This window comes from Paucibacter aquatile, from assembly GCF_002885975.1.
In the GTDB taxonomy this organism is placed as follows: domain Bacteria; phylum Pseudomonadota; class Gammaproteobacteria; order Burkholderiales; family Burkholderiaceae_C; genus Paucibacter_A; species Paucibacter_A aquatilis.
The window spans coordinates 913,755-971,425 of sequence record NZ_POSP01000003.1 but is presented as its reverse complement, the minus strand read 5'-3'; the positions used below and the strand labels follow the sequence as shown (position 1 = coordinate 971,425).

Below are 57,671 nucleotides of genomic sequence, written 5' to 3'. Positions count from 1 at the left end.
ACCCCATGACCACCTCCGACATCGTCCAGAAACTCTGGAACCTTTGCGACGTCCTTCGCGACGACGGCATCAACTACAGCGACTACGTCACCGAGCTGGTGCTGTTGCTCTTCATCAAGATGGAGTTCGAGAACACCGAGAGCGGCATCCTGCAGGCGCACAAGCTGCCCGACTACGCCCGCTGGCCTGAGTTCACCCGCCGCTCGGGCCTGAACCTGCTGACGCACTACAAAACCAGCCTGCTGCAGCTTTCGCAAAGTCCCGACCCGCTGATCGCCGCCATCTACGCCGACGCGCAGACCAGCCTCAAGGAGCCCCGCCACCTGGAGCAGCTGATCAAGAGCCTGGACAGCATCGACTGGTTCAGCGCCAAGCAGGACGGTCTGGGCGACCTCTACGAAGGCTTGCTGGAGAAAAACGCCAACGAGACCAAGAGCGGTGCCGGCCAGTACTTCACCCCGCGCCCCCTGATCGACAGCATCATCCACCTGATCAAGCCCCAGGCCGGCGAGACCATCCAGGACCCCGCCGCGGGCACTGCGGGCTTCCTCATCGCCGCCGACAGCTACATCCGCAGCCAGACCGACGACCTCTACAACCTGAGCGAAAAGCAGCGCCAGTTCCAGCGCAACAGGGCGTACCTGGGCATGGAACTGGTCTCCAGCACCCGTCGCCTGGCGCTGATGAACTGCCTATTGCACGGCATGGAGGGTGACGACGAAGGCGTGGTCCACATCGGCAACACCCTGGGGTCCTCGGGCAGCAGCTTGCCCAAGAGCGACATCATGCTCAGCAACCCGCCTTTTGGCACCGCCAAGGGCGGCGGAGGCCCCACCCGGGACGACCTCACCTACGCCACCAGCAACAAGCAGCTCGCATTCCTGCAGCACATCGTGCGCCACATGAAGGACGGTGGCCGGGCGGCCGTGGTGCTGCCCGACAACGTGCTCTTCGAGAGCGGCGTGGGCGCCGACATCCGCCGCGACCTGATGAACAAGTGCCGCCTGCACACCATCCTGCGCCTGCCCACCGGCATCTTCTACGCCCAGGGCGTGAAGACCAATGTGCTGTTCTTCCAAAAGGTCAGCCAGGCTGCTACCGGCAGCACGCAGGAGGTCTGGGTCTACGACATGCGCGCCAACGCACCCAAGTTTGGCAAGCGAACGCCACTCACGCGCACCCATTTCGCCGAGTTTGAAGCTACCTTTGGCGAGGATGCGAACGGAAAATCTGAGCGGCATGACCAGGGCGAAGCCGGGCGCTTCCGTCGCTTCAGCCGGGAGTGGATTGCCAAAGAGAAGGGCGACAGCCTGGACATCGCCTGGCTCAAGGATGAGAACGCTGAGGATGCGGCTGACTTGCCGGAGCCCGCAGTGCTAGCGCGGGAAGCGGTTGATGAATTGACTGCTGCCGTTGAGGAGCTGGAGGCGATCTTGGCGGAGTTGGGCGAGGCGGAATCGATATGAGTCACCTTGGACTTCCGGCTGGGTGGGCAGTGAAGAACCTCGGCGACTTGGTAGAGTTTAAGTACGGTAAGGCGCTTCCGGATAAGGTCCGGTCGGGCGCAGGGTTCCCGGTTTTCGGTTCAAACGGTGAGGTTGGTAAGCACGAAGTGCCCTTGACAAACGGGCCGACCATCGTAGTCGGACGCAAAGGAAGCGTAGGCCAAGTCCACTATTGCCCCGGAGCTTGCAGCCCGATCGATACCACCTACTACGTCGACGAAGTCCCGGGTCGTCAGTTCGGATTTTGGCGATACCAACTCCGCTCACTTGGTCTGGAAAGCCTGAATAGGTCTACCGCCATACCTGGATTGAATCGGACCGATGCTTACTCAATCAGAGTAAATCTGCCGCCCCTAGCCGAACAAGTCCGCATCGCCGACAAACTCGACACCGTGCTGGCCCGCGTGGACGCGGTGACCGACCGCCTCGCCCGCGTCGCCCCCTTGCTCAAGCGCTTCCGGCAATCGGTTTTGGCGGCGGCGACGTCGGGGCGGCTGACGGAGGAGTGGCGTGACATTAACAAGCCAACGAAACTGCTGGCTGAGGTTCAACTGGGCACCATCACACAGGAGCGTCTTTGTCGAATGAAGAAGGCGAAGAATGCAGCAGAGCGTACGAGAACCGAGGAGTTCGATGTCCCTCAAAGCTGGCTCTGGACCTCCTTGGATGCGCTGACAGCAAAGATAGTTGATGGAACTCACCACACGCCCACTTACGTTAGTGAGGGCGTTCCATTTGTGTCGGTCAAGGACATCCGCGACGGAGTCATTGATTTTTCAAATACGAAGTTCATCACAGAAGAAGAGCATTGCGAACTGAGCAAACGATGCCCTGTTGAACAAGGCGACTTGCTCATCACGAAGAGCGGGACGATTGGCCGCACTGCGATTGTCAAAACTAACTCCCCGTTTTCGCTATTCGTTAGCGTCGCATTGTTGAAACCAGCATCGCGTGAAGTGAACATGCGGTTCATAGACCTTGCCCTCCAAGACTGGATAGGACGCATTGACGTTTCAAGTCGGATCGTAGGGTCCACGATCAAGAACCTGCACTTGGTTGATATGAAAGTGCTGGGAATTCCGTTCCCTAGCCTCGATGAGCAAGCCGAAATCGTTCGCCGAGTCGAACTCCTCGTCGCCTTCGCCGACCGCCTGGAAGCCCGACTGCAAACCGCCCAGACCGCCGCGCAGCGCCTGACCCCCGCCCTCCTGGCCAAGGCGTTCCGGGGTGAGTTGGTGCCCCAGGACCCCAACGACGAGCCCGCTGCGGAGCTGCTCAAGCGCCTGGCCGCTGCACGCGACTCACAAGCCGCCAAACCTGCGAAGCGAGGGAGGTCTGCTGTAAAGACCTGAGCTTCTTTTTCGCTTCACCGATTTCATCGATCCGTTCGAGACCAACAGCATGTACGAATACAAAGAAGTCCTGGGCACCATCGTGCACTGGAGCGTGGGGGGCCTGCTGGCGTTTGCCGCAGTGATGTTCATCATTCAGTTCTGCTTGCCCGCCTGGCGCGTGAAGAAGGAACTGAACCAGGCCATGAAGCAGCTGGCGGAGCTCAAGGCTGCCGGGCCGGTGCTGGACCTGGACCGTGTGGAGCGCGAGGTCATGCAGGCTCCCGCGCTGCTGCATTGCTGGAGCGAGTTTCGCGACACCTTGCACGCGCAGAAGCAGGCCAACAGCCTGGGCATGTTGGAGGTGGTGCGTTGGCGCCAGACCTCCTTGGCCAACGTCTATTTCACCGAGCAGAGCTTGGTGGATGCGCCGCTTCGAACCGAGTTCTACAAGCACTTGCCCGGCATCTTGACCGGGCTGGGCATCATCGGCACGTTCACGGGCTTGATCCTGGGCTTGAATGGGTTTGAGGTCTCGGACGATGCGGGCCAGGTGCGCGCGGGCTTGAAGAGCTTGCTGGACAGCGTGGGCGGGGCCTTCGTCGTGTCGGGTGCGGCGATTGCGCTGGCCATGCTGGTCACCACCTTCGAGAAGCTGATGATCAACGGCCGCTACACCCAGGTGGAGCAGCTGTGCGGCTTGATCGACAGCCTGTTCGATGCCGGCGCGGGCGAGGAGTATTTGCAGCGCCTGGTGGAGGCCAGCGAGACCTCGGCCACCCAGGCCATGCAGATGAAGGAGTCCCTGGTCACGGATCTGAAGCAGGTGCTGACCGAGATCAGCCAGCAGCAAATCGCCACCATGAACGCCAATAGCTTGCAGCTGGGCTCGGCGATCACCAGCAGCATCAGCGAGGGGCTGAAAGAGCCGCTGGCGCGCATCTCGGACGCAGTGCAGAACGTCAGCGGCAACCAGGGCGAGGCGGTCAACAAGCTGCTGACCGATGTGCTCTCGGGCTTCATGGCGCAGATGGAGGGCATGTTCGGCAGCCAGATGACCAGCGTGAATGAGATGCTGGGCCAGACCGCGGCCACCATCCAGCAGGCGTCGATGCGCTTTGAAGCGCTGGCAAATCAGATCCAGCAGGCCGGCACGGGGGCGGTGGAAGGCATGGCCCAGCGCATGGACGAAGCCCTGCAACAGATGCAGGCGCGGCAATCTGAGGCCAATGAGCATATGCGTGCCTTCATCGATGAGCTGAAGAGCAGTGTGGCCAAGGGGCAGTCGGAGTCCGCCGAGCTGACGCTGGGCATGATGCGGGAGCTGGGCGACAGCACCAATGCTTTGCTCAAGGGCTTGCAGCAGCAAGCGCACAGCGCGCAGACCGAACAGGCCCAGCAGCAGGCTTCGATGGCCAAGCACACAGGAGAGTTGCTGGAAGCCCAGGCCGATGCGGTGGATGATTTGACAGACGCCGTGGAGGCGGCCGCAGGCGCCATGCGCGATGCGATTGCCAGCTTGAAGACCAGCACGCAGCAGAACATCGAGCGCATGGGCACTGGCGCAGAGCGCTTGTTCCAGGCCAGCAACACGCTGGGCGATCGCCTGACGGATATGAGGGTGGCCTCGGGTTCGGTGACCGAGTCGCTGAGTGGCTTGAATGCAGCCAGCAGCACTTTGACTCAGGCCCTGGCCACCACCCAGTCAGTGCTGGGAGATCACAAGGCCGTGCGTGACACGCTGGCCACTATGGTGCGCGACTTGCGCGAGACCATTGAAACCGCCAAGCGTGAGGGGGCGATGACGGCGCAGTTGGTCGGTCAGCTTCAGAAAGCGAGCGAGACCCTGGGCGACGCTGCCATGGAAGCAGATGAATACTTGGGCTCTGTTTCGGAAGTGCTGGGGCAGGCCCATGCGGAGTTTGCCAAGCACATGGAAACCACCTTGCGTGAGGGCAACCGCAGCTTCCATCAGGAGCTGGCGCAAGCCACCGGCTACCTCAAGGACGCCATCCGCGACCTGGGCGATGTGGTGGACAGCATCCCGCAGACCGCTTGAACTGCCGGAGACTGAAACATGTTAGGCATGCAAGCTGTTGCGCGCCGGCGCGCGCGCGACGAGGGTGAGAAGCCGTTCTGGATATCGTTCTCGGATCTGATGTCCGCGCTGATGGTGCTTTTCCTGGTGACCATGAGCGTGGCCCTGCTGGCGGTGACCAAGAAGGTGTCAGATGCCGAGCGGGAAGAGCGTGAGCGCACGGAGGCCATCGAGAAGCTGATGGGTGAGGTGCAAGCAGTGGTGAATCGCAAGGAGTTTGAGGGCGTCCGCATCGTTGGCAACACCATCGACTTCGGGCCACGGGGCAAGTTCGAACGCGAGGGGCAGAACACCCTGTCTCCTCCGCAGCGCGAGGTGATCCGCAACTTCACCCCCACGCTGTTGGCCAAGCTCCGGAGCACGGACGCAGGCCGCCTGTGGTTCAAACGCGCGGTGGTGGAGGGGTATGCCAGCCAGACGGGCTCGTACTTGTTCAATCTCAATTTGAGCCTGGAGCGCAGCCAGCGTGTGCTGTGCGAGTTGCTTCGGGAATCGCCGACGATGACGGATTCGCTTTCGGAGCAGGACCGCAAGCTCATCGCCACCAAGTTCTTCGTCGGTGGCGCTTCTTTCAATTCGCTGCGTGCAGACGACGAAGCGAGCCGGCGTATCGAGTTCAAGCTGGAATTCAAGACCCGGCAAGAGCGCAAGGACGAAGAGAAGAACCCACCGCCCACGGTGGATGACGCTCGATTGACCCGTGCCCTGAGTGTGAACAACCAATGTCAAATTCAAGATCGCTTGGGGCGCTGAAGCGCGCGCTGGGTACGGCGATGGATCCGCGCCTGGTGTTCCACGCGCCGGTGTGGGGCGACCCGCAGGTCATGAGCCGCGCATTGCGAGACATTCGCAAGGACCTGGTGGGGGCGGCCGATGCCAAACCCAGTGCTGACGTCATGCAGGCTGCGCTCGCGCGGTTTTATGAGTCGCAGACTTTGAATAACTTCACCGAACTGAAGTACGTCTGCTACGGCGTGACGGTTCCGATCGGCAAGCATCAGGTGCGCCTGATTGACCGGCGACCCTTGTTCAGTCAGGTCCTGTCGGCGGTTGAAGAGCTTGAGGCGCAGCCCAAGCAGTTCCGGCGCTGCTACCAGGGCTTGCTGAGCGCGTACTTTGGTTTCTCGGACAGCAGCAGCGGTGAGGAAGAGGATGCCGGCCCAGGCAACTGGCGCCGTTTGCGCGGATTCCTGGGTACCAAGTTCGACGGCGTGCGCAAGGGCGCCCGCCAGCGCGGAGAACCGCCCGCGTGGCTGGAGCTGCTGGGGCAGCATCGCAACCTCCTGGGCGAGGACCCCTGCGCCCCGTATGCGGGTGCGCTGGCCAACGGCGACACCAGCGGCCTGCGCGCTGTCTGCGAGGGTTTGGGCATCCCAAGCAGTTCCTGGGTCTGGGACGATGCACTGATGGCTTATGTGCGCCTGGTGTGCTCGGGCTCAGATACGGCTTACAAGCGAGGCTTGCCGGGCGTTCTGGATCTTGTGAACGACCGCATTGAGTTGCGCCTGCCCCAACGTTTGGCGACCCGGGCAACCGCGCTGACGGTGGCCCGCTACTCCAAATGTGAGGACAAGCCCGAGCATGGCGGACTGCGCGATACGGCGCTGGAAAAGGTGGGGAACCCCTGGTTGGCGCGGTCGGCGTGGGATGCCGAAGTACGGGATGAAGCAGCTCGCCATATGGTTGAGGGCTGGCTCAAGCGCCGGCTGATCACTGACTTCTTCGAATTGCTTGCGCAGGACGGTGGCGCCGACCTGCGTCGTTTGAAGTACTGGCTCAAATGGGAGCCCAAGATCACCGACATGTGGTTCATCTTGGGCGCAGATGCCCGACGCAATCCCAGTCCGGAGTTCAAGGCTTTGCGCAGCCGGATGGCTGGGCGCGACCGGGTCTTGACGGACTCCAACGTTTTGAACAACGCGTTCGTGATGTGCATCGGACCGTTGCTGGTGATCGAGTTCGGTGTGACCGGCAACGCCTGCTACGTGTTTGCCACCAATGACTTCAGAACAGACCTGGATCAGCGGCAGTTCAGTTTGAACATGCTGAAACAGCGCGTTGGAGCGACTCGACTGTCACATATTGGTCCCTGGGAATCGAAGTTTGATGCGGAACTTGGCAATATTCTGAAATCCATGCCAGCGTCAAAAAGCCGGCTCTATGTCGGACCAGCCCCGGCAGAGCAAGCGCCTAGCTCGACATGGCCGGCCGCACAGCAACTGCGGTCGTCGAATCAGTCTGTTGCTCAATCAGCGGGGTCAAAAGTCCCCGACCATGAGTTGGTTCCCGATAGCTCGGGCAAGAAGCTCAGCACTTTCGACGCCATGCAGATCACCTCGTACTGCCGAACCGTGGGCATCGCGCACCAGGACTTGCGCGACAAGGGCGGTAGTTTTTGGGTGCTGATGCGAGACCCAAGTTTGTTCAAGAGCTTTGCCGCCAAGCTGGAAGCCCAAGGGTTTCGCTACGCTGAAGGCAAGGGTTACTGGTTGAAAGGCTGAAGCCAAACATGTTCGGGCGAATTTTCGGTCGCGCTCCCGCCGACCCTCAAGACAAAAGAATTCCACCTGCTGTTCAATTTGATGCCATCGGCATTCGCTACCGTTCGCCCGCCGCGACGACCGCGCATTGGTTGGCCATGCCCTACGAGTTCCCGTCGGCTGCTGACCTGGGCGCCCGGCTGCAACAGGTGTTTCTCGAAGGTTTGGGTGAGCGTGCAGAGACTGAATTCGTTCTTCCCTGGGCGGATGTTTATGCGCTGCTGAAGCACCCGGAGCTCGCTGGGTTCAGGGGCGGACTGTCAATCCCGCCGGAATCTCAAGCGCGCCCGAAGCTGACCAGCCGTGGCGCACTCATGGACGCCAACTTTGCTGTGCTGCTGGACGCTTGGGTCGATGCTCAAGGGCGCCCTCTGCAGCCTGCGCCTCGTCTGGAAGGCAAGGTGCTTGTGAGTGGAACCTCTGTTCAGCTGGTGTCTGAGCAGACTGGGCAGTTGCTGGATGAGCTGACCCGATTTCACGCGGTGCCGGAAGCTGACCGCAGTCTGGTGTTCAAGGAGCAAGCTTTCGGCCGCATGCGCAAGCTGGCCAAGGACTTGGGCGCGCCGGTCTCGGATTACGTGGAGCGCACCATCGTCCTGACGCCCGAGCGGCTGCGCTTGGAGATGGAGACCCGAAGTGAGGGCGACGCAGGCGTGGTGGAGGTGGTTCCAAGTTTCGAGACGGCCCCTGCCCAATGGCTGCATCAGTTCGACCGCTTGCCGCTGCAGGACAGCTATGACGTGCCCGACGGCCCGGCGATGGTGCGTGTGATTTTGACGCCCGAGGTCAAGGAGGTGCTTGCTGAAATCAAGCGCATGCCGGGCCGGCGTGTCGCTGGCCCGCGCGCGCAGGCTTTTGTGCGAAACCCGTTTGCAGTGCTGGGCGAGCATGCGGAGCAGGTGATTGATCAGCGGCAGTTCGAGCTGGCGCGTGATGATGCGGGCATTCAGTTCAATCGCTTCACGCCATTCGCGGAGCGAGGAGATCGTGGACAGGTTCTACGTGTTGGGCTGCAGGTCGAAACGTTAGGGGAGTTGGGCATTCCCTCGGAGCCCATTTGGCTCATGACGCCGGACTCACTGGCGGCCTTTATGACGCGTTTGGAGCGCGCGCTGCAAGACGATGCGCCTTGTTTCTCGTTCCAGCGGCATGAATTCGAGGTGCTGGGCGATACGCCCGACCACTTGGTCCAGCTACAGGGCTGGTGGAGGGAGTGGGCCCGGCCCGCCCTTTGGACCGCCGACGAAGTACTGGACCTGAGCAACTACTCAACGCGAATTGAGGACATCGGCGTCGAGAAGCCCTTCGTGACGCCCGTGATCGCTCGTGACGATGGGGGGCAGGGCTGGTTTGACGGCAATGTGGCCGCGGGCGTTCGGATTGACAACGGACCCGACACAGCGCCCACGATCTTGCCCATTCCGTTTGAGGACATTCCGGCGCTGAAGGATGTGGTGAGTGTTGCTGAGGCCAGTGGGCAGGCTCAGGTCCGTCTGCCAGGCTTGCAGGTCCCGGTGTCCACCGTGGATGCCCGCAGGGCGGTAGAGGCACTGGCGAAAGCGGCCCAGGACATTCAGCGCAAGGAGTTCACCCCAGAGCGCGCTGGGCGTGTGGAAACGCCCAAGAAGCGCTTGATCCTGAAGCGAAACCTGGACGAGCTGGATTACGACGAAACGCGCGCTGCGTCCCTGTTCGCCCCAGAAGGGCTTGAGCCTGATTTGCCCAGCGGCTTGCGCCCCGAGTTCCCCTTGAAGCAGCATCAGCGGGCAGGGGTGGCGTGGCTGCAGCACTTGTGGCGTGCGTCTCCCAGCCGTTGCCGCGGGACAGTTCTGGCCGACGATATGGGCCTGGGCAAGACCTTGCAACTGCTGACGTTCCTGGCCTCGTGTTTTGAGGCGGATCCGAACCTGCCTCCCGCCTTGATCGTCGCGCCTGTGGCACTTTTGGACAACTGGCGCAATGAGCTCGATCGCTTCTTCGTGCCGGGCACGATGCCCTTGCTGACCCTGTACGGCGATGTGCTTCGACAGCTGCGGGTGGGCCGGCATGAAGTGGATGCCGAGCTGAAGCAACACGGTGTGACGCGCTTGCTCAAGAAAAACTGGGTGGGCGGTGCGAAGCTGGTGTTGACCACCTACGAAACCATGCGTGACTTGGAGTTCGCGTTGGCGAGCCAACAGTGGTCGGTCATGATTTGCGACGAAGCGCAGAAGATCAAGAACCCTGCGGCCATGGTCACACGCTCAGCCAAGAAGCAGAAGGTGCGGTTTCGCATTGCATGCACCGGCACGCCGGTTGAGAACACCCTGGCGGACTTGTGGTGCTTGTTCGACTTTGTGCAGCCAGGGTTGCTGGGGGCGCTCAACCACTTTTCGAAAAACTATCGTCAGCCGATCGAGGCAAAGACGGAAGAACAGCTGGCCAAGGTGGAGGAGCTGCGTGCCGTGATCCAGCCACAGATCTTGCACCGCAAGAAGACCGACGTGGCGAAGGACTTGCCTGTGCCGGTGGAAGACGTCAGTTGCAAGGAGCTGCCCATGTCGCCCTATCAGTTGGGCCTGTATGGCGCGGCGTTGGCGATCTTGAGGGAGCAGCGAAGCACCAATCCATCGGCGCAGTTACAAGCGCTTCAAGCGATTCGAAAGATCTGCTCCGACCCGCATGGGCACGCAGAACCCGATACCCGCTCGATTCCAGTTGGGCGCCTGGTGAGCGAGTCGCCCAAGATGGGGTGGCTCATCAACCGGCTCAAGCAGCTCGCTGCTGACCCGGCGGGTAACCACAAAGTCATTGTGTTCTGTGAGTTCCGGGAATTGCAGTTGTTGCTGCAGCGGGTCATTGCTGCGTACTTCGGATTCGCACCCAGCATCGTGAACGGAGACACGTCAGCCGATCCGCGGGCGACTGAAAACCGGCAGCAGCTGATCGATTCGTTCCAGAGCAAGCCCGGCTTCAATGTAATCGTGCTTTCGCCACTCGCCGTGGGCTTCGGAGTGAACATCCAGGCTGCGAACCACGTCATCCACTTCACCCGTACTTGGAACCCGGCCAAGGAGGATCAGGCCACGGCGCGCGCTTACCGCATCGGTCAGAAGCGTGTGGTCTCGGTCTGTTACCCGGGCGTTGTTGGGAAGGACTTCCCTAGCTTCGATGTCAGGCTGGACGCATTGTTAGCCAAAAAGCGCGAGCTGGCTTCAGACATGCTGAACGGGTGCGGAGACTTGACCGCGGCGGATTTCGCTGACTTCGGCTGATTTTTCTTTGATGGCTCACCCTGTGAGCTATCTCGCCAGCAACATGGTTGCTAGCTGGCTGAACACAAACAGTTTCCGGCTGACATTCAAACCTAGAAATTTCGACACGCCAAGGGAGAAGCAGTGGCATTGATTGATCGTGGGCTGGTAATCGATACCCCCTACATTGACCGGATTCTTTCAGGCATCAAGACGTGGGAGATGCGCAGTACAGCAACGAAGATTCGCGGCCGCATCGCACTAATCCGCAAGGGTTCCGGAACGGTGATTGGTACGGCGGAGTTGGTGGACTGCCTTGGCCCCTTCACTGATGCACAGATGATGGCGAACCAGGAAAAGCATCGGATTGAGTTGGAACGCATCCGTTCTGGGCAAGTTGCAAAGTGGCGCTATGCATGGGTCGTGAGAGACGCCCACCTCCTTCCTGCGCCAGTGCTGTACGTGCATCGACCGGGCGCAGTGATTTGGGTCACGCTTGATGACAAGGTTCAACAGACACTTGGGGAGAGGTAACCCCCTTGAGATGAAGAATGAAATGGGGCCGAATACGCTCTCCTCCTCCTCCTCCTCCTCCTCCTCTTCCTCTTCCTCTTCCTCTTCCTCTTCCTCTTCCTCTTCCTCTTCCTATCCCAAAGCCGAAATCAGATGAGCGATGACCGAAAGGCGTAAACCTCAAGACGAGCCGCTGCCAGCGTGTAAACGTTCGCTGCCGTTGGCCAGGACTACCAGATCCCCTGCGTGTGCAATGCGGAGGTCGGGCGAAGCGGAAGCCAGGGCTTCTGGTGCGGAGTTCGACGATAGACCGGTAGAGTCGCCGCCCTGGATCAAAGCTGAATGATGGTGCCATGGCTCATGGCCGAAGGGCTGCGCGACGTGGCGCTCATGCATGACCGAGATCCTCGTCACGGTGCGATGAGCTCAGTGGACGCGCATCATCAGCTGATGGCGGACTTGCGCCTGCACTCCACCGTGCCGGAGCATCTGCGCATTTCCTTCGATACCGCCCGCAACCTGTACCTGTATGCCTGGCATGTCTACCGCTTCTATCCAGTAGCCGAAGCGCAAGCACTTGTGACCTTGGAGGCCGGCCTGCGAGAGGTGATGCCTTACCGCTTGCCGCCCGCGTACCAAAGGCCGAAACAGGAGAGGGCGATGCTGTTCGGTTTGGTCAACCACGCCATCGACATCGGCCTGATTCGCAACGAAGGCTTCAGCCGCTGGCATCGCGCGGCAGCCCAGTCCGCCCGGGAGCGAGCTACCTGGGCGCGCTTGGAGGTGATGGAGCGTCTGGGTCTTCAGGAGCTGGAAATCGACCCGCATGAGCCTGTGGACGTTATTCCGGAGGACCAGGGCTGGGACTTGCTTGATGTGCTCAGACGCAGTCTCTCGACCCGCCGAAACGCCCACGCCCATGGAGAAGGGGGCTTGACTCCTTCGGTGTATGGCACGCTTGAGCTCGTCTGCGAGATCTTGAATCAAGTGTTCCCGGTGTCCGATGCAAAGAATGGGCCGCAAAACTCCAGTGGCGAGAGCGAGTCTGGTTGAGCAGGTTCCCGCGATGCGGCCCCGATGCTCGGTCACCGTTGGGGTTGGTGCATTTGCCGTCGCCGGAGTAAAGCAAGCTAAGTCGGTCCAGAGGGTGCTTGCTGGCAGCGAAATGTCGCAGCGCCCCCTGGCCCCAGCCCGATCGACTCAAGCCCAGGATGGGCGAGCCATCAGGATTTTCGGTTCGGATTCAATTGTGTACCGCGATGGCCCTGGCTTTGGTCGTACTGCCGGTTTGTGCCGGGCGAGCCTTTGTTGGGGTTGCTGATGTTGGCTGCATTGTTTTGAGGAGTGATGCCCTTGGCGGCAGGAGCCGGTTTCGGTGCGTTGCTTGTTTTGCTCATGGAGTTTCCCTTTGTGTGTCTTGGTTTAGCTAACGCCAAAATCAGGCGCATATGAAGTGTGCTTAAACCGACAGCTGCAATCTACGGGAACCGAGCATCAAATTTCACGGGTCAGCAGAGCCTGACGGGTCAGCAGAGCCTGATTGGTCTCAGTAAAGTAACAGGGAGAAGAATGAAGTGATTGAATCAGCAATCGAGGCCGCAGCTCGCGCCCAGGTGCTCCGCGCTGCTTTTCACACGGTTGAAGAGCACTCCAGAGGCGCCAAAGCGCTTGCGGCCGCCATGGGCGTGCAGCACAAGACTTTGTTGAACAAGGTCAATCCCAATCAGACTTCGCACCATTTGAGCCTGCAAGAAACGTTGCGGCTCATGCAGGTGACCAAGGACACCCGGGTGATGGACGCCCTGGCTGAAGTGCTGGGCGGTCAGTTCATCTGCTCACCTGATGTCGGGCAGGGCGACCCAAAGCTGATGCAGGATCTTGCCGAAATGACTATGCGGTTCGGCGAATTGATGCGTGAGGTTGCCAACGATATTGCAGACACGGAGATCAGCAATAGCGAATTGGCTCGCATCGAGAAAGAGGCAGACCAACTCAGGTCCGCCCTGCATCGCCTGTTGGTCGACCTGCGGAGCATGAATCTCCGACAGCGTAAATGCGAGGGGCTTGAGGTGCTTTAGTCGCCAGTGGCAGGGGCGGTGGTCGTCGTATGGCACGCCCAGGGAGGAGGTAGAGAGATGGGTGTGGAATGGCGTATAGCCGCGTCCGTCGGTCGGCGCCGCAGCTCACTGACGGTCAGTCTTCAATTGCCCCAAGTCCGCGGTTTTTCCTGCCCAGAGCATCCCTCACCGCCTTCAGTCCCGCTTCACTGTCGAAAGCAGCGATCTGCGGAAGTGGGAAGTCAATGCGAGCAATGGCCGTGATCAGATCGTCGGGCAATTGGTCCTTGAGGTAGTGCTTGCTCAGAACGCTGGTGTCACGAGCATGCCCGCTGATGACTGATATTTCCTGGGGTGTCAGCTTGAGCTTAGTCGCGCAGTGGGTGACCAAAGTGCCCCGGAACGAGTGGAAAACTTTGGTGTTGTCACGCGGAAATCCCAGTCGATTGAGGTAGCTGCTGAACCATTTGGTCGCAGCCTTTCCGTACCCCTTGACGGGGTCGAATCGGAGCTCTGGGAACAGTCTGTCGAACCCGCTACGCATGAGGGCGTCTTTCCATTCCAAGAAGCCCAGTGCGATCAATTTGGGATGAATGGGCACCCGTCGCTTCGAGTTGGCGTTCTTCCGTCGCTTCTTCCCATCGTCATCGTCGAGCACGGCCAGGTCCAAAAACCAGACTCCGCCGGGCGTGCTGCGAACATCGCTTAGGTGCAGTTGGGCCAACTCATTGATCCGTGCGCCTGTGAAGAGGCCCAACAGCGGCAGCCAATAGTAGTGTGGGCAATACTCGCGGTAGGTGCCAGCTTTTGTCAGGACACCTCGCCCAGTTTGGAACCACTCGCCCGCGGAAAAGATGCGTTGCAGATCCTCCGCTGAAAAGTTCTCTCGGGCGTCCTGTGCGCGCTCCTTCATTCGCTGCAGCTTTGACCTGGCTTCACTTTCTCCGACGAGCGTCGCACATGGGTCAATGTCGATCCACTGCTTCAGCTTCAGCCACTCAAACATGCTGGCGATCCAGGTGAGGCGCTTGGTCTGTTCCGCGGGCGAGATGCGGGGCCACTCGGTGTTACGGACAGCCTGGATGGATTCGGTGATCGACGAGCTCTTGAACTGGAGGCGGACTTTGTTTTCGTTTGCAGGCACGCCGGGTAGCTTTTCGTCGCGAAAGCGGTCCACGCGCTCGGGCGTCACCTCGTGCAGCCAAGGGTCTCCTTCCAACTCCACAAAGAGATCCAAAGCGCCCCGGATTCGCCTTGCTTGATCTTCGCTGCACTTTAGTTGCCGCACGCGCATGAAGGCATTCACCGCATCGGATGCTCTGCGCTGGGGCAGGGTGTTTGACTTCTGCGTTGATTCAACCGCGCGCCCAGCTCTTGCGAGTTCAAGTTGCTGGGGGGTCACGGTGGCGGCAAACTTGCCGCGAAGGCGCTCGACTTCCAGGGCAAGGAGTTCGAAGTGCTCTTGTTGTAGGTCTACGGGGGACTCAGGAGCGAAGCACAAAGTTGGATTGCCGGGCACATCGAATAGCACCGAAGGCTCACGTGCACCAGCCATTGCCAGACGGGCGAACGTTGCCGCTCCCCGGACGCTCAGGGGCTCATAGGCGATCTTGTGCGCTGCGCTCGATGGCATCTGGGCTGCGGACGGCACGATGATTTCCGTTTCGCCGGGCCCGCGGAGTTCCTCCAATTCTGCTTTGGGCAGCATGAAGCCCGCGATGCCCTTGGGATGACGATAGAACAGGGCAAGCTGCCCGTCCTCGACGGCGCGGAGGAGTCTGGTGACGTCAATGCCGCTGACGCCTGCAGCGTCAGCCAGGGAGAGGTATCCCGCAGTGGTCAGGGCCGGATGGCCGGCGACCAGTCGTTCGAGTTCCATGGATTGGGTGAGTATTCCGTTCAGATCTGCGATACGTCGTCGCCAGCCAGCAAGTAGGTTGCTAGCGACCAGCTTGGCCATCACTTGCTCGTGGCAGCGCGTACTCGCGACAAATTCTGTTTTGCCCAGCTTCGATCGAAGATCGCGTGGGATGACGAGCCGGGCGTACCAGGTGCCGCCTCGTCGAAACAAACCATCCATGTATCACTCCGCTTTGTAGCAGGGCGACGTATCAGGAGGTTGATTCGGGACAATCCTGTTGCGGATCAATCACTTGTAGAGACGTGGAGCGGGCGAAGGGAATCGAACCCTCGTCTTAAGCTTGGGAAGCTTCAGCTCTGCCATTGAGCTACGCCCGCGGTGCGTATCTGGAAGTGCGGGGGAAGTATAGCGAGACCCTGGCTCGCGCCCTGGGGTCAGTCCTTGCCCTGGCTCTCTGCCGGTGAAGTTGCGGCCAGTGCCTCGGCCAGGCCCTGTGCCTCGGGCCCGAAGGCGTAGGCATCCATGCCCAGGCTGCCGTAGGTCAATGCGCTGTGGATGCGCTGCGGTGCATGCGTGCGCCCGGCGGCGCCGGCGGCGACAAACCAAGGCAGCAGGTGTTCGTCGGAGGGGTGCATGTCCACGGCGTGCGGGGCTTGCTGGCGGTAGTCCAGCAGGGCCGGCCAGTCGCGTGCCAGGCTGCGGGCTTCCCACCACTCTCGGAATGCAGCGGAGGCCGGCAGCTCGGGCGCATCGATAGGCGGCATCTGCCCGCCGGCAAACACCAGACCGAGGTTGTGGGTCAGGCTGCCGCTGCCAATCACCAGCACGCCCTGGGTTTCGCTCAAGGACTGAAGCGCCTCGCCCAATGCAAACTGCTGGCCGGGGCTTTGCGAAGGCACAAAGGCCAGGGGCAGCACGGGGATGTCGGCGCCCGGGTACATCGCGCGCAAGGGGACCCAGATGCCATGGTCGAGGCCACCCTGTGGCAGTGAATGCACGGTGATGCCAGCTTGAGCGGCCAGGGCTTGCACTTCAAGCGCCAGCGCGGGGGCGCCGGGTGCGTCGTAGCGCAGGCTGCGCAGCCGCGGGTCGAAGCCGCCAAAGTCGTAGATGGCCTCATGGCGCGGTCCGGCCAGTAAGACCGGCTGCCGCGCCGCCGTGTGGGCCGAGATGATGAGGATGGCTTTGGGGCGGCCGTGCCGCGCTTCCAGGCTGCGCCCCAGCTGTTGCCAGAAGGGGCCGGTCTCGTGGGCCTCCAGCGCGGTCATGGGTGAGCCATGCGAGAGGAAAAGGCTGGGGAAGCGGCGGATCAGGGCGGCGGTGTTCATGGCTTGATTGGACGCCCGCTCAGGTTTTTCTGGGGCGCATGGGGCTGAACACAGCATTCAGCCGGCTTGCATGTTCGTTCGCCCGGCCGATATGTCCTGACGAACAGCAGCGCTTGCGGGGACTCGCTACAGTCCGAGCCATGAATTCAAGCTCTGCCGTGTCCGCCGTGCCGCCCATGCCCTCGCTCCAGCCCGCCCGCCCTCCCCATGTGCTGCGCATGGCCTGGCGCCAGCTCTGGCGCGATTGGCGGGCCGGCGAGCTCCGTTTGCTGATGCTGGCGGTGGCGTTGGCGGTGGCGGCCTTGTGTGCGGTGAGCTTTCTGTCCGACCGTCTCGAGCAGGGCTTGCGCCGCGATGCCGCGCAGTTGATTGGCGGCGATGCCGTGTTGCTGGCCGACCAGCCGGTGCCGCAGGCCTTGCAAGACTTGGCCCAGGAACTGGGTTTGACCGCCACCCTGAGTGCCAATTTCCCCAGCATGGCGCGCGCCAGCGAGGCCCAGGGCGGGCGCAATCGCCTGGTGGCGGTGAAGTCGGTCGGGGCTGCGTATCCCCTGCGCGGTCAGCTGCTGTTGGCCGATGGCCGGCGGGTGGGGGCGCCCAAGCCTGGTGAGGTCTGGGTGGATGCGGCCGTGCTGGATTCGCTGCAAATCCGCCTCGGTGACAGCCTTTTGCTTGGCGATGCCTCGCTCAAGGTCGGCGGCGTCATCGTCACCGAGCCCGACCGTGGCGCCGGCTTCTTGAATTTTGCGCCTCGCCTGATGCTGGCGGAGGCCGATCTGGCCGCCACTGCCCTGATCCAACCCGGCAGCCGGGTGACCTACCGCCTGGCTGTGGCCGCACTGGCCCGCGGCGAGCAGCCCGCGCCGCGAGCCCAGGCGGTGAACCAGTTCGTGGAGCGGGCCAAGGCTTTGATTGCGTCGTCCGCCTGGCGCGGGGTGCGGCTGGACTCGCTGGACAGCGGCCGACCCGAGATGCGCCAGACCCTGGACCGGGCGACCAAGTTCCTCAAGCTGGTGGCCATGCTCTCGGCCCTGCTGGCCGCGGTGGCGGTGGCACTGGCTGCGCGTGACTTTGCGGGCCGCCATCTGGACGATTGCGCCATGCTGCGGGTGCTGGGCCAGGCCCAGCGCCGCATCGCCTGGGCCTACAGCATTGAGTTCGCCCTGGCGGGCCTGACGGCCAGCCTGATCGGTGTGCTGCTGGGCCTGGGCTTGCATTTCGCCTTCGTGGGCTTGCTCTCGGGCCTGTTCGAAGTCAGCCTGCCGGCGCCGTCCTTCTGGCCCGCGACCTTGGGCCTGGGTCTGGGCCTGAGCCTGTTGATGGGCTTTGGCCTGCCGCCCGTGCTGCAGCTGGCGGCCGTGCCGGCGCTGCGCGTCATCCGGCGCGATCTGGGTGGGCTCAAGGCTGGTTCCACCCTGGTGCTGGTGGCCGGTGTGTTGGGTTTTGCCGGCATCTTGATGGTGCTGGCCGGTGAGCTCAGCCTGGGATTGATTGCGGCCGGTGGCTTTGCGCTGGCGCTGGGTTTGTTCGCCGGCATGGCCTGGTTGGCGGTGCGTGTGCTCAAGCGCTGGGTGCCCTTGAGCGGGCAGGGCGCCGCCAGCGCTGCCGTGCCGCGCTGGTTGCTGTTGGCCACGCGCCAGGTCGCGGCGCGCCCGGGCTTTGCCGTCGTGCAGGTTTCGTCCTTGGCGGTGGGCTTGTTGGCGCTGGCCCTGCTGGTGTTGCTGCGCACGGATTTGATCGACAGCTGGCTCAAGGCGACGCCGGCCAATGCCCCTGACCGCTTTGTGATCAACCTCCAGGGGGATCAGGTGCCGGCCTTCCGCACCCAGATCGAAGGCGCGGGGGTGAAAACCTACGACCTCTTCCCCATGATCCGTGGCCGCCTGCTCAGCATCAACGATCAGACCGTCAAGCCTGCCATGTACAAGGACGAGCGGGCGCAGCGCCTGGTGGAGCGCGAGTTCAACCTCAGCCACAGCGCCGAGCTGATGTCGCACAACAGCGTGGTTCAAGGTCAATGGGTGGTGGACGAGGCCGATGGTCTGAGCGTGGAGCAGGGCCTGGCCGAAACCCTGGGGCTCAAGCTCGGTGATCGCCTGCGTTTTGATGTTGCTGGCCTGCCGGTGGAGGGGCGCATCACCTCCATGCGCAAGGTCGATTGGTCCTCCATGCGGGTGAACTTTTTTGTGCTGTTTCCTCGCAAGACCATGGCCGATCTGCCCGCCAGCTGGGTGTCTGCCTTCCATGCGCCGGCCGAATCGAGCCTGGATCGCGAGCTCAGCCGTGCCATGCCCAATCTGACCGTGGTCGATGTGTCGGCCCAGCTCAAGCAGGTGCAGTCGGTGCTGAACCAAGTGATCCAGGCGGTGCAGCTCTTGTTCGGCTTCACGCTGGCCACCGGCCTGGTCGTGCTGCTGGCCTCGGTGGGCAGCACGCGCGAGGCCCGCACCCGCGAATTCGCCTTGATGCGGGCGCTGGGTGCCAGCTCCCAGTTGCTGGCCCGGGTGCAGCGCGCCGAATTGCTGGGGGTGGGCGCTCTGGCCGGCTTCTTGGCCGGCGCGGTGGCCGTTTTGCTGGGCGCCTTGCTGGCGCGTTTTGTCTTCGGTTTTGCCTGGAGTTTGAACTTCTGGGTGCCGTTGTTCAGCATGCTGGCCGGTGCCGTGCTGGCCCAGTTGGCGGGATGGTGGAGCCTGCGCGGCGTGCTGCGCCGGCCGGTGATGCAGACCTTGCGCGAGGCCGACACACAGTAGCTGCGAACGCAGGGCAGGGCGGGGCAACCGCTTCCAGGGGCTTCCTCGTTTATGCCGGGCCGGAAATGACTGCGGGCCGCTTGATGCGGCCCGCTTTGATGATTCTGATGTTGGTGCTGCCGCTGCGCTGGCTCAGCCAGCGGCAGGCACTCAGAAGGACTGCCAGTCGTCGTCGTTGTCCGCCGGCTTGGCTGCAGGAGCCGGCGCGGGCGTGCTGCTGCTTGCCGAAGGTGTTGGCCGCGCGGCAGGTTTGGCCGCAGGGGCTTTGGCAGCAGCAGGCTTGCTGGTGAAGTGTGCGCTGCCATTGTGGCTGCTGCCGCTGCTGCTGGCGCTACCGGCCGGCTTGCTGGCCGGGCGTGGGGCGCTGGCGGCGCTGCGCGCATGGCCCTCATCGCTGCCCAGACGGAACACCGAAACCACCTCGGTCAGGCGATGGGCTTGATCCTTCAGGCTTTCCGCGGCGGCTGCGGATTCTTCCACCAGGGCTGCGTTCTGCTGCGTCATCTGATCGAGCTGCACCACGGCGCCATTGACCTGGCCGATGCCATCGCTTTGCTCGCTCGCGGCCGCGGTGATCTCGCCGATGATGTCTGTCACGCGTTGCACGCTGGAGACGATGTCGTTCATCGAGGCGCCGGCCGCTTCCACCAGCTTGGAGCCCACTTCGACTCGGTCGACGCTGGCGCCGATCAGGCCCTTGATTTCCTTGGCGGCTTCGGCCGAGCGCTGAGCCAGGCTGCGCACTTCGCTGGCCACCACGGCGAAGCCGCGGCCTTGTTCGCCGGCTCGCGCTGCTTCCACGGCCGCGTTCAAGGCCAGGATATTGGTCTGGAAGGCGATGCCATCGATCACGCCGATGATGTCGCTGATCTTCTTGGAGCTGTTGTTGATCTCGTCCATGGTGGTGACCACCTGGCTGACGACCTCACCGCCCTTGGCCGCGGCCGAGGAGGCCGAGGAGGCCAGCTGATTGGCGGTCTGCGCGGCATCGGCCGTCTGGCGCACGGTGCCGGTCAGTTGCTCCATCGACGAGGCCGCCTGTTGCAGATTGGAGGCGGTTTGCTCGGTGCGCTGCGACAGGTCTTGGGCGCCCAGGGCGATCTCGCTGGAGGCCGTGGAGATGGAATTGCTGGCGGAGCGCACATCGAGCAGGATGCGCTGAATCTTCTCGGCAAACATATTGAAGGAGCCGGCAATGCGCGAGATCTCGTCGCGGCCGGCCTCGGGCAGGCGCTGCGTCAGATCGCCGCCACCGGCACTGATTTCGTCGAGCGCGGCGCGCACACGGTCCAGGCCACTGAGCATGGTGGAGATCACCGTGGTCATCAGCGCGCCTGCCAGCACCATCACCACGACCAACACGATGGCCGCGGTGCGCAGCAGCGAGCTCAGCGAGGCCAGCGCTTCGCTGCGATCGGCTGCCACCACCAGCACCCAGTCGGTGTTGGGAATGGCCACGCCGCGCAGCAGGAAGTCCTGGTTGCCGATGGTGGCATCGACCCAGGGTGCTCCAGCTTCCTGCACCTGTTTCAGGGCCTTGGCGTCCAACTGCGGGGAGAGCTCGCTGACCGGCTTCAGGGCCAGTTCGGCATTCGGGTGGGCGACCAAGGTTCCCTTGCTGGACATCAGAAACGCAAAACCATTCGGCGTCGGCTTGATGGCCTTGACCGTGGCCGAGACCTCGTTCAGGAACACATCGGTGGCCGCCACAGCCTTGGTGCTGCCGCCTTCTTTGACGGCCACGGCGAAGGTCACCACCAGCAGCTTGCGCGCGGCGTCCATATAGGGCTCGGTGATCACCGGCCCGCTGGCGTTGGAGGCCAGGGTGTACCAGGGTCGGCCGGTTGGGTCATAGCCGGGCGGCAGTTCCTGGGGGGTGTTGAACAGCATGCGCTTGTCGGCATGGCCGATATAGCTTGCCTCCAAGCGGCCTGACTTGGCCGCCTGCACCAAATAGGGCTTGGGGTCGGCCTCGGCCGCGGCCGGCACCATGGAGGTGACGATGTCGCGCTGCATGGTCACCCATTGGTTGATGGCCGCCGCGCGGCCCGCCGCCAAGGCATCCAGGCTGGCCAGCTCGGTGGTGTAGGTGTGACCGCGGACGATCACATAGTTGGCGATCGTGGCCAGGCTCAGGGTGAGCACCACCACCACAATGCTCAGCGCGGTCAAGCGTGTCTTGATGGAATCAAACATGAAGAAGAGTCCTTGCTGGAGATGCGGGGGAACGACGAAACGGATGCAGGCTCAGAAGCTTTCCCAGTCTCCTTCTTGAGCGGCTGGGGTCGAAGCACGTGGAGCGGGCGCGGGTGCCGAGCGGGCTGAGGGCGCAGGGGCCGGGGCAGGGGGGCTGGTGCTCTCGCCGCCGGTCGGCTTGCTTCTCGCTTTTGCCGTGGTGCTCGTCTTGTTCGCAGCACGATGCGAAGTTGAGGCTGCCGGTTTCGCCTTGGTAGTGCCCGTGGCATTGGCTGTGGAGCTTTGCGGTGCAGGTCGACGGCTCGGCGCTGTGCTCGCTACATGGTGGCCTTGTGCCAGGCGGAACACCGACACGGCTTCGATCAGGCGCTGGGCCTGATCGCGCAGGCTTTCGGCCGCGGCGGCGGACTCCTCCACCAGGGCGGCGTTCTGCTGTGTCATCTGGTCCAGTTGCACCACCGATTGGTTGACCTGGCCGATGCCCTCGCTTTGCTCGCTGGCGGCCGCGGTGATCTCACCAATGATGTCCTGCACGCGCTGCACGCTGGAGACGATGTCGGTCATCGAGCTGCCGGCCTCGTTGACCAGGCGAGATCCCACTTCAACCCGCTCGACGCTGGCGCCAATCAGGGTCTTGATCTCCTTGGCTGCTTCGGCGCTGCGCTGGGCCAAGCTGCGCACCTCGCTGGCCACCACAGCGAAGCCGCGACCTTGTTCGCCCGCGCGCGCCGCTTCCACGGCCGCGTTCAAGGCCAGGATATTGGTCTGGAAGGCAATGCCATCGATGACGCCGATGATGTCGTTGATCTTGCGCGAGCTGGTGTTGATCTCGTCCATGGTGGCCACCACCTGGCCCACCACCTGACCACCCTTGGCTGCGGCGCTGGCGGCCGAGGATACGAGCTGGTTGGCCGTCATGGCGGAGTCGGCGGTCTGCTTGACTGTGCCAGTCAGCTCGGCCATGGAGGAGGCGGCCAGTTGCAGGTTCGACGCCGTTTGTTCGGTGCGTTGGCTCAAATCCTGGTTGCCCGAGGCAATCTCGGCGCTGGCCGTGCCAATCGAGTCGGAGGACTGGCGCACGGTACCGATGGTCTCTGCCAAGCGCCCGCGCATGGCTTCGGTCTGCTGGATCAGCAGGCCGATTTCGTCATGGCGCTGGCTGCTCACCGAGGCCGACAAGTCTCCCTGGGCGATGGAGCTGATCGCCTCGGTCAAATCGCTCAGCGGCTTGCTGACCCAATTGCGCATCATCCAGAACAGGCCGAAGCCGAGGCCGGCCGTGGTCAGGGTCAGCATGATCCAGAAAGGCACCATGGTGGCCCAGTGCGAGGCCATGGACTCGCTCGGCGATACCTGGGCAATGATCCAGAAGCCGCCCTGCGGGTTGCGGCGCCCGACGGCGAAATAGCTTCCGCCCTTGCCATTGAGCACGTCAGGTGCGTCCTCAACGACGCCGTCCTTGGAGGCGATCAGGGCCGCCATGAACTTGTCGAACTCGGGGCTCACCTCGCTGGCCAGCTTGTTCTTGGCCGTGGGGTGGGAGACCAGGCGGGCATTCTTGCCGTCGGCATCGGCGGCCACGGCATAGGTACCCCCCGATTCGAAGAACTTGGCATCAGCCGCCATCTTGTCCATGGCCTTCTGGAAGCCCTCCATATCGAGGGCAATGGCCAGCAGACCGATGATCTTGCCTGCCTCGCTCTTGATCGGGTCGTAGTAGGCCATGTAAACCTTGCCCTCCAGCACCACCCGGCCGGCGAAGGGCTTACCCTGCATCAGCGTGGCATAGCCGGGGTGGCTTTTGCCCAGCGGCGCCGTGTTGCGCTCGCCGGCTGCGTTCTTCAACGAAGAGGTGATGCGGATGAAGTCATCACCCTTGAGGGCGAAGATCGACGCCGCACCGCCTGTGGTGCCGGCGAATTTGTCGACCTGGGTGGTGTTGCCGTTGAGCTTGGGGCCCCAGTCGCGCAGGTCGCCGGTGCTTTCGTCGAGCTGGAAGACCGGACCGAACTCCTGGCGGAAGGTGCCATAGCTTTGCTGCACCATGGTCTTGGCCACATCGTCCATGGCCGTCATCGAATCGACCAGGGATTGGGTCTTGTCGCCGACCCAGCTGGTCACCCGGTCATGGGCAACCTGGGTGAGGAGGATGCTGACAGCGCCGCTGACCGTCAGAAGTGATGCGGCCAGGGCGATCACGCCCACCAGAGAGACGCGCCGTGCGATCGAGGTCACACCTGATGCCATTTTGCTGCTCCAACGAAGTCTTCGAAGAGTGGTGCGCCGCTGCGTGATCCGGCAGCGGGTCATGGCATCCCGCTACCTGGGCCGGCGCGGGATAGGCTTACATGGCCAGGGAGTCCATCAAGCCCATGTCGGCGCTGCTCATCAGGCCTTCGATGTCCATCAAGATCAACATGCGCTCGCTGACGGTGCCGATGCCGGTGATGAAGCTGGTGTCGACCGAGGCCGAGCTCATTTCTGGCGCCGGGCGGATCGCATCTCGATTCAGTTCGAGCACATCGCTGACCGAGTCGACCACCGCGCCGACCACGCGGTTGCGCACATTGAGCACGATCACCACGGTGAAGCTGTTGTACTCGGCGCTGGGACAGCCCAGCTTCAAGCGCAGATCAACGATGGGCACGATGACGCCGCGCAGATTGACCACGCCCTTGATGAAGTCCGGCGCATTGGCAATGCGGGTGGGCGGTTCATAGGAGCGGATTTCCTGAACCTTCAGGATGTCGATGCCGTATTCCTCGGCACCCAAACGGAAGGTCAGGTATTCGCCACTGGCCGGGCCGTGCGCTTTCAGGGCCAGGTTGCCAGTGTCCTGGCGCAAGGCCGGCACGTTGTCTCGGGTGGTTTCCATGGCTTACCTCGTGTGGTGTGCGGGTTTGACAAATTGCTCGTGAATCGAGGAGGCGGTGATCAGAAAGATTCCCAATCGCCTTCGGCCTGTGCCGGCTGCGGGGCTGGTGCGCGGGCCGGGGCCGGCGCACGAACCGAGGCTGGAGCCGTGCTCGTGGCCGATGTTGCTGGGCGCGGGCTGGCTGCGGTCTTGCTCGATGCATGCGCTCCATGGTGGCTGGAGCTTGCCCCGCTCCTGGCCCCCAGGCTGCCGCCCGAACTGCTCGCAGCAGGTTTGTTTCCGGAAGATTTCACGCTGCCCAGCGATTTGCCGGCGCCGAAGCCGGTCGCCGAGCCGGGTTTGGCATCGGCATTGACCTTGAAGCGATCGACTGCTTCGGCCAGGCGTTCGGCCTGGTCCTTGAGGCTTTCCGCCGCCGCCGCCGACTCTTCGACCAGGGCCGCGTTCTGCTGGGTCATCTGGTCCAGCTGTACCACCGACTGATTGACTTGACCGATGCCGTCGCTCTGCTCGCTGGCCGCGGCCGAGATCTCGCCAATGATGTCGCTGACGCGCTGCACGCTGGTGACGATGTCGGTCATGGAACTGCCGGCTTCCTGCACCAGACGCGAGCCGGTTTCCACTCGCTCGACGCTGGCCCCGATCAGGGTCTTGATCTCGCGTGCAGCCTCGGCGCTGCGTTGTGCCAGGCTGCGCACTTCGCTGGCCACCACGGCAAAGCCGCGGCCCTGCTCACCGGCACGCGCTGCTTCCACGGCGGCGTTCAGGGCCAGGATGTTGGTCTGGAAGGCGATGCCATCGATCACGCCGATGATGTCGCTGATCTTCTTGGAGCTGGCGTTGATCTCGTCCATGGTGGCCACGACCTGGCCCACCACCTCGCCGCCCTTGGCCGCGGCGCCCGAGGCCGAGTTGGCCAACTGGTTGGCGGTGCGTGCTGAGTCGGCCGTCTGTTTGACCGTGCCGGTCAGCTGAACCATCGAAGACGCGGCCTGCTGCAGGTTGGAGGCGGTCTGCTCGGTGCGGCCGGACAGGTCCTGGTTGCCGGTGGCAATCTCGACCGAAGCGGTGCGAATGCTGTCCGCCGAGATGCGCAGATGGCCGACCAGGCTTTGCAGGGCCTGCTGCATGTTCTGCAGCGAGTTCATCAGGTGCGAGGCCTCATCCTGGCCCACGACCTCTTGCGCGCTCATGGTCAGGTCACCCTTGGCAATCGCATCGGCCAGTGCACCGGCTTCGGCCAGGGGCGTACAGATGCTCTGCATATTCAGCAGGGTCAGCGGTACCACGATCACCGAGCTGAGAATCAGCACGGCAATGAACACGGTGAACACCGTGCTCTGGGTGGACTCGCTGGCCTGCAGCGATTTCGCCGTGTCCTGCTCAAGAGACTGGCGCAGCTCGTTCAGCAGCTTCTCTGCTTCTTGGGCATGGTCCTTGGCTGCTTTCAGTGCGTTGTTCGCTTCAGCCGCGCTGGAGACGCTGCCGGTTTCAAGCTGGGCCAGAACCGGTTGAGCCTTGGCAACATAGTCCGTCATCAGAGGCATGATCTGACCCATGACGCGGTTGTTGGCGTCATCGTGGCCGACCATCAAGGCCTTGGTGTTTTCTTCCAGGGCCTTGCGAGCCTCGACCCACTTCTGGTGATAGCTTTTGACCTCATCGGGTTGGGCATGGGTGATGACCATGTCCTTCTCAAAGCGCCGCAGATTGCCCATGGCCTGGACCATCAGGGTCATGTGCTTGGCATCCACCACGGACTTGTCGGCCAGCTGCTTGCTTTGACCGCGCAACGAGTTCATACCGTACAGACCGACGCCGCCGACGATCACCAGCAGTGTCAAAACCATGGCGATGGCTCCGATCATGCGGGTGCGGATGCTGAACATGCGGAGCATGGCGCTCAGGTTCATCGATTACCTCTATCGTTCATTTCGAAAAAGCGCTCAGGCCCGGGCATTCAGTGCCGCGAGCGGCGTACCAGGCTGCCAACGTCCAGAATCAGCGCCACCCGTCCATCGCCCATGATGGTGGCGCCAGAGACGTCATTGACCTTGCGGTAATTGGCTTCCAGGTTCTTGACCACCACCTGCTGCTGGCCGAGCAACTCGTCCACCAGCAGGGCCACACGTCCGCCTTCAGCCTCAACCACCACCATGATGGAAGAGACATGTTCGAAGTCGAAGCGGGGCACGTTGAAGATGGTCTCCAGGCCGATCACCGGCATGTACTCGTCGCGCACTTCAACCACGCGGCCGGAGCCGGCCACCGTCTTGATGGTGTCGGCTTGCACCTGGAAGGACTCGACCACCGAGGACAGCGGCAGGATGTAGACCTCTTCGCCCACGCCCACGCTCATGCCGTCCATGATGGCCAGGGTCAGCGGCAGACGCACCGAGACCTTCATGCCGTAGCCTTCGGCGGAGTCGATCTCGACCGTGCCGCCCAGCGAGGTGATGTTCTTCTTCACCACGTCCATGCCCACACCGCGGCCGGAAACATCGGTGACCTGGTCGGCGGTGGAGAAGCCGGGTGCGAAGATCAGGCCCCAGACCTCGGCATCGGTCATGGTGTCAGGCGCGTCGATGCCTTTTTCGCGGGCCTTCTTGATCAGCTTCTCGCGGTTCAGGCCACGGCCGTCGTCGCGCACTTCGATGACGATGGAGCCGCCCTGATGCGAAGCGACCAGGGTGATGGTGCCTTGCTCGGGCTTGCCTTTGGCGATCCGGTCGGCCGGCTGTTCGATGCCGTGGTCGCAGCTGTTGCGCACCAGGTGGGTCAGCGGGTCGGTGATCTTTTCGACCAGGCTCTTGTCCAGCTCGGTGGCTTCACCCTGGGTGACCAGCTCGACCTTCTTGCCCAGCTTGGCGGCCAGATCGCGCAGCATGCGCGGGAAGCGGTTGAACACGACCGACATGGGAATCATGCGGATCGACATCACCGACTCTTGCAAGTCGCGGGTGTTGCGCTCCAGATCGGCCAGGCCCGAGGCCAGCTGCTGGTACAGGCCCGGCGCCAGGTCGCGGCTGTTCTGCGCCAGCATGGCTTGCGTGATCACCAGCTCGCCGACCAGGTTGATCAGCTGATCCACCTTTTCGATGGACACACGCAGGGTGGATTGCTCCATGCCTGCGGCAGCCGGGCGTGCCTCGGCCTTGACGGCAGGGGCCGCGGCCACCACCGGCTTGGCGACTTCGGCCTGCACTTTGAGTTCGGTGCTGGCTTCCGGTGCATCGGGCACGCCAGGGGCGTTGTCGAAGAAGCCGTAGCCGGGGTCGTTGTCCTTTTCCTCGGCCGCCGGAGCGCCAGGCGCGTCGGCGTGGAAGCCGAAGCCGGGGCCGAAGGGCGTCAGCTTGACCTGTTCACGGGCGACGTGGAAGGTGAAGAGATCCAGCAGGTCGTTGTCCGAGCTGCCGGTCAGGATCTTGAAGCGGCGGATGCCGTCCGCGGCCACCCCACCGTCCAGCGGCTCGATGGTGCCGAGGTCGGTGATTTCCTTGAACAGCTCGACCAGGTTGTCGGCCAGGCTCAAGTCGCTGAGCGGGCCGACTTGCAGCTCGAGCTCGCGCGCGGTCGGTTTGGCCGGCGCGGCGGCCTTGGGCGCGGGCGCTGGTGCGGCTTTGGGTGCTGGAGCGGGAGTGGCGGCCGGGGCGGGTGCGACCTGCTCACCTTCAACAAAGCTGCGGATGCTGGCCAGCAAATCGCTGGTGTCCACCGCGTCCGCGCCGGAGCCCTGGTGGCGACCGAGCTGAGCGCGCAAAGCGTCGCCCGACTGCAGCAGCACATCGACCATGGGCGAGGTGGCTTGCAGTTCGTGGCGACGCAGCTTGTCCAGCAGCGTTTCCATCTGGTGGGTCAGCTCCGCGACATCGCTGAAGCCGAAGGTGGCGGCGCCGCCCTTGATCGAGTGGGCGCAGCGGAAGATGGCGTTGAGCTCTTCGTCGTCGGCGGTTTCGACATTCAGGTTCAGCAGCAGCTGTTCCATGGTGTCGAGGTTCTCGGCCGCTTCCTCGAAGAAGACTTGATAAAACTGGCTCAGGTCAATGCCGGCGCTCAGGCTGGCGCCCTCGGAGGTCATATCTCCCATGCTTTACTCCAGTGTGGTGAGCGCATCAACGAATGACTTTGCCGATGACTTCGATCAGCTTGGCCGGATCAAAGGGCTTCACCAACCAGCCCGTGGCACCGGCGGCGCGGCCGGCTTGCTTCATCTGATCGCTGGACTCGGTGGTCAGGATCAGGATCGGCGTGGTCTTGAACTTCGGGTTGTCACGCAGCTTCTTGGTCAGGCTGATGCCATCCATGCGCGGCATGTTCTGGTCGGTCAGCACCAGGTCGAAGTCGCGCGTGCCGGACTTTTCCAGGGCGTCTTGTCCGTCCACAGCTTCCACCACATTGAAGCCTGCGTTCTTCAACGTGAAAGAGACCATCTGGCGCATCGAGGCCGAATCGTCCACAGCAAGAATTGAGTGCATTGTTGTTTCTCCGGGTATCAAGCTGGTTTCGGAAAATTTGTGAGCTTCTTTAGAACAATTCGATAGAACCGGCGTCCATCTCATCCTGTGTGACCGGATTCGGTCGCAGAGGTGCGATTTCGACCACCGTGGCCCCGTCTTCGTCATCGCCAAAGGTGTCGCGTGCCAGTTGGTCGGCGCAGTTGCGCAGACGTTGGCTGGTGTGGGCGATCAATTGGGTGGCCATGTCCTGGAACTGCAGGGCGGTGATGGCCCCGGCGATGTCCAGCATGACTTTCTGCAACACCGGTGCGTGGGCGTCGCCGCCCTCGCTGGCGCCGTTCAACAAACCATGCACATGGCTGGAGGCGCTGTAGAAGTGGGTGGACAAGGCCTCTCCGGCGTCGTCCAGCAGGCGTTGCAAACGCTCCAGGTCATTGGTGACCGTCATCAGGTGATCCTGGAGCTCGGCCGCAGCCAGCAGCGGCGTCATTCCCAGCTCGGGTGGGTCAGGCGTTTCATTCATCAGCATCTTTGCTCCACGCTTATGGACCTGTCGGAGCGCAAGACCTGACCCTGTGCGGGGATCAAGTCCGGGCTCGTCAGGGTGACCGGTTCTTGCAGGCATCTTCGGCATTTCCTGCGGAACTGTCGACAGGACAATGGACGCATAAGCGGCCTATTTGTGTGATTCGACCAGGTCTGGATGGGAAATATAAGGGTAAACCCTTGAGTGACGTGGCTTCTCTGCAGATTCGTTCGCATCACACAGGCCACACGGGCCGGGACGGTCATGCAATCCCGGCATACTCGCCCCCCATGACGATCTCTACCGCTGATCGCCGGCTGCGCGTGCTGCACATCGAGGACTCCGAGCTTGATCATCAATTGATCATGGCCCAGCTGCGCCGTGCCGGTCTGGATTTGGAATTGCACCGGGTGGACACCCTGGCCGAGGTGAGCCGCGCGCTCGAGGGCAACTGGGATGCCGTGATCTCCGACTACAACCTGCCGGGCTTTTCGGGCCTGCTGGTGCTGGACATGCTCAAGGAGAGCAAGCGCCTCCTGCCTTTCATCCTGGTCTCCGGCGAGATCGGTGAGGACACGGCCGTGGCGGCTATGCGCACGGGTGCTTCGGACTATCTGCTGAAGAAAGACCTGGCTCGCCTGGCGCCGGCGCTGCTCCACGCCATCGAGGCCTGCGAGTCCGAGCGCGCGCGCATCGAGGCCGATCGCGAGCTGCTCAAGTCCAAGCAGCGCCTGCACGAGTTGGCCGGCCATCTGCAAACCAGTGTGGAGATGGAGCGCGCGGCGATCGCGCGCGAGATCCATGATGATGTGGGCGGCTCGCTCACCGCCTTGAAGTTCGATCTGGCCTGGATCAACCGCCATGCGCAAGACCCGGCCGTGCAGCAGCGCGTGCAGTCGGCGCTGGAAACGGTGACCTCGGCCATCGAGGCCAGCCAGCGCATCATGCACAACCTGAGGCCGGCCATCCTGGAGCAGGGTCTGGTGGCCGCGGTGCAGTGGATGGCGGCGCGCTTCGAGCGCCGCACCGGCATCATCACGACCATGCGCACCAGCCATGAGCAGATGCAGCTGCCGGCGGGCGTGCCCCTGGTGGCCTATCGCACGGCACAGGAGGCGCTGACCAATGTCTCCAAGCATGCGCAGGCGACGCGGGTGCATATCGAGCTGAGCGTGGACTCGGGCGTGCTAACGCTGGAGCTCAGCGACAATGGCGTGGGCATTGCAGCCGGCGCCTTGGCCAAGGCGCGCAGCTTTGGAATTCGCGGCCTGCATGAGCGGGCTGCCACGGTAGGAGGATGGGTGGACTTGAGCAGCAACAGCAAGGGCACGAGCCTGATTCTTTCGGTGCCTCTGGAGGCCGACAGCCTGGACCGTTTCGGCGGTGAAGACCATCCCGCCGTCACCCACGACCCTTCGGCCTGGGGTGGCGCATGATCAAGGTCATTCTTTGTGACGACCACGCGCTGATCCGCCGCGGTATCCGCGACACCTTGTCCGATGTGCCCGACATCGAGGTCATCGGCGAGGCCGGCGACTACGGCGAGCTGCGCAGCCTGCTGCGCGATCTCGGCCCCAGCGCGGCGGTCGATGTGCTGGTGCTGGACATCAATATGCCGGGCCGCAGCGGCCTCGATGTGCTGCATGTGATGAAGGACGAGGGCACCTCGATCCGCACCTTGATCGTCTCCATGTACCCCGAGGACCAGTACGCCATCCGCGCCTTGCGCGCTGGGGCCTACGGCTACGTCAACAAGGGCGGTGACCCGCAGGTGCTGGTGCAGGCGGTGCGCACCGTGGCGCAGGGCCGCAAGTACGTGACGCCCGAGATCGCGCAAATGCTGGTCGAGAGCCTGACCGCGCCGGTCAATGAACAGGCGCACCAGAAGCTCTCCGACCGCGAGCTGCAAACCCTGGTGATGATCGCCTCCGGCAAGCGCCTCTCGGACATCGCCGAGGAGCTGATGCTCAGCCCCAAGACCGTCAGCGTCTACCGCGCCCGTGTGCTGGAGAAGCTGGGCCTGGCTAACAACTCCGAGCTGACGGTCTACGCCATCCGCAACGGCCTGGTCGCCAGCTGAAGAGGGCTCCGGCCGCTGCAGCAGCGGCCCAGGCCGTGGACGGCTCATTAACGACGCTCTCGCGCCCTTGTTTTTGCGATAGACCGGCTGCGGTCGATGGTAAAAAATGCCTTTGCGCTGGCTGCGCTGTGCGGCCGGCTGAGCATGGGCAGATCGATGAGCGTAGCGGCCAGTAGCAGCAGCGACCAGCAGAGCGCCACCGCCAAAGCGGTGGAGGCCGAGGCCCCGACCGGCAGCAGCAAGCCAGCGCCTGCCAGCCCCACCGAAGTGCGTTCTGGGGAGCTCCAGCATTCGCTGGTTCGCCGCCTGACCCGGCTGAATCTTCAGGTGCTGTCCAGCGCCATGGTGCTCAGTTTCGGGCTGATCGCCGCCATCCTCTGGTTGGGCGCGCGCGAGCGCCAGGCCCAGGCCGCTGAGCTCAGCGCGCAACTCTTGGCCAACAGTCTTGCGCCCATGCTGGTGTTCGAGGATCAGGCCGCAGCCAGTGCCGAACTGGCCGCCTTCGTGCGGCGGGGCGAGGTGCTGGAAGTGCGCGCCTTCAATGCCGCGCTCAAGGTGTTTGTGCAGTGGCAGGCGGCTTCTTCGGCGCCGCCGGTGCCTGGAGCCTCGATGGCGGCAGCGGCGGCGGCCTTGCCGGCGGGCATGGATCATGGCCAGGGCCTGCGTTTCATGCGCGCGGCCGAGGTGGAGGTCTGGGTGCCGATTCGGCTCAAGGGTGAGCTGGTGGGCAGCCTGGTGCTGCGTGAGAGTTTGCAGAATCTGCAGATGTTGCTGCTCAAGCTGATCAGTGCGGCGGCGCTCTTGATCGCCGTGGCCATCGCCATCGCCTGGCGTGTCCTGCGTCGGGTGCAGCAGCGCGCCCTGGCCCCCATTGTGGAGCTGTCGCGGCTGGCCGAGCAGGTCTCGGTGGATCAGGATTTCACACGCCGGGCCACCGTGCATTGGCCCGATGAAGTGGGGCGTTTGAGCGAGCGCTTCAACCAGATGCTGCAGCGTGTGGAGACCACGCAGGCCGAGCTCAATCTGCGCTTGCGCCAAGAGCAGGAAGCCGGGCAGCAGTTCGAGCAACTGGCTCATCGCGACGCCCTAACCCAGCTGCCCAACCGCTTGTATTTCCAGTCGGCGCTGGAGCGCCACATGGCCGCCAGCTGCCAGAACGTCGAGCTGATGGCCTTGATGTTCATTGATCTCGACAACTTCAAGTCCGTCAATGACAAGCATGGCCATGAGGCCGGTGACGAAGTGCTTCGCGAAGTGGCGCGGCGCATGAGTCGGGTCTTGCGCGGCAACGATGTGCTGTGCCGTTTGGGCGGCGATGAGTTCGGTCTGATCCTGCCGACCTTGCCCAATGACACAGCCGCCGAGCAACTCGCCGTGCGCCTGATTGCGGCGGTTCGTGAGCCCTTGTATGTGGGTGAGCACCTGATGCCGATTGGCGCCACGGTCGGCCTGGCTTTTTGTCCGACCGACGAAGTCGATGCAGCCCATCTGTTGGTGGCCGCCGATGTGGCCATGTATGCCGCCAAGCGTGCCGGCAAGAACACGTTCAGGCGGGCAAGTCATGCGGGCAGCTGAGGTACATGTTCGGCCGCGCCGTGCCAGGCCTCTAGTCTGGGGTTGGGGTTTGCTGATCGCGGCATTGTGTTCAGGCGGGGCGATGCCGCCTGCATGGGCCGGCGAACCTGGCCTGGCCGTGGCCGAAGCCAATGCCGGCCTGGATCTGGGTTTGGAGGACTTGCTGCGCCAGGGCCTCAAGGCCGTGCCGCAAGCGGTGCAGGTGTCCACGGCCTCGCGTTTCGCGCAAAGCGCCGAGCAGGCCCCGGCGCAGACCTATGTGCTCACCGACGCCGAGATCCGCGCCTATGGCCTGCGCAGCATGGCCGACATCCTCAACTGCCTGCCGGGCCTGTTCACCACCAGCAATGGCAATTTCGTTTACGTGGCTGCGCGCGGCCTGGGCCGGCCCGGTGATTTCAACGCCCGTCTGCTCTTGATGATCGACGGCGTGCGCGTCAACGAGAACATCTTCGACGCCGCCCTGATCGGGCCTGAGTTTTACGTCGATGTGGATTTGATCGACCGGGTTGAGTTCACGCCCGGGCCGGGCTCGGCCTTGTATGGCAATAACGCATTTTTTGGTGTGATCCAGGTGCAGACCAAGCGGGCCGACAAGCTTGCCGGCCTGCGCGCCCGCCTGGCGCTCGATTCACAGCGTGGTAGCAGCTGGCAGGCCAGTGCCGGTCAGCGCCTGGACAGTGGCGCCGAGGGCTGGATCTCGATCTCGGGCTTTCAGCAGGACCGCATTCCTTTGAACAGCCCGGCGCCTGCCGAAAGGGTCGATCGTCTGCGTGATCACAACTGGGACCATGGCACCCGCCTGCTTGCCCGCGCCAGCATGGCGGGCTGGAGCTTTCGTGCCGGCCACAGCGAGCGCGTGCGCGGCAATGCTTCGCCGCTGGACCCGACGCGGCCCGGCTCGGGCATCGGTCAAGGCCGCTCGATCTACTTCAACCAGTTCGCGGCTCTGGGTTACGAGGGCGCGTTGGGGGCCAATTGGGATTTGACGGTCGAGGCCTCCAGCAAGGTCTTGCAATCGCGTCGCCGTGACCCGCTGGAGCAGCCGGGGCGGCCGCCTCTGGAGCTGGAGACCTTGTCCGAGGGGCAGTGGGATGAATTTGCCCTGCGCCTGGGCAGCTCTGCCTGGCGCGGGCACTATGTTCTGGGCGGCTTGGAGTGGCAGCGTGACCGGTTGCAGCGCATCGCTCTGGGTGCGAGAGGCCTGCCGCCGGATCTGGATTTCACCTCCGCGTCCGAGCGCCTGGGCGTGTTTGTGCAAGACGAGTGGCAGCTCCACGCCCAGCACCGTCTGGTGCTGGGCCTGCGTTGGGACCATGACCGCCGCGCCGATGGCAGCCGCCTCAACCCCCGCCTGGCCTGGGTGTGGCAGCTGAGCCCGGAGGCCAATCTCAAGCTCATGCAGGGCAGTGCCTACCGGGCGCCGAACTTCTACGAGTTCCGCAGCAACCAGGCGCCGGGCTTGCCAGTGCTGGAGGCCGAGCGCACGCGCAGCCTGGAGCTGGCGCTGGAGCATCGCCTGACCCCACAGCTGCAGTACCGAGCCTCGCTCTACCGTGCACGCATGAGCGGCTTGATCAGCCAGGTGCTCAAGCCGGATACGGGGCTGAGTTTTGTCAACAGCGATGTCGTGCGCAGCCGCGGCCTGGAGCTGGGCCTGGAAAAGCGCTGGGACGGAGGCGCGCGCCTGCAGCTGGGCTTGTCGCTGCAGCGCAGCCGCGAGCTGGGCAGTGGCGCCGAGCTCGACAATTCGCCGCGCCGCCTGTTCAAGCTGGCTTACAGCCAGCCGCTCTGGCGTGATGACTTGCAACTGGGCTGGCAGACCCAGGCCATGAGCCGCCGCCAGGTTCCTGCCGGCAGCTTGCCCGGCCAGGCCTTGCATCACCTGCACCTGCTGTGGCGCCAGAGCGCGGACAGCGAATGGTCGTTGGGCCTGCGCAACCTCATGGGTGTGAGTTATGCCGACCAGCCCGATGTGGGCTTGCCGCCGCTGCGCCAGGAAGGGCGTGTGCTTCGCCTGCAGTTCAAGCACCGGGTGGGCTCATGAAGCGCGCGCGGAGTTCTTGGCTGGCTTGGCTTCGGCTCTTGCCTTTGCTCTGGGCTGCGGGTGCGGCCTGTGCGCATCCGGGCCAGGAGGAGGCGCAGCTCAAGGCCGCCTTCATCTACCGCTTTGCCCAGTTCACGCAGTGGCCGCCACCGCCGCCGGGTCGCGAGTTCAACTACTGCGTGGCGGGCGACCGCGAGCTGCAAGACGCCTTGCGTGTGGTGGCGCAAAAGCCCATGGGTCAGGCTGCCGGGCGGGTCCTGGTGCTGGGTTCACCGGCCGAGGCCGGGCCCTGCCATGTGCTGGTGCTGGGCTTTTCTGGACGCCAAGAACTGCAGCTCTGGCTGGACGCCCTGGCCGACAGCCCCTTGCTGGTGGTCGGCGCCAGCGCCGAGGCCTTCCGGGCCGGAGCCATCATCGCCCTGGTGCTGGAGCCCAATGGCATGGCCTTTCGCATCAACCACAGCGAGGCCAAACGGCGCGGCCTGATGCTCAGCTCGCAGATGCTGAAGCTGGCGCGCGAGGTGAAGTAGGCGCCCTGGCCCGGGTCCGCCCTGGCGTGCTGCAAGAGGCCCTCAGGCCTGCACGCGGGCGGCCTGAGCGTCCGGCCAGGCCAGGACCTGGCGCACAAAATCCTGCAGCCGGGCGGCCTCGCCGGTCGTTTCCAGCCGCAGGGCGGGGCGGGCTTCCGATTCCTCGTCCTGCCTGCCCCACAAGGCTGCCGCGCGCTGGGCCACGGCGGTTTCGATATTGAGCAGCTGTACCTGAGGGCCCAGGGCGCGCTGCAGGGCCGGCTGCACCAGCGGGTAGTGGGTGCAGCCCATCAGCACCGTGTCCACGCCGGCCTCGCGCAGTGGTTGGCAGAGCCGGTCCAGCAGGGCGTGAAGCTCGGGCGTGTCCAGCTGTCCCCGCTCGATCAGGTCGACCAGGCCGGGGCAGGGCTGGCTGAAGACATCAATGCCCTCGGCATGCCGGCTGATCAGATCCTGGTACCGCGCGCTGGCGATGGTGGCCACGGTGGCCAGCACGCCGATGCGTGAGCCTCGCTGGCCCTTGGTGCGCGCCAGGCTGGCCGCGACCGCCGGTTTGATGCCCGGCTCGGTGCCGACGATGGGCAGCGCGGGCCAGCGTTGGCGTAGTGTGGCGATGGCGTGGGCCGTGGCGGTGTTGCAGGCAACGACCAGCATGCCCGCGCCCTGGCTCACCAGGTAGTCGGCCAGGCGCAGGCTGCGTTCGCGGATGAAGTCGGGGCTGCGCGGGCCGTAGGGCGCGTGGGCGGCGTCGGCCACGTAGTGAAGGGCCGCCTGGGGCAGCGCTTGCTGCAGGGCGCGCAGCACGGTCAGGCCGCCGACGCCGGAATCGAAGACGCCGATGGTGGCCGCGTGCGAACGCGCCGCGGCGAGGGGAGGGCTGCTGCTCATGCTCATTGGGGGCTGCAGTCTAGCGGCAGCCTGACGCGACTCTGGCTTCATGCTTAGAATAGAACGATCGTGCTTTTTTGGCTGCATCCCCGATGTTGGCAAAGATGCCTCAACCGCCTTCGGGTGGCCCCTTAGAATCTGATTAACGTTAACGTCAATTAGCCTTGGAGTAATCGATGAAGGTCTTGGTCCCAGTCAAACGCGTGGTCGACTACAACGTTAAGGTGCGCGTCAAGAGCGACGGCAGCGGTGTCGACACCGCCAACGTCAAGATGTCGATGAACCCCTTCGACGAGATCGCCATCGAAGAAGCCGTGCGCCTGAAGGAAAAAGGTGTGGTCACCGAGGTGATCGCAGTGTCCTGCGGTGTCACCCAGTGCCAGGAAACCCTGCGCACCGCCATGGCCATCGGCGCCGACCGCGCCATCCTGGTCGAGACCGATGCCGAACTGCAGCCCCTGGCCGTGGCCAAGATCCTCAAGGCCCTGGTCGACAAGGAACAACCCCAGCTGGTCATCCTGGGCAAGCAGGCCATTGACGACGATTGCAACCAGACCGGCCAGATGCTGGCGGCCCTGACCGGCCTGCCGCAAGGCACCTTCGCCAGCAAGGTGGAAGTGGCCGATGGCGCCGTGTCCGTCACCCGGGAAGTCGATGGTGGCCTGGAAACCGTGAAGCTGAGCCTGCCGGCCGTCATCACCACCGACCTGCGCCTGAACGAGCCGCGCTACGTCACCCTGCCCAACATCATGAAGGCCAAGAAGAAGCAGCTGGACACCGTCAAGCCGGCCGATCTGGGTGTGGACGTGAGCCCGCGCATCAAGACCCTCAAGGTCGAAGAGCCGCCCAAGCGCAGCGCCGGCATCAAGGTGGCCGATGTGGCCGCCCTGGTCGACAAGCTGAAGAACGAAGCCAAGGTCATTGGCTGAACCCAGATCAGAAGAATTCGGAGAAAACACAATGACTGCTCTCGTGATTGCTGAACACGACAACGCCTCCATCAAGGGCGCGACGCTGAACACCGTGACCGCTGCGGCGGCCGTGGGCGGCGATGTCCATGTGCTGGTGGCTGGTTTCAACGCCGGCGCCGCGGCCGCTGCTGCGGCCCAGATCGCTGGTGTGAGCAAGGTGCTGCATGCCGATTCCGCCGCGCTGGAAAACGGCCTGGCCGAAAACCTGGCCGCCCAGGTGCTGGCGATTGCCGGCGGCTACAGCCACATCCTGTTCCCGGCCACTGCCTCGGGCAAGAACGTCGCGCCGCGCGTGGCCGCCTTGCTGGACGTGGCCCAGCTGAGCGACGTCACCAAGGTCATCAGCGCCGACACCTTCGAGCGCCCCATCTACGCCGGCAACGCGATTGCCACCGTGCAAAGCAGCGATGCCACCAAGGTGCTGACCGTGCGCACCACCGGTTTTGACGCCGCCGCCGCCCAAGGTGGCAACGCCACCGTGGTCACCGTGGCTGCCGCCGCCGACAGCGGCAAGAGCAGCTTCGCCGGCCGTGAAGTGACCAAGAGCGACCGCCCCGAGCTGACCGCCGCCAAGATCATCGTTTCCGGTGGCCGTGCCCTGGGTTCCAACGACAAGTTCATGGAAGTGCTGACGCCTCTGGCCGATAAGCTGGGCGCTGCGCTGGGCGCCTCGCGTGCCGCAGTGGATGCCGGTTATGCCCCGAACGACTGGCAGGTCGGCCAGACCGGCAAGATCGTCGCGCCCCAGCTCTACATCGCCTGCGGTATCAGCGGCGCGATCCAGCATCTGGCTGGCATGAAGGATTCCAAGGTGATCGTCGCGATCAACAAGGACGCCGAAGCGCCGATCTTCTCGGTGGCCGACTACGGCCTGGAAGCCGATCTGTTCACCGCCGTGCCGGAGCTGGTGGGCAGCCTCTGAGCCCGCGCGCAGCCCCCACTATCGAGTGAGCCCCAGGGCGCCCGACTCACGGTCGCGGCGCCCTTGTTGTATCTGAATCTGAGATCGCTGGAGACAAAGCCATGACTTACCGCGCCCCCGTCAAGGACATGCTGTTCAATATGCAGGAGCTCGCCGGCCTGCAAGCCCTGACCGAGCAAATCCCTGCATTCGCCGATTTCGGCATTGACACCGCCCAGGCCGTGCTGGAAGAGTGCGCCAAGTTCAACGAGGACGTGGTCGCACCGCTGAACTGGGAGGGCGACAAAGCCCCGTCCTACTGGAAGGACGGCGAAGTCTTCACCACCACCGGCTTCAAGCAGGCCTTCAAGCAGTTTGCCGAAGGCGGCTGGCAGGGCCTGCAACACCCCGCTGACTTCGGCGGCCAGGGCCTGCCCAAGACCATCGGCGCCGCCTGCGGCGAGATGATCAACAGCGCCAATCTGAGCTTTGCGCTCTGCCCGCTGCTGACCGATGGCGCCATCGAAGCCCTGCTGACGGCCGGCTCCGACGCACAAAAGAACACCTTCATCCCCAAGCTGATCGACGGCAGCTGGACCGGCACCATGAACCTGACCGAGCCGCAAGCCGGTTCGGACCTGGCCCAGGTGCGCACCCGCGCCGAGCCTCAAGGCGACGGTACCTACAAGATCTTCGGCACCAAGATTTTCATCACCTACGGTGAGCACGACATGGCCGAGAACATCGTCCATCTGGTGCTGGCCCGTGTGGTCGGTGCGCCGGAAGGCGTGAAGGGCATCAGCCTCTTCATCGTGCCCAAGTTCCTGGTCAATGCCGATGGCTCCCTGGGCGCGCGCAACGACGCCCACTGCGTGTCCATCGAGCACAAGATGGGCATCAAGGCCAGTCCGACCTGCGTGCTGCAGTTCGGCGACCACGGCGGCGCCATCGGCACCCTGGTCGGCGAAGAGAACCGCGGCCTCGAGTACATGTTCATCATGATGAACGCCGCCCGCTTCGGCGTCGGCGTGCAGGGCATCGCCGTGGCCGAGCGCGCCTACCAAAAAGCCGCCAGCTTCGCCCGCGAGCGCATCCAGTCGCGCCCGGTGGACGGCTCGCTGCCCAGCGCCGGCCCCATCCTGCACCACCCCGATGTGCGCCGCATGCTGATGACCATGCGCGCCCTGACCGAGGGTTGCCGCGCCATGTCCAGCGTGGCCGCCGCGGCCTACGATGCGGCCCACCACCATGCCGATGCCGAGATTTGCAAGCAGAGCCAGGCCTTCTACGAGTTCCTCGTGCCCCTGGTCAAGGGCTACAGCACCGAGATGAGCCTGGAGGTCACCGACCTGGGCGTGCAGGTGCACGGCGGCATGGGCTTCATCGAGGAAACCGGCGCTGCCCAGCATTACCGCGATGCCAAGATCCTGACCATTTACGAAGGCACGACCGCCATCCAGGCCAATGACCTGGTCGGCCGCAAGACCGCACGCGACGGCGGCGCCTTTGCCCGCTCCATCGCGGCCATGGTCGAGGCCACCGAAGCGCAGCTGCTGACACGCGACAGCGCCGCCGCCCGCGCGGTGCAAAAGCGCCTGACCGCGGCCCGTCTGGCTTTTGTCGATGTGGTGAACTTCATCGCCGCCAACGCCCGCAGCAACCCCAACGCGACCTACGCCGGCTCCGTGCCCTACCTGATGCTGGCTGGCAATCTGGTCGCCGGCTGGCAGCTGGCGCGCTCGCTGCTGGTGGCCGAGGACAAGCTGGCCGCCGGTGAAGACGCGGCCTTCATGTCGGCCAAGATCGCCACCGCTCGCTTCTACGCCGAGCACATCCTGAGCCGTGCCGGTGGCACGCGCGATGCCATTGTCGAGGGCGCCGACAGCGTCACCGCCCTGGCCCTGGATGCCTTCTGATCGGGCGCGGCACGATGGCACTCCCTGAGATCCTGAAGCAGCTGCCGCTGCCCATCATCGGCTCGCCCCTGTTCATCATCAGCAACCCCAAGCTGGTGATCGCGCAGTGCAAGGCCGGCATCGTCGGCTCCATGCCGGCGCTCAATGCCCGGCCGGCCGAGCTGCTCGATGAATGGCTGAACGAAATCACCACCGAACTGGCGGCTTACAACCGCGCCAACCCGGACAAGCCGGCGGCGCCTTTCGCCATCAACCAGATCGTGCACAAGAGCAATGAACGGCTCGAGCACGATATGGCGGTGTGCGCCAAGTACAAGGTGCCCATCATCATCACTTCGCTGGGCGCGCGTGAGGACGTCAACCAGGCCGTGCACTCCTGGGGCGGCATCGTGCTGCACGACGTCATCAACAACAAGTTCGCCAAGAAGGCGATCGAGAAGGGCGCCGACGGCCTGATCGCCGTCGCGGCCGGTGCCGGCGGCCATGCGGGGGTCAAGAGCCCCTTCGCGCTGATCCAGGAAATCCGGGAGTGGTTCCAGGGTCCGGTGGCGCTGTCCGGGTCTATCGCCAGCGGCGACGCGGTGCTGGCGGCCCAGGCGATGGGTGCGGATCTGGCCTATATCGGCTCGGCCTTCATCGCCACCGAGGAGGCCCGCGCCGCCGAGGATTACAAGCAGATGATTGTCGACAGCAACAGCGACGACATCGTCTACAGCAACCTCTTCACCGGCGTACACGGCAACTACCTGCGTGGCTCCATCGTCAAAGCCGGCATGGACCCGGATCACCTGCCCGAGAGCGACCCGAGTGCGATGAACTTCGGCGGCAGCTCCAGCAAGGCCTGGAAAGACATCTGGGGCTGCGGCCAAGGCATCGGCGCTATTCGCGCCGTGGTGCCGGCGGCCGAGCTGGTGGCGCGCCTGGGCCGTGAGTACCAGGCTGCGCGCGAGCGCTTGCGCCTGGGCTGAGGCTCCCACGCTCGGGCGGTGCAGGCCGCCCGAGCCGCTGGGTTTCCACACAAGAAAAAGCCCGCTGAGCAGTGCGCTCAGCGGGCTTTTTGGTGTTCGGGTTGACGAGCCCTGCCTCGGCACTGGTCACAACGGCTAGGGCTGCTTGGTTCCCCACCTGACCCGGTTGGCCGCGCTTCCATGCGAGGAGGCCCGTCAGCGTGCATTGTAAACGATGCGCGGCACGCTCTCCTTCAAGCCTTCGCCGGGTCAATCCTTGAAACCGGGCTCGATTCCCTTGGCGCTCAATGGTCGGCCGCATGCAAAACGCCGTGGTTCAGCGCATCCAGCACCCAGCTGTCGCCGACCTCGTTGTTGCCCTCGGTGTTGCTCAGACCGAAGCAGGCTCGCTTGCCGTCGAGCTGGAGAAGCACCATGCTCATGAAGCCGGCATAGGCGCCGGTGTGAACCAGGCTTCGCTTGCCTTTGATTTCCATGGCCACCCAGCCCAGGCTGTACTCGCCTGCGGGCAGCTGGCGCAGGGCTTGAATGTAGTCGGGTGCCAGCCCATGGCTATGACCCTGAAAGGCACGCTGATGCTCGGCCAGCCAACGGCCGTAGCCCGCCGCGCTCAGCCAGACATTGCCCGAGGGTTGCAGCGCTCCGTCGACCCAGACCGACCATTCCGGCGCCAGCGCCTGGTAGGGCTTCAGTGCCTGCGGCTTCGGGCCGACATGGCCTTGCGGGGCATGGGTGGGCGGGCTCAGCGCGAAGTCCAGACCCAGGCCACGGGCCCAGTGGAGCAGCAGGGTGTTGAAATCCTGGCCGCTCGCCGCCTCCAGCATGGCCCCAGCCAGGGTGTAGCCGGCGTTGGAGTACAGCAACTCGCCTCCCGGCGCAGTCGCGGGAGGGCGTGCCAGCACCCAGCGGGCCAACAGCCGCCGCCGCTCACGGTCAGTCTGGGGCAGGGGCTCCGTCTGAATGGCCAGGTAGTCTGCCAGCTCGGCAAGCTCGCTCGGCTCCTGAAATGTCGGCATGCCGCTGCGGTGGTCCAGCATCTGGCGCAGGGTGATGTTGGCATAGCCCGGGTGCAGGATGGGCGTGAGATCGGGGAGCAGCTCGGCGGGCCGGCTGTCCCAGCGCAGCTTGCCCTGGCGCACCAGCTCGGCCGCCAATGTTGCTGTCATTGATTTGCCGAGAGAGCCCAGCTGCATGGCATGGTGGCGGGACAGGGCTGTGTTTTGGCCTTGCTGGCTCAGACCGGCGCAGCCGAGGTAGAGCTTGTGCGCGCCTTCAAATTGACTGGCGAACATCGCACCCACCAGGCCAGTCGCGACTGCGGCCTGCGCCAGCTCGCTCAGACGGGCTTCCTCTTGCAACAGTTCGGGGCGCAGCAGCTCCTCGCGTTCGGCGCTGCCGCCACAGGCACTCAGAACGGCGGCGGGCAAGAGGCAGGCGGGCAGGAGCGGCAGGAAGGCGCGGCGGCGCAGATGGGGGGTAGACATGGCGAACGAGGACTCCAGAACTTGAAGTCGGCGATTCTTGGCAGCCCACGCTAAAGAACTGCTAAAGCTCTTGGGCCTTCCTCAGGCGCTCTCGGCAGGGGCCTGAGCCGCGCTGCTTGCGGGTGCATCAGGCAGTACCAGCTCGAAGCCGATGCCCCGCCCATGCAGGCCCGGGCCGACGCGCAGCTCCGCCTCCAGCTGAAATGCCGCCTGTGCGGCGATGGACAGGCCGAGGCCGCTGCCCGGCTCCTGCATGTGCTCCTGCGCTTGATCGCCGCGCCAGAAGCGCTCGAACATGCGCGCCTGCGCTTCGGGTGCGATGCCAGGGCCGTCATCACGCACGGCCAGCAGCAAGCGGCCTGCCGCCCGGGCCTGCAGCTCAAGTCGCAGCTCCCGTGCGCCGTAGCGCAGGCCGTTGTCCACCAGGTTTTGCAGCAGGGATTGCAGGGCATGACGAGAGCCTTGCCAGGGCCAGTGTTCCGGGGCTTCCAAGGCCAGGCTGACGGCGCGCTGCCGGGCGGCCGGATGGGCCTGCTGCAGCACCCAGGCGCAGAGCTCGACCAGGTCGAAGCGCTCGTGCGCTGCTGCGGAAGCTGCAGGGTCCAGCCGCGCCAGATCGAGCAACTGCTGGGACAGGTGCGCCGTGCGCTCCACGCCTTGCTGCAGGGCCTGGGCGGCGCGCTGACGGCCGGCTTCGTCGAGGCTGTGTAGCAGCACATGCGTCTGGGCGCCCAGAGCGGCCAAGGGGGTGCGCAGCTCGTGGGCGGCATCGTGAACAAAAGCGCGCTCCTGGGCGCGTTGCGCGCTCAGCTGGCTCAGCAAGCGGTCGAATGCCTGGGCCAGGGGTTGCAGCTCGGCATAGCGCAGGTCCAGCTGCAGCGGGGCCAGGTCTTGCCTCAGATCCAGGCCTGCGATGCGGGCGGTGAACTCGCGCAGCGGGCGCAGACCGGTGCGCACGGCCAACCACAGCGTCAGCAGCAGCACCGGCAAGGCCAGGGCCAGGGAGGGCCCCAGCTCACCCAGCAGCCAGCCGAGCAGGATCCGATCGCCGGGCAGGGGGTCGGCGATGCGCAGTTGCCAGCGGGCATCCTGGGCGCCAAAGGTGGACTGCATGCGGCCATTCCAGGGCCGCAGGGCAGGGCCCGAAGGCCATGCTTCCGCTTGCAGCCAGGCGTCGAGTGGCGGGCCGCTGCGGTAGACCAGCCGCCCTTCGGCCGTCCGCAACTCCACGCTCATGGCGCCGTTTTCCCAGGCCATCTCCTGGCGCAGCTGGTTGTACTCGGCAACAAAACCCTGCAGCACGGCCCGGGCGCTGTCCTCTTGCTCAAGTGATTCGATGCTGCGGGCCAGCAGGCGGCCCAATTGGTGGGCCTGCGATTGCTGCGCGAGGCTGTGCTTCACGCTCCAGTAGTTGAGCGCCAGCAGGGCCAGGGTGATGACGACAAAGGCCAGCAGCAGGGCGCCCACCGTGCGCCGCCCCAGGCTGCGGCTTCGCAGCTGCACCCACCGGGCCGGGGGCCTCACGACAGTGACTCCAGCCAGTAGCCGACGCCCCGCAAGGTGCCGATGCGCTGCGCGCCGATCTTGCGGCGCAGATTGCTCAGATGCACCTGCAGGGCCGTCATGTCCAGGGCCTCGCCCAGCGGTTCCATGGCCTGAGCCAGCTTGTGCTTGTTCACCACCTGACCGCCGGCTTCGGCCAGGGCCAGCAGCAGCTGGAATTCGCGCGGTGTCAAGTCCAGAGGGGCGCCGTTCAGACGAGCCATGGCCTGGCGTGGCAGCACGCTCAGTACGCCAAACGCCCACTCCTCGCCGCTGCTTTGCGCGGCCTGGCGCCGCCGCACCGAGCGCAGGCGGGCCAGCAATTCAGGAATGGCAAAGGGCTTGACCAGATAATCGTCGGCGCCGGCGTCCAGGCCGGCCAGACGCTGATCGAGCTCGCCCTGGGCGGTGATCAGCAAAATGGCGGTGGCGTCGTTTTGGCCGCGCCAGCGCTTGAGCAGTTCAAGCCCGCTGCCGTCGGGCAGGCCCAGATCCAGCAGCACCGCGGCGCAGCCAGCATCGTCGAGCCGATGCGGTGCATCGCCGGCGCGGCGCAGCCATTGCACGCTGAAGCCCTCCAGCTTCAAGGCCTCCAGCAGCGCCGAGCCCAGGGAGAGATCGTCTTCGATCAGCAGGATGTGCATGGCCGGAAGAACCTCAAGTAAGCCAAAAGCAAAGGCGGCCAGGGCCGCCTTGTGTCGATGGCCTCTGCGCTGCGATCAGCGCAGTTGCAGGTCGTCGTCGCTGAAGCGGATATTCAGAGGCTCGATCAGCAGCTGCTTCTCGCCCGCTTCCAGGCTGCCGGCGACCCAGGCCTCGATGCCGCAGGCCTTGGCCACTTCCACCGTGCGGGCGGCATCGGCCGCGGGCACGAAGATGGCGAAGCCAGCGCCCATATTCAGCGTGGAGTAGGCCTCGCGGTCGTCTTGCTTGGCATGCTGTTGCATGAACTTCAGCACCGGCGTGACCGGCGGCACGGTGTGGATGCGGTAGGTGAACTGGCCTGGGTGACGTAGCAGCTTGCGCCAGCCATGACCGGTGATGTTGGCGCAGTAGTGCGGCTGGATGCCGGCCTTGTAGAGCGCCTCGGTCACCGGCGAATACAGCACGGTGGGGGCGAGCAGGGCCTCGCCATAGCTCAGGCCCGGTGCGATTTCGGTCAGATAGCCTTGCGGCAGGCGCTCGACCAGCTTGCGAGCCAGGCTCAGGCCGTTGGCATGGATGCCGCTGGAGGCCAGCAGCACGATGGCGTCGCCAGCGCCCAGCTTGTCACCCACCGAGAGGCGTTCCTTGGGGTTGATCAGGCCGGTGCAGGAGGCGGCCAGGTCGATGCGGCCGCTCTCGACGATGCCGGCCAGGGCCGGCGTCTCGCCGCCGCCCCAGGCGACCTGGCAGGTGTCGCAGGCGCGTTTCCAGCCTTCGACCAGGCTTTGCGCCCGGCCCTTGTCGCCGAACCAGTCCGAGCCACCCGCGGCCCAGTAGGCCTGCACCACCAGGGGCGTGGCGCCGACGGTGATCAGGTCGTTCACCGCCATGGCGATGGTGTCCTGGGCGATGCCGTCGTAGTAGTTCTTGCCGGTCAGCTGGCGCATCTCGTCGGCCACCAGGGTCTTGGTGCCCAGGCATTCGACGATGGAGGCGATGTAGAAGGGGCCCACATCCACGACATAGGCCGACTCGCCGCGCGAGGCCAGCACCTCGGTGAAACCATGGGCGGCCAGGTGGGCGCCGGTGGCGGCCGCGGCACGCTGTGCGCTGATCTTCAGCGGGTCGATCAGGTCGTAATTGACACCGGCTTGTTCGTAGCTGAGGGTGTCGGGCGAGGAAGAGGTGTGGGATGCGGGCGTGCTCATGGGCCGGGATTATCGCCTGTCTGCGCGCTGGCCGGCCCTGGCATCCAGTGGGGCGGCTGGTGGCCCGTAGAATGCCGCGCATGAGCTACCAGGTCCTCGCGCGCAAGTACCGCCCCCACAGTTTTGAAGAGCTGGTGGGCCAAGAGCATGTGGTGCAGGCCTTGGCCAATGCACTGACCCAGCAACGCCTGCATCACGCCTACCTCTTCACCGGCACCCGCGGCGTGGGCAAGACCACGGTCTCGCGCATCCTGGCCAAGAGCCTCAACTGCACCGGGCCCGACGGCACGGGCACCATCACCGCCACGCCTTGTGGCGTCTGCGAGGCCTGCCAGGCCATCGATGCCGGTCGTTTTGTCGACTACATCGAGCTCGATGCCGCCTCCAACCGCGGCGTCGAGGAAATCAGTCAGCTGCTGGATCAATCGGTCTACAAGCCAGTCATGGGCCGCTTCAAGGTCTACATGATCGACGAAGTCCACATGCTCTCGAACACCGCCTTCAACGCCATGTTGAAGACGCTGGAGGAGCCGCCGGATTACCTGAAATTCGTGCTCGCCACCACCGACCCGCAGAAGGTGCCGGTCACCGTGCTCTCGCGCTGCCTGCAGTTCAATCTGCGGCCCATGGCGCCGCAGACGGTGCTCAGCCATCTGACGCAGGTGTTGAAGCAGGAAAGCGTGCCGGCCGATGCGGGTGCGCTGCGCCTGCTCTCGCGCGCGGCGCGTGGGTCCATGCGTGATGCGCTTTCGCTGACCGATCAGGCCATCGCCTTTGGCGCCGGTTCGCTGGTGGAAGAAGGCGTGCGCCAGATGCTGGGTACGGTCGATCGTGGCCATGTGGTGGCCATCATCGACGCCTTGGCCGCCGCCGACGGTGCGGCCGTGGTGGCCCAGGCCGATGGCCTGCGCGCCCTCGGCCTGTCGGCTGCAGGCACCCTGGAAGATCTGGCCGGCCTGTTGCAGCAGATGGCCGTGGCCCAAGCGGCCCCCGGTGCTCTGGACGAGACCGACCCGGACACGGCCGAGGCCGAGCGCCTGGCGGCCCTGCTGCCGGCCGATGAGATTCAGCTGATGTACAGCATGGCCTTGCACGGCCGCGCCGAGCTGGCCCTGGCGCCCGATGAATACGCCGGCCTGCTGATGGTGCTGCTGCGCATGCTCAGCTTTCGTCCCGCCGGTGCGGCCGGCCAGACGCTGAACAAGCCCGCTGCGGCTGTGGCAAGGCCGGCACGACCGGCGCCGACGGTGGCTGCGCCCAGAGTCGCCTCAAATGCGACGCCTGTGGTTGCATCTGTTGCTGTGCCTGTCGCTGTGCCTGTTGCTGCGCCGGCTCACACGCCAACAGCGCCGGATCCGCTGCCTGTCGAGCCCGCGTCGCCTGTGGTTGCGCAAGCAGCGCTAGCGACCGAGGCGCAACCCGACGCTGAGCCCGAACCTGAGCCTGCAGTCGAATCCGAGCCTGCACCTGTTGCCGCGGCGGCAGCGCCGGTTCGTTCTGTGGCCGAGCCCAGTGCGCAAACGCAGGCTGAGCCCGAGATCGAAGGCCAGATGGAGCCCGAGGCTCTCGCCCTGCAGGCGTCCGAGCCTGAGGTCGGCTACGACGCTGAAGTGGCGACAGCTCCGCCTCCTGCACCTGTGGCTGCACATTTGGCTGCAGCTGTACCCGCGCCCGTGCCCGCACCGACCGTGCAGCCCCGCGCCCCCAGCCCCGCCGCTGGCGATTACAGCGCCCGCCTGCGCCCCCGCCCTGTGGTTCATGCCGAGCCCGAGCCCGAGGATGAGGTCGTCGGTGATGGCCGGCCCACGGACGATGGCGAACCGCCGCCGTGGCTGGATGCGCCCATGTCGGACGATGACGGTGGCGGCGCATCCGCCTCACACGGCGCCGATGGCGACGATTTTGGAGCCAGCGCCGCCCCGCGCGCCGGCCGCCCGGCACCGAATCGCCAGGGCTATGCCTCGACCGCCGGCGAGGATGTGCCGCTGCAGCCCACCGAGCTGGGCGCGCAATGGGCCGAGCTGGTGGCGCCGCTGGGCTTGCTGGCGCTGACGCGTGAGCTGGCCGTGCGATCGGAATGCGTGGGTCTGGAGAACGGCCCGGCCGGCTTGATGGTGCGTCTGCGTGTGGAGCGCGAATCGCTGCGCCAACCGGCGCTGCGCGACAAGCTGCAAGTGGCGCTCGAAGCTGGCTTGCAGATGCCGGTGCAGATCGAGCTGGAGGCCGGCGTGCCCCAGGACTCGCCGGCACTGCGCGATCTGGCCCGCATCCAGGCGCGCCAGCGTGAGGTGGAGCAGATCGTGATCAACGATCCTTTTGCGCAAACCTTGATGGCCCAGTTCAAGACGGCACGCATCGTGCCCGGTTCGATCCGCTCGCATTGAGCGTTTGGACCGCAGCCGGGCGATGACGCACCCAAGGCAAGACAACTTTCCAACGAACACCCCTGACACTGAGGAGTATTGAAAATGATGAAGGGTCAACTCGCGGGCTTGATGAAGCAAGCCCAGGCCATGCAGGACAACCTGAAGAAGGCTCAGGACGAGCTGGCCAATGTCGAGGTGGAGGGCCAGTCCGGCGCCGGCCTGGTCAAGGTCGTCATGACCTGCAAGAACGCGGTCAAGCGCGTCACCATCGACCCCAGTCTGCTGGCGGACGACAAGGACATGCTGGAAGACCTGGTGGCCGCGGCTTTCAATGACGCGGTGCGCCGCGCCGAAGAAGTCAGCGCCCAGAAGATGAGCAAGCTGACCGCCGGCATGCCCCTGCCGCCGGGCATGAAGTTCCCGTTCTGAGCTCGACGCTTTGACAGCGTCCTCTCCCGAAGCGGGCGCTCTGGAGGCGCTGATCGAGGCGCTCAAGCGCCTGCCCGGCGTGGGCCAGAAATCGGCCCAGCGCATGGCCTACCACCTGCTGCAGCACGACCGCGATGGCGCGCGCCTGATGGCCGAGGCCTTGCGGGCCGCGGCCGAAGGCATCGGCCATTGCGAGCGCTGCCACACCTTCAGCGAGTCCGCGCTCTGCCCGGTTTGCGCCGACCCCGAGCGTGATGCGCGCCAGCTCTGCGTGGTGGAAACACCGGCCGACCAGGCGGCGCTGGAGCGCACCAACTCCTACCGCGGTTACTACTTCGTGCTGCTCGGCCGGGTCAGTCCGCTGGACGGCGTGGGCGTGCAGCAGATCGGCGCGGCCGAGTTGCTGGCGCGTGCGAGCGAGGGTGGGGTGGAAGAGGTGATTCTGGCCAGCAGCTTCACTGCCGAGGGAGAGGCCACGGCCCATGTGCTGGCCGAGGCGCTGCGCTCGCGTGGCATCCGTGCCACCCGTTTGGCGCGCGGCGTGCCCGTGGGCAGCGAGCTGGAGTATGTCGATCTCGGCACCATCGCCCACGCCTTGGTGGACCGTCGCTGACGGCCTTCATCTCCTTCGCCCCAGTTCTCCCCCGTTCCGTTTCCCCTCGACAAGGTCGCCCCTCATGACACTCGCCAACACCTGCATCATCGTCGCCAGCCTGCTGCCCATCGTCTGCGCCGGCATCGCCAAGTCGCGCGGCTTCGGCAAGCGGCGCCGGGATGGCGGCTACGACAACCACCAGCCACGCGCCTGGCTGTCGGGTCTGAGCGGCTGGCAGGCGCGCGCCAATGCGGCCCAGGCCAACAGCTTCGAGGCCTTGCCGCTGTTCATCGCCGGCGTGCTGGCCGCCCAGCAGATGCAGGCCCCGCAGGCCACGGTGGATGCCCTGGCGCTGGGCTTCATCGGCGCCCGCATCGCCTACATCGCCGCTTATCTGGCGGACCAGGCCACGCTGCGCTCGTTGATCTGGTTTGCGGGCCTGGCTTGCAGCATTGCGCTATTTTTCGTGGGCGGCCCATGAGTCGGCGCAGCAGGTGCAGCGAGCCCTGCAACTTGAAATGAAAACGGGGCCTGCGAGGCCCCGTTCTTTTTGTGCGCTGCTGTCAGCGCTTGATCGAAGCTCGCACCGCCGTCTCCGGCGCTGCGGCCACCGTCACACCGCGCGATTTGCTTTGGGACCTGGCAGCGCTGCCATTGCTCTTGCCGCTGGATTTGGCCGATGCCACGCGCGTGCCGCCCTTGCTGCTGACACCGGCCTTGCCCGATTTGGCCGCCAGCTGCGTGCCGCTGCGCGCGGCCGGCTTGTTGGGCACGTAAACGGCCAGGGCCTGGCCAGGCTTGAACTTGGCGCCGCTGGCCACCTTGTTCCACTGCGCCACCTGGGCGGGGCTGACGCCATAACGCGCCGCCACCGTGGTGACGCTGTCGTTGCGGCCAGCCTTGATCTTGAGTTTGCGCAGCGGGGGCACATCGGGCGCCAGGCTGATCGAGGCGTTGTCGGCCAGATGGCTGGAGACGTCTTCGCTGCGCTTGGCGCTGCGTGGCACCAGCAGGGTCGAGCCCTGCTTGACCAGCATGCGCGGTGGGATCTTGTTGACCTCGCGCAGCTGGTTTTCGTCCATGCCCACCTGCTTGGCTGCCACCGAGGGGTGCATGGTCTTGGGCACCACCCAGGCGGTCCAGCTGGCCAGCGGGCCGCGGTGGGCGCTGAGGTTCAGGGCAAAGGCCTTGGCGTTGTCGTAGGGCAGCAGCAGCTGGTTGCTGCCGGCGGCCAGCATCACCGGCTTGTTCATCTGAGGATTGAACTGCTTGAACTTTTCCAGCGTGATGCCGGCCAGACGGGCGGCGGTTTCCAGATCGATGTCGCGGTCGATGCGCACGGTCAGGAAGTAGGGGTGGTTCTCCACCGGCGGCAGGGACAGGCCGTACTTCTCCGGGTTCTGCACGATGTTCTTCACCGCCTGCAGCTTGGGGATGTAGTAGCGCGTCTCCTCCGGCATGCGCAGGCTCTCGTAGTCGGTCGGCAGGCCGGCCTTTTGGTTGCGCGCGATGGCTTTCTGCACATTGCCCTGGCCCCAGTTGTAGGCCGCCAAGGCCAGGCGCCAGTCTCCGAACATCTTGTGCAGGCGGCCCAGGTAGTCGAGTGCAGCGCGGGTGGAGGCCAGCACATCGCGGCGGTCGTCGCGGAAGATGTTCTGCTTGAGCGAGAAGTCACGGCCGGTGGCCGGCACGAACTGCCACATGCCCGAGGCCTTGGCGGTGGACATGGCCTGCGGGTTGAAGGCGCTTTCCGTGAAGGGCAGCAGGGCCAGCTCGGCCGGCATGCCGCGCTTTTCGACCTCTTCGATGATGTGGAAGAGGTAGCGGCTGCCACGCTCCGTCATGCGCTGCACATAGTCGGGGCGGGCGCTGTACCAGGCCTCGGCGCGGCGCACACCCTCGTTCTCCAGGTCTTCTAGTTGGAAGCCGGCGCGCAGGCGATCCCACAGGTCGTTGCGCGCGGTCGGGGCGTCCAGATCGATCTTCATGCCCGGGCGCAGGCTGTCTTCCAGCTCGGGGGCACCCAGGGCTTCGTCCTGGCTGGTGGCCGGGCTTGGCGCGGCTGTGGCCTCGGGGGTGTTCGACAGGGCCAGGCTGCCGAAGCTGCGCGGCAGGGCATTGCGTTCGCTGGGGGCTGCGGTTTCGGCCACGGGGGTCGGGCCGCTGGCGCAGGCGGCCAGCAGGGCGGCCAGAGCCAGGGTGGACAGGGCTTGCAGGCCGCGGCGCGGGGTAGGGCTTGGGGTCATCGGTAGTCGTTCTTCCATTGCCGCAGGGCGGCGAAGACAGCGAGGGATTCGGGGGGCAGGTCTTGCGGCGCCTCACCCGGCCGGGGGCGCTGGGTGGGCGAGAAGCTGGTGTGGCGGCGCGCTGCAGCCTGAACGCTGGGTTCGGTGCAGCGTAGAAAGGGGTTGATCTGCAGCTCCAGTCCAACGCGGGAGGGCAGGGTCGGTTGACCTTGGGCACGCTGCGCCTCGCACCAGGTCTGGTACTCGGCCAGGGCGCGGTTGTCGGGTTCGATCTCGCGGGCGAAGCGCAGATTGGACAGGGTGTACTCGTGCGTGCAGCAGACGCGCGTCTCGGCGGGTAGGGCGGCGAAACGCGCCAGCGAGGCTTGCATTTGCGCCGGCGTGCCTTCGAACAGGCGGCCGCAGCCTCCCGAGAACAAGGTGTCGCCGCAGAACAGCATGGGCGCCTGGCCGCCGCCCGGTTGGCGCAGCACAAAGGCAATGTGGCCGGCCGTGTGGCCGGGCACCTCCAGCACCTCGAAGTCCAGGCCGAGCAGGGATACGTGCTGGCCCTCGCTCAGCGGCGTGAAGGGCGCGGGAATGCGCTCGCTTGCCGGGCCCCAGACCTGACCCTGGCCGTCCTTCAGCCAGGGGCGCAGGGCGTCGATGCCGCCAACATGGTCGCCATGGTGGTGCGTCACTAGAATGCCCCGCAGGTGCAGGTCGCGCTCGCGCAAGGCGGCGATCACCGGCTCGGCCTCGCCGGGGTCGACGACGAGGGCGTCGCGCCCGACGCTGAGCATCCAGATGTAGTTGTCCGTGAAAGCGGGAAGGGCTGTCAGTTCCATGCGCAGGTTTTCATTCGGCCGTGCTTCATTCCGCCGTAATTCATTCCGGAACCACCCTTCCATGACGGCCGGCCCCTCGGGCCGGGTGAGGCGCGTGGGGACTCAAGACCTGACCCCCTGCGGCCTGCTGCAAGCCCGTGGCCGTGACAGCCTTGGCCTTCAGGAATCGACAGCCGCATGACGCGCGAAGCTTCGATTATAGAGTTGGCCACCTGGCTGCAGACGCCGCCGGGCCAGTACCTGCTGCGCTGGGAACAGCAGCAGCTCGATGCCGCCGTGGTCGATATTTTTGGCTTCCATGCCCTGCAGCTGGGCCTGTCCGAGCTGCCGACCTTGCGTGCCAACCGCATGCCGCACCGCTGGCTGGCGCTGGACGCCGCTGCCCGCTCCGGGCCGCAGGGTCTGCCCCTGCTGCTGACCGAGTTCGATGCCCTGCCTTTCGAGAGCAACAGCCTGGACCTGGTGGTACTGCCGCACAGCCTGGAGCTGGCACCCGACCCGCACCAGACCTTGCGCGAGGTCGAGCGGGTGCTGCGGCCGGAGGGGCGGCTGATCATCCTGGGCCTGAATCCGGCCAGCCTCTGGGGCCTGAGGCAGAATCTCGGCCGCTTGCTGCCCGGCGAGCAAAAGCTCTACCTGCCTTTGGCGGGCGAGTTTCTGGGCTACTGGCGCTTGCGCGACTGGCTGCGCTTGCTGACGTTTGAGGTCGAGGCGGCGCGCTTCGGTTGCTACAGCCCGCCGCTGCGCAGCGAGGTCTGGCTGGAGCGCTGGCGCCGCATCGAGCCCATCGGCGGGCGCTGGTGGCCGGTGCTCGGCGCGGTGTATTTCATCCAGGCGGTCAAGCGGGTGCATGGCATGCGCTTGATTGGTTTGCAGCGCTCGCGCAAGTTCGGCCGTGCTGCGGCTCCGGCTGTGGTGACGCAAAGCGGCAATGCCCGGCCCTGGCAGGGCGAAGGGCGGCCGCCCGAGCGCTGAGTGCCGGCGCGCCAAGCCGCCCGTTCCGTCCGTTTGTTTCTTTTTCCATCTCTCACCAGCGATCCGCACCCCTCCATGAATGCAGCAGTTCCCCCGTCCACCCCCGAAGCCAAGCCGCCGGTCCATATCGCCAAGCCGGTGGTGGTCATCTACACCGACGGGGCTTGCAAGGGCAACCCGGGCACAGGCGGCTGGGGTGCCTGGCTGAGTGCCGGCGGGCATGAGAAAGAGCTGTTCGGCGGCGAGCGCAACACCACCAACAACCGCATGGAGCTGACGGCCGTGATCGAGGCCCTGGCCTCGCTCAAGCGCAGCTGCCAGATCACCATCTACACCGACAGCGAGTACGTGCGCAAAGGCATGACCGAGTGGATCAGCGGCTGGCAGCGCCGCGGCTGGAAGACGGCCGACAACAAGCCGGTCAAGAACGCCGAGCTCTGGCAGCGCCTGGATGCGCTGCGCAAGCTGCACCAGGTGGAGTGGCGCTGGGTCAAGGGCCATTCTGGCGACCCGGGCAATGAGCGCGCCGACGCCCTGGCCAACCGCGGCGTGGCCTCGGTCGGCCGCTGAATCGACCGGCTGATCCCAAGCCTGGAGGCGCGCGCCGTGCGATTGGCGCCCGCCGACCGTCACTGACACCCCTCAGTCCGTGCTTCATGCCCTGAGGCCTGCACGGGACCGGAGCCGCCGCTAGAGTGCAGGCTCGGAGAACCCATGAGCTCGAAAAAACTGCACCGTTTTGTGGCCATTGCGGCCTTGTTGGGATTGAGTGGCGCCGCCTGGTGGTGGCAGCACCGCGTGCCGGTGGGCGAGGCCATGGCCGCGCAAACTGAGGGCAAGGGTGCCGCCGCCAAACCCGGTGACAAGAAAGACGCCAAGGATGGCAAGCCGGCCGGCCCCATCCCCGTGGAAGCCGGTCGCGTGCAGCGTGCCGATCTGGCGGACGAAGCCCAGGCCGTGGGCAGCTTGCGTGCGGCCCAGGCCGTGATGCTCAAGCCCGAGGTCAGCGGCCGCATCGTCAAGCTGGGCTTCGGCGACGGCCAGATGGTGCGCCAGGGCCAGCTGCTGGTGCAGCTGGATGATGCCCTGCAAGTCGCGCAGCTGCAGCAGGCCGAGGCGCAAGCCGGCATCGCCCGCACCCAGTTGCAGCGCAACCGCGAGCTGCTGGCGCAGAACTTCGTCAGTGCCAATGCCGTGGATCAGGCCCAGGCCGCCCTGCAGGTGGCCGAGGCGCAGGTGGCGCTGAACAAGGCGCAGCTGGCGCGCATGCAGGTGCGCGCGCCCTTCAGCGGCCGCGCCGGCATCCGTGCCGTCAACCTGGGCGATTACATCAAGGACGGCAGCGATCTGGTCAGCCTCGAGGACGCCTCCTCGATGTGGGTCGATTTCCGCCTGCCGGAGCGCTATGTGCCGCGCCTCAAGGCCGGCCAGCAGGTCGAGGTCTCGCTGGACGCCTGGCCGGGCCGCAATTTCAATGCCCGCATCGAGGCCCTGGACACGGCGCTGGATGCCGCCGGCCGCTCGCTGCTGGTGCGTGCGCGCATCCAGGGTACGGCGCCGGAGCTCAAGTCCGGCCTGTTCGCCCGTGTGCGCGTGGTGCTGGCCACCCATGCTGGCGCTCTGCTCGTGCCCGAAGAAGCCTTGGTGCCGCTCGCCGGCAAGCAGTTCGTGATCAAGCTGGTCGAAGAAGAGGGCCAGCTCAAGGCCCGCCGCATCGAGGCCAAGCTGAGCCTGCGCCTGAACGGCCAGGTCGAGCTGCTGGAAGGGCTGAAGGAGGGCGAGCGCGTCGTCACCGCCGGCCAGGCCAAGCTGCTGCGCGGCGATGGCCAGGCGGTCAAGGTGGTGGATGTGGACAGCAAGAAGGCGGGCAAGCCTGCGGGCGCGGCCTCGGCGCCGGCCGCGTCATCGCCGGCATCGTCGGCCGCCAGCCGCTGAAAGCCCACCGGCCATGAAGATTTCTGAAACCTCCATCCGTCGCCCGGTTTTTGCGACGGTGATGTCCTTGCTGCTCTTGCTGGTGGGTCTGGTGTCCTTCGGCAAGCTCTCGTTGCGCGAGTACCCGCGCATCGACGAGCCGGTGGTCACCGTCAGCACCCGCCTGGTGGGCGCCTCCTCCGAGGTGATCGAAAGCCAGGTCACCAAGCCGCTGGAAGACTCCATCTCCGGCATCGAGGGCGTGGACATCGTCACCTCGATCTCGCGTTCGGAATCGAGCCAGATCACGGTGCGCTTCAAGCTCGAGAAGAACCCCGACAACGCTGCCGCCGATGTGCGCGACCGCGTCGCCCGCGTGCGCGGCCGCTTGCCCACGGCCGTGGACGAGCCGGTGGTGGCCAAGGTTGAGGCCGATGCCCAGCCCACGCTGCGCATTGCCTTCACCAGCGAGACCCTGGACCCGCTGCAGGTCACCGATGTGGTCAATCGCATCGTCAAGCCGCGCCTGCAAACCATCCCCGGCGTGGCCGATGTGGAAATCGGCGGCGACCGCCGCTACGCCGTGCGCGTCTGGCTGGATGCCGCGCGCCTGGCGGCCTACAAGCTGACCGTGCAGGATGTGGAAGACGCGCTGCGCCGCCAGAACCTGGAGGTGCCGGCCGGCCGCATCGAGAGCCAGCAGCGCGAGTTCAACGTCACCGCCCGCACCGACCTCAACACCGTGGCCCAGTTTGCCGAGGTCACGCTGCGCCAGGTGGCGGGCTACACGGTCAAGCTGCGCGATGTCGCCCGCATCGAAGAGGCCGCCGCCAGCGAGCGTTCGCGCGTGCGCCTGAATGGGCTGCCTTCGGTGTCCCTGGGCGTGATCAAGCAGGCCACGGCCAACCCGTTGGACGTGTCGGCCGCCGTCACGGCCATGATGCCGCGCCTGCAGCAGGATTTGCCCGCCGGCATCACCGTGCGCCCGGCCAGCGACAACGCGCTGTTCATCGAGCGCTCGATCGAATCGGTCTATCACACCATCGCCGAGGCGGTGGTGCTGGTGGCCCTGGTGGTGTTCGTGTTCCTGCGCACCCTGCGTGCGTCCATCATTCCGCTGGTGACGATCCCGGTCAGCCTGATTGGCGCCTTTGCCATCATGGCCGCCGCTGGCTTCACCGTGAACACCTTGACCCTGCTGGCCCTGGTGCTGGCCATCGGCCTGGTGGTGGACGATGCCATCGTCGTGCTGGAGAACATCTTCCGCCACATCGAAGAAGGGCTGGAGCCCTTCCAGGCCGCGCTCAAAGGCGCCAAGGAAATTGGCTTCGCCGTGGTGGCCATGACGCTGACCCTGGTGGCGGTGTTCGCGCCGCTGGCCTTCACGCCGGGCCGCACCGGTCGCATCTTTGTCGAGTTCGCGCTGACCTTGGCCGGCGCGGTGCTGGTTTCGGGCTTTGTGGCGCTGACGCTGACGCCCATGATGTGCTCCAAGCTGCTGCGCCATAACGACAAGCCCACACGTTTCGATGCCGGCATGGAGCGGGTGCTGGTCTGGATCAGCGAGCGCTATGCCGCCGCACTGCGCATGGCGCTGCGCCAGCGTTGGGTGGTGGTGCTCGTGATGCTGGCCTCGGCCGGCGGCACGGGCTGGCTGTACCTCAATGCCAAGTCCGAGTTGGCGCCGCAGGAAGACCGCGGCGTGATCGTGCTGCCCATCAGTGCGCCCGACGGGTCCACCATGGCCTTCACCTCGCGCTACCTCGATGCCATCGAGGACATCGCCGCCACTTACCCCGAGTTCGATCGCCGTTTCGTGTTCTCCGGCGGCGGCAATGTGGCCGGCGGCCTGGCGATTTTCCGCACCGTGGATTGGGACCAGCGCAGCCGCTCCACGGCCGAACTGGCGCGTGCCATGGTGCCGCAGATGAATCTGTTGCCCGGCGTCAGCGCCTTCCCCATCACCCCGCCGAGTCTGGGCCAGGGCTTCACCTCGCGGCCGATCAACTTCGTCATCGTCACCGGCGACAGCTATACCAATCTGGCCAAGGTCACCGCTGATTTCAGCGCCGCCCTGGCCAAGAATCCGGGCTTGGTGCAGATCGACAACGACCTGCGCCTGAACAAGCCCGAGCTCTTCCTGGAGGTGGACCGCGAGCGTGCCGCCGACCTGGGCGTGCCGGTGGACCAGATCGCCCGCACGGTCGAGACCATGCTGGGAAGCCGTGCGGTGACGCGCTACAAGCGCGACGCCGAGCAGTACGATGTGCTGGTGCAGACCGAAAGCCAGAACC

General features: G+C 64.9%; 44 protein-coding genes, 1 tRNA gene and 1 other RNA gene (1 of these 46 only partly in view). 27 read left to right on the top strand and 19 right to left on the bottom strand.

Going from position 1 to position 57,671, the window contains the following annotated elements; translation table 11 throughout:
• Window positions 1-5: 5 nt before the first annotated feature.
• The 8 genes from C1O66_RS07450 (at window position 6) to C1O66_RS24315 (ending at window position 12,273) form a co-directional block, all read left to right on the top strand.
• Complete coding sequence (locus tag C1O66_RS07450) at window positions 6-1,466, top strand: class I SAM-dependent DNA methyltransferase (protein WP_102767298.1); 1,461 nt, start codon at window positions 6-8, stop codon at window positions 1,464-1,466.
• Window positions 1,463-2,857: a restriction endonuclease subunit S gene (locus C1O66_RS07445; RefSeq protein ID WP_102767297.1), complete on the top strand. Its 1,395-nt coding sequence runs from the start codon at window positions 1,463-1,465 to the stop codon at window positions 2,855-2,857. Before C1O66_RS07450 ends, C1O66_RS07445 begins: the two co-directional genes overlap by 4 nt.
• A gap of 49 nt (window positions 2,858-2,906) precedes the next feature.
• Complete coding sequence (gene zorA / locus C1O66_RS07440; RefSeq protein ID WP_102767296.1) at window positions 2,907-4,895, top strand: anti-phage ZorAB system protein ZorA; 1,989 nt, start codon at window positions 2,907-2,909, stop codon at window positions 4,893-4,895.
• A gap of 18 nt (window positions 4,896-4,913) precedes the next feature.
• Window positions 4,914-5,687: an OmpA family protein gene (locus C1O66_RS07435; protein WP_102767295.1), complete on the top strand. Its 774-nt coding sequence runs from the start codon at window positions 4,914-4,916 to the stop codon at window positions 5,685-5,687.
• Between the two features lie 20 nt (window positions 5,688-5,707).
• A complete protein-coding gene (locus C1O66_RS07430) occupies window positions 5,708-7,435 on the top strand; it encodes an EH signature domain-containing protein (protein WP_165794518.1) in 1,728 nt (575 codons plus the stop codon).
• An 8-nt stretch (window positions 7,436-7,443) separates the two neighbouring features.
• Window positions 7,444-10,728 carry a DEAD/DEAH box helicase gene (locus tag C1O66_RS07425; protein ID WP_102767293.1) on the top strand — a complete coding sequence of 1,095 codons (3,285 nt, stop codon included), beginning with the start codon at window positions 7,444-7,446 and terminating at the stop codon, window positions 10,726-10,728.
• 123 nt (window positions 10,729-10,851) lie between these two features.
• Window positions 10,852-11,241, top strand: coding sequence for an ASCH domain-containing protein (locus C1O66_RS07420; RefSeq protein ID WP_207795916.1), 390 nt, complete (start codon window positions 10,852-10,854; stop codon window positions 11,239-11,241).
• Between the two features lie 321 nt (window positions 11,242-11,562).
• Window positions 11,563-12,273 (top strand): hypothetical protein, encoded by a 711-nt coding sequence (locus C1O66_RS24315; RefSeq protein ID WP_243392734.1) that lies wholly within the window; start codon window positions 11,563-11,565, stop codon window positions 12,271-12,273.
• Window positions 12,274-12,443: 170 nt separating this feature from the next.
• Here C1O66_RS24315 and C1O66_RS23865 read toward each other — a convergent pair whose 3' ends face one another.
• Complete coding sequence (locus tag C1O66_RS23865; RefSeq protein ID WP_165794517.1) at window positions 12,444-12,617, bottom strand: hypothetical protein; 174 nt, start codon at window positions 12,615-12,617, stop codon at window positions 12,444-12,446.
• 177 nt (window positions 12,618-12,794) lie between these two features.
• On the opposite strand from C1O66_RS23865, the gene C1O66_RS07410 reads away from it, so the two are divergent.
• Complete coding sequence (locus C1O66_RS07410) at window positions 12,795-13,298, top strand: phage regulatory CII family protein (protein WP_133155127.1); 504 nt, start codon at window positions 12,795-12,797, stop codon at window positions 13,296-13,298.
• A gap of 115 nt (window positions 13,299-13,413) precedes the next feature.
• Here the strand turns inward: C1O66_RS07410 and C1O66_RS07405 are convergent, their stop codons facing one another.
• The 3 genes from C1O66_RS07405 to C1O66_RS07395 all read right to left on the bottom strand — a co-directional run bounded on the left by C1O66_RS07405 (window position 13,414) and on the right by C1O66_RS07395 (window position 16,466).
• Window positions 13,414-15,357: a site-specific integrase gene (locus C1O66_RS07405; protein ID WP_133155126.1), complete on the bottom strand. Its 1,944-nt coding sequence runs from the start codon at window positions 15,355-15,357 to the stop codon at window positions 13,414-13,416.
• An 84-nt stretch (window positions 15,358-15,441) separates the two neighbouring features.
• A tRNA-Gly gene (locus C1O66_RS07400) sits at window positions 15,442-15,515 on the bottom strand.
• Between the two features lie 57 nt (window positions 15,516-15,572).
• Window positions 15,573-16,466: a dioxygenase family protein gene (locus C1O66_RS07395; RefSeq protein WP_207795915.1), complete on the bottom strand. Its 894-nt coding sequence runs from the start codon at window positions 16,464-16,466 to the stop codon at window positions 15,573-15,575.
• 176 nt (window positions 16,467-16,642) lie between these two features.
• Here C1O66_RS07395 and C1O66_RS07390 point away from each other — a divergent pair, with 176 nt between their 5' ends.
• Window positions 16,643-19,216 carry an ABC transporter permease gene (locus tag C1O66_RS07390; RefSeq protein WP_165794696.1) on the top strand — a complete coding sequence of 858 codons (2,574 nt, stop codon included), beginning with the start codon at window positions 16,643-16,645 and terminating at the stop codon, window positions 19,214-19,216.
• A 150-nt stretch (window positions 19,217-19,366) separates the two neighbouring features.
• Here C1O66_RS07390 and C1O66_RS24590 read toward each other — a convergent pair whose 3' ends face one another.
• The 7 genes from C1O66_RS24590 to C1O66_RS07355 all read right to left on the bottom strand — a co-directional run bounded on the left by C1O66_RS24590 (window position 19,367) and on the right by C1O66_RS07355 (window position 29,267).
• Window positions 19,367-21,412, bottom strand: a complete 2,046-nt coding sequence (locus C1O66_RS24590; RefSeq protein WP_102767289.1) for a methyl-accepting chemotaxis protein — start codon at window positions 21,410-21,412, stop codon at window positions 19,367-19,369.
• A gap of 51 nt (window positions 21,413-21,463) precedes the next feature.
• Window positions 21,464-23,659, bottom strand: coding sequence for a methyl-accepting chemotaxis protein (locus C1O66_RS07380; RefSeq protein ID WP_102767288.1), 2,196 nt, complete (start codon window positions 23,657-23,659; stop codon window positions 21,464-21,466).
• A gap of 97 nt (window positions 23,660-23,756) precedes the next feature.
• On the bottom strand, window positions 23,757-24,287 hold the full coding sequence (locus C1O66_RS07375) for a chemotaxis protein CheW (RefSeq protein ID WP_102767287.1): 531 nt from the start codon (window positions 24,285-24,287) through the stop codon (window positions 23,757-23,759).
• A 59-nt stretch (window positions 24,288-24,346) separates the two neighbouring features.
• Window positions 24,347-26,200, bottom strand: coding sequence for a methyl-accepting chemotaxis protein (locus tag C1O66_RS24585; protein WP_102767286.1), 1,854 nt, complete (start codon window positions 26,198-26,200; stop codon window positions 24,347-24,349).
• Window positions 26,201-26,247: 47 nt separating this feature from the next.
• Complete coding sequence (locus tag C1O66_RS07365; RefSeq protein WP_102767285.1) at window positions 26,248-28,374, bottom strand: chemotaxis protein CheA; 2,127 nt, start codon at window positions 28,372-28,374, stop codon at window positions 26,248-26,250.
• 25 nt (window positions 28,375-28,399) lie between these two features.
• Window positions 28,400-28,762, bottom strand: coding sequence for a response regulator (locus C1O66_RS07360; RefSeq protein WP_102767284.1), 363 nt, complete (start codon window positions 28,760-28,762; stop codon window positions 28,400-28,402).
• 49 nt (window positions 28,763-28,811) lie between these two features.
• Complete coding sequence (locus C1O66_RS07355; RefSeq protein ID WP_333780326.1) at window positions 28,812-29,267, bottom strand: hypothetical protein; 456 nt, start codon at window positions 29,265-29,267, stop codon at window positions 28,812-28,814.
• Window positions 29,268-29,560: 293 nt separating this feature from the next.
• Between C1O66_RS07355 and C1O66_RS07350 the strand changes: the two genes are divergently transcribed.
• From C1O66_RS07350 to C1O66_RS07330, 5 genes are all read left to right on the top strand, one after another.
• On the top strand, window positions 29,561-30,706 hold the full coding sequence (locus tag C1O66_RS07350) for a hybrid sensor histidine kinase/response regulator (RefSeq protein WP_102767282.1): 1,146 nt from the start codon (window positions 29,561-29,563) through the stop codon (window positions 30,704-30,706).
• The gene (locus tag C1O66_RS07345) at window positions 30,703-31,350 is read left to right on the top strand and encodes a response regulator (protein WP_102767281.1); all 648 of its coding nucleotides are present in this window, start codon (window positions 30,703-30,705) and stop codon (window positions 31,348-31,350) included. Before C1O66_RS07350 ends, C1O66_RS07345 begins: the two co-directional genes overlap by 4 nt.
• Before the next feature lie 156 nt (window positions 31,351-31,506).
• Complete coding sequence (locus C1O66_RS07340) at window positions 31,507-32,925, top strand: sensor domain-containing diguanylate cyclase (protein ID WP_102769521.1); 1,419 nt, start codon at window positions 31,507-31,509, stop codon at window positions 32,923-32,925.
• A gap of 82 nt (window positions 32,926-33,007) precedes the next feature.
• On the top strand, window positions 33,008-34,972 hold the full coding sequence (locus tag C1O66_RS07335) for a TonB-dependent receptor plug domain-containing protein (protein ID WP_165794516.1): 1,965 nt from the start codon (window positions 33,008-33,010) through the stop codon (window positions 34,970-34,972).
• 38 nt (window positions 34,973-35,010) lie between these two features.
• On the top strand, window positions 35,011-35,502 hold the full coding sequence (locus tag C1O66_RS07330; RefSeq protein ID WP_243392733.1) for a YfiR family protein: 492 nt from the start codon (window positions 35,011-35,013) through the stop codon (window positions 35,500-35,502).
• 42 nt (window positions 35,503-35,544) lie between these two features.
• Here C1O66_RS07330 and murI read toward each other — a convergent pair whose 3' ends face one another.
• Window positions 35,545-36,390 carry a glutamate racemase gene (murI, locus tag C1O66_RS07325; RefSeq protein WP_102769520.1) on the bottom strand — a complete coding sequence of 282 codons (846 nt, stop codon included), beginning with the start codon at window positions 36,388-36,390 and terminating at the stop codon, window positions 35,545-35,547.
• Window positions 36,391-36,566: 176 nt separating this feature from the next.
• Between murI and C1O66_RS07320 the strand changes: the two genes are divergently transcribed.
• The 4 genes from C1O66_RS07320 (at window position 36,567) to C1O66_RS07305 (ending at window position 41,146) form a co-directional block, all read left to right on the top strand.
• Window positions 36,567-37,319, top strand: coding sequence for an electron transfer flavoprotein subunit beta/FixA family protein (locus C1O66_RS07320; protein WP_102767278.1), 753 nt, complete (start codon window positions 36,567-36,569; stop codon window positions 37,317-37,319).
• Window positions 37,320-37,350: 31 nt separating this feature from the next.
• Window positions 37,351-38,283, top strand: coding sequence for an electron transfer flavoprotein subunit alpha/FixB family protein (locus C1O66_RS07315; protein WP_102767277.1), 933 nt, complete (start codon window positions 37,351-37,353; stop codon window positions 38,281-38,283).
• A 101-nt stretch (window positions 38,284-38,384) separates the two neighbouring features.
• Entirely contained in the window at window positions 38,385-40,178 is a 1,794-nt protein-coding gene (locus tag C1O66_RS07310) for an acyl-CoA dehydrogenase (protein ID WP_102767276.1), read from the top strand.
• A gap of 14 nt (window positions 40,179-40,192) precedes the next feature.
• On the top strand, window positions 40,193-41,146 hold the full coding sequence (locus C1O66_RS07305; protein WP_102767275.1) for an NAD(P)H-dependent flavin oxidoreductase: 954 nt from the start codon (window positions 40,193-40,195) through the stop codon (window positions 41,144-41,146).
• Between the two features lie 100 nt (window positions 41,147-41,246).
• On the opposite strand, the gene ffs is transcribed toward C1O66_RS07305, so the two are convergent.
• From ffs to C1O66_RS07280, 5 genes are all read right to left on the bottom strand, one after another.
• Window positions 41,247-41,343, bottom strand: an RNA gene (gene ffs / locus C1O66_RS07300) — signal recognition particle sRNA small type.
• An 87-nt stretch (window positions 41,344-41,430) separates the two neighbouring features.
• Window positions 41,431-42,630, bottom strand: coding sequence for a serine hydrolase domain-containing protein (locus C1O66_RS07295; RefSeq protein ID WP_102767274.1), 1,200 nt, complete (start codon window positions 42,628-42,630; stop codon window positions 41,431-41,433).
• An 81-nt stretch (window positions 42,631-42,711) separates the two neighbouring features.
• Complete coding sequence (locus tag C1O66_RS07290) at window positions 42,712-44,154, bottom strand: sensor histidine kinase (protein WP_133155125.1); 1,443 nt, start codon at window positions 44,152-44,154, stop codon at window positions 42,712-42,714.
• Window positions 44,151-44,816, bottom strand: coding sequence for a response regulator (locus tag C1O66_RS07285; RefSeq protein WP_102767272.1), 666 nt, complete (start codon window positions 44,814-44,816; stop codon window positions 44,151-44,153). Before C1O66_RS07285 ends, C1O66_RS07290 begins: the two co-directional genes overlap by 4 nt.
• A gap of 75 nt (window positions 44,817-44,891) precedes the next feature.
• On the bottom strand, window positions 44,892-46,025 hold the full coding sequence (locus C1O66_RS07280) for an AIR synthase related protein (protein WP_102767271.1): 1,134 nt from the start codon (window positions 46,023-46,025) through the stop codon (window positions 44,892-44,894).
• Window positions 46,026-46,105: 80 nt separating this feature from the next.
• Here C1O66_RS07280 and dnaX point away from each other — a divergent pair, with 80 nt between their 5' ends.
• From dnaX to C1O66_RS07260, 4 genes are all read left to right on the top strand, one after another.
• On the top strand, window positions 46,106-48,409 hold the full coding sequence (dnaX, locus tag C1O66_RS07275; protein ID WP_102769519.1) for a DNA polymerase III subunit gamma/tau: 2,304 nt from the start codon (window positions 46,106-46,108) through the stop codon (window positions 48,407-48,409).
• Window positions 48,410-48,493: 84 nt separating this feature from the next.
• On the top strand, window positions 48,494-48,820 hold the full coding sequence (locus tag C1O66_RS07270) for a YbaB/EbfC family nucleoid-associated protein (protein WP_102767270.1): 327 nt from the start codon (window positions 48,494-48,496) through the stop codon (window positions 48,818-48,820).
• 10 nt (window positions 48,821-48,830) lie between these two features.
• Window positions 48,831-49,433, top strand: a complete 603-nt coding sequence (gene recR / locus C1O66_RS07265) for a recombination mediator RecR (protein WP_102767269.1) — start codon at window positions 48,831-48,833, stop codon at window positions 49,431-49,433.
• Window positions 49,434-49,497: 64 nt separating this feature from the next.
• Window positions 49,498-49,896 carry an MAPEG family protein gene (locus tag C1O66_RS07260; protein ID WP_102767268.1) on the top strand — a complete coding sequence of 133 codons (399 nt, stop codon included), beginning with the start codon at window positions 49,498-49,500 and terminating at the stop codon, window positions 49,894-49,896.
• A gap of 82 nt (window positions 49,897-49,978) precedes the next feature.
• On the opposite strand, the gene C1O66_RS07255 is transcribed toward C1O66_RS07260, so the two are convergent.
• Window positions 49,979-51,661 carry a transglycosylase SLT domain-containing protein gene (locus C1O66_RS07255; RefSeq protein ID WP_102767267.1) on the bottom strand — a complete coding sequence of 561 codons (1,683 nt, stop codon included), beginning with the start codon at window positions 51,659-51,661 and terminating at the stop codon, window positions 49,979-49,981.
• Window positions 51,658-52,488 (bottom strand): hydroxyacylglutathione hydrolase, encoded by an 831-nt coding sequence (gene gloB / locus C1O66_RS07250; protein ID WP_102767266.1) that lies wholly within the window; start codon window positions 52,486-52,488, stop codon window positions 51,658-51,660. Before gloB ends, C1O66_RS07255 begins: the two co-directional genes overlap by 4 nt.
• Before the next feature lie 177 nt (window positions 52,489-52,665).
• Between gloB and C1O66_RS07245 the strand changes: the two genes are divergently transcribed.
• From C1O66_RS07245 to C1O66_RS07230, 4 genes are all read left to right on the top strand, one after another.
• Window positions 52,666-53,463: a class I SAM-dependent methyltransferase gene (locus C1O66_RS07245; RefSeq protein ID WP_102767265.1), complete on the top strand. Its 798-nt coding sequence runs from the start codon at window positions 52,666-52,668 to the stop codon at window positions 53,461-53,463.
• 75 nt (window positions 53,464-53,538) lie between these two features.
• Window positions 53,539-54,033 carry a ribonuclease HI gene (gene rnhA / locus C1O66_RS07240; RefSeq protein WP_102767264.1) on the top strand — a complete coding sequence of 165 codons (495 nt, stop codon included), beginning with the start codon at window positions 53,539-53,541 and terminating at the stop codon, window positions 54,031-54,033.
• A gap of 144 nt (window positions 54,034-54,177) precedes the next feature.
• Window positions 54,178-55,398 (top strand): efflux RND transporter periplasmic adaptor subunit, encoded by a 1,221-nt coding sequence (locus C1O66_RS07235; protein ID WP_102767263.1) that lies wholly within the window; start codon window positions 54,178-54,180, stop codon window positions 55,396-55,398.
• A 13-nt stretch (window positions 55,399-55,411) separates the two neighbouring features.
• Window positions 55,412-57,671 carry the 5' portion of an efflux RND transporter permease subunit gene (locus C1O66_RS07230; RefSeq protein WP_102767262.1) on the top strand. 800 nt of this gene lie beyond the right edge of the window, so 2,260 of the gene's 3,060 nt are visible here — the first part of the coding sequence; it begins with the start codon at window positions 55,412-55,414; the stop codon falls past the right edge of the window.

Coding starts and splice junctions, on each gene's coding strand:
- C1O66_RS24585 (WP_102767286.1), bottom strand. CDS start 26,200: ATGAACCTGAGCGCCATGCTCCGCATGTTCAGCATCCGCACCCGCATG.
- C1O66_RS23865 (WP_165794517.1), bottom strand. CDS start 12,617: ATGAGCAAAACAAGCAACGCACCGAAACCGGCTCCTGCCGCCAAGGGC.
- zorA (WP_102767296.1), top strand. CDS start 2,907: ATGTACGAATACAAAGAAGTCCTGGGCACCATCGTGCACTGGAGCGTG.
- C1O66_RS07320 (WP_102767278.1), top strand. CDS start 36,567: ATGAAGGTCTTGGTCCCAGTCAAACGCGTGGTCGACTACAACGTTAAG.
- murI (WP_102769520.1), bottom strand. CDS start 36,390: ATGAGCAGCAGCCCTCCCCTCGCCGCGGCGCGTTCGCACGCGGCCACC.
- rnhA (WP_102767264.1), top strand. CDS start 53,539: ATGAATGCAGCAGTTCCCCCGTCCACCCCCGAAGCCAAGCCGCCGGTC.
- C1O66_RS07380 (WP_102767288.1), bottom strand. CDS start 23,659: ATGGCATCAGGTGTGACCTCGATCGCACGGCGCGTCTCTCTGGTGGGC.
- gloB (WP_102767266.1), bottom strand. CDS start 52,488: ATGGAACTGACAGCCCTTCCCGCTTTCACGGACAACTACATCTGGATG.
- C1O66_RS07310 (WP_102767276.1), top strand. CDS start 38,385: ATGACTTACCGCGCCCCCGTCAAGGACATGCTGTTCAATATGCAGGAG.
- C1O66_RS07295 (WP_102767274.1), bottom strand. CDS start 42,630: ATGTCTACCCCCCATCTGCGCCGCCGCGCCTTCCTGCCGCTCCTGCCC.
- C1O66_RS07375 (WP_102767287.1), bottom strand. CDS start 24,287: ATGGAAACCACCCGAGACAACGTGCCGGCCTTGCGCCAGGACACTGGC.
- C1O66_RS24315 (WP_243392734.1), top strand. CDS start 11,563: ATGATGGTGCCATGGCTCATGGCCGAAGGGCTGCGCGACGTGGCGCTC.
- C1O66_RS07425 (WP_102767293.1), top strand. CDS start 7,444: ATGTTCGGGCGAATTTTCGGTCGCGCTCCCGCCGACCCTCAAGACAAA.
- C1O66_RS07270 (WP_102767270.1), top strand. CDS start 48,494: ATGATGAAGGGTCAACTCGCGGGCTTGATGAAGCAAGCCCAGGCCATG.
- C1O66_RS07365 (WP_102767285.1), bottom strand. CDS start 28,374: ATGGGAGATATGACCTCCGAGGGCGCCAGCCTGAGCGCCGGCATTGAC.
- C1O66_RS07335 (WP_165794516.1), top strand. CDS start 33,008: ATGCCGCCTGCATGGGCCGGCGAACCTGGCCTGGCCGTGGCCGAAGCC.
- C1O66_RS07435 (WP_102767295.1), top strand. CDS start 4,914: ATGTTAGGCATGCAAGCTGTTGCGCGCCGGCGCGCGCGCGACGAGGGT.
- C1O66_RS07260 (WP_102767268.1), top strand. CDS start 49,498: ATGACACTCGCCAACACCTGCATCATCGTCGCCAGCCTGCTGCCCATC.
- C1O66_RS07405 (WP_133155126.1), bottom strand. CDS start 15,357: ATGGATGGTTTGTTTCGACGAGGCGGCACCTGGTACGCCCGGCTCGTC.
- C1O66_RS24590 (WP_102767289.1), bottom strand. CDS start 21,412: ATGTTTGATTCCATCAAGACACGCTTGACCGCGCTGAGCATTGTGGTG.
- C1O66_RS07340 (WP_102769521.1), top strand. CDS start 31,507: ATGAGCGTAGCGGCCAGTAGCAGCAGCGACCAGCAGAGCGCCACCGCC.
- C1O66_RS07430 (WP_165794518.1), top strand. CDS start 5,708: ATGGATCCGCGCCTGGTGTTCCACGCGCCGGTGTGGGGCGACCCGCAG.
- C1O66_RS07245 (WP_102767265.1), top strand. CDS start 52,666: ATGACGCGCGAAGCTTCGATTATAGAGTTGGCCACCTGGCTGCAGACG.
- C1O66_RS07445 (WP_102767297.1), top strand. CDS start 1,463: ATGAGTCACCTTGGACTTCCGGCTGGGTGGGCAGTGAAGAACCTCGGC.
- C1O66_RS07305 (WP_102767275.1), top strand. CDS start 40,193: ATGGCACTCCCTGAGATCCTGAAGCAGCTGCCGCTGCCCATCATCGGC.
- C1O66_RS07350 (WP_102767282.1), top strand. CDS start 29,561: ATGACGATCTCTACCGCTGATCGCCGGCTGCGCGTGCTGCACATCGAG.
- C1O66_RS07395 (WP_207795915.1), bottom strand. CDS start 16,466: ATGAACACCGCCGCCCTGATCCGCCGCTTCCCCAGCCTTTTCCTCTCG.
- C1O66_RS07285 (WP_102767272.1), bottom strand. CDS start 44,816: ATGCACATCCTGCTGATCGAAGACGATCTCTCCCTGGGCTCGGCGCTG.
- C1O66_RS07255 (WP_102767267.1), bottom strand. CDS start 51,661: ATGACCCCAAGCCCTACCCCGCGCCGCGGCCTGCAAGCCCTGTCCACC.
- C1O66_RS07360 (WP_102767284.1), bottom strand. CDS start 28,762: ATGCACTCAATTCTTGCTGTGGACGATTCGGCCTCGATGCGCCAGATG.
- C1O66_RS07355 (WP_333780326.1), bottom strand. CDS start 29,267: ATGAATGAAACGCCTGACCCACCCGAGCTGGGAATGACGCCGCTGCTG.
- C1O66_RS07280 (WP_102767271.1), bottom strand. CDS start 46,025: ATGAGCACGCCCGCATCCCACACCTCTTCCTCGCCCGACACCCTCAGC.
- C1O66_RS07390 (WP_165794696.1), top strand. CDS start 16,643: ATGCCCTCGCTCCAGCCCGCCCGCCCTCCCCATGTGCTGCGCATGGCC.
- C1O66_RS07450 (WP_102767298.1), top strand. CDS start 6: ATGACCACCTCCGACATCGTCCAGAAACTCTGGAACCTTTGCGACGTC.
- C1O66_RS07315 (WP_102767277.1), top strand. CDS start 37,351: ATGACTGCTCTCGTGATTGCTGAACACGACAACGCCTCCATCAAGGGC.
- dnaX (WP_102769519.1), top strand. CDS start 46,106: ATGAGCTACCAGGTCCTCGCGCGCAAGTACCGCCCCCACAGTTTTGAA.
- C1O66_RS07235 (WP_102767263.1), top strand. CDS start 54,178: ATGAGCTCGAAAAAACTGCACCGTTTTGTGGCCATTGCGGCCTTGTTG.
- C1O66_RS07345 (WP_102767281.1), top strand. CDS start 30,703: ATGATCAAGGTCATTCTTTGTGACGACCACGCGCTGATCCGCCGCGGT.